Origin of the sequence: Candidatus Methanomethylophilus sp. 1R26 (assembly GCF_001481295.1) — an archaeon.
Lineage (GTDB): Archaea > Thermoplasmatota > Thermoplasmata > Methanomassiliicoccales > Methanomethylophilaceae > Methanomethylophilus.
On the sequence record NZ_LOPS01000002.1, the window covers coordinates 1 to 56,354 of the forward strand.

Consider the following 56,354-nt stretch of genomic DNA (forward strand, 5'->3'; position numbering starts at 1 on the left):
GATTATCCGATAAAACTAATATAAAAACCTTTATACGAATGCTCACTCAAGGTTAAATACATCCAAGTGAGTGCTTAGCCCAACGGTTGAATCTCAACCGACTAGAGGAGAGAAAATGGCAGATTTTGAAAACGAGAAGAAAGCCCTGCATGACGCAATGGTCGCATACAAGGTTCCCGGGATCCTTGACGCGGTCGAGAAGGCCCGCGCCGCCGGGATGAACGCCAACGACATCATCAACGCCATGGGAGACGGCATGACCGACGTCGGAGTCCTCTTCGAGAGGGGGAAGCTCTTCCTCCCGCACGTCCTGTCCGCCGCGGCCGGAATGACCAAGGCCATGGAGACCCTCAACAAGGACCTCGAGGCCCAGGGCGGTGTCGAGACCAAGAAGAAAGGCGTCGCCGTCATGGGGACCGTCGAGGGAGATGTCCACGACATCGGCAAGTCGATCTGCTCCACCATGCTCCAGTGCGCAGGGTTCGAGGTGCACGACCTCGGCCGCGACGTCCCGAAGCAGAAGTTCGTCGACGAGGTCGCCGCCGGAGCCGGCTACTGCGGGATGTCCGCCCTCATGACCACCACCATGACCGTCATGAAGGACGTCATCGGCATGCTCAAGGACGCAGGCCTCCGCGACAAGACGATTGTCATGGTAGGAGGCGCTCCGGTGACCCAGGCGTATTGCGACAAGATCGGTGCAGATATCTACGGAGAGTCGGCATCGGAAACGACCGAGAAGGTCAAGGCTGCAACGGAGGTCTGAATATGCCGGCAAGCGTTTTCACCAGGATGGGAGACGGCCGCGTCGTCTACATGACCAAAGAGCAGGTCATGGACGATATCCAGGCCGGGATGGCGGACGGAGCGGATGCCGCTTCCGCCGCCGAGCTGACCGACGATGAGATGCAGAGGATCTGCGACATCGTCTGCGACCCCAGCAAGATCGTCGGCATCGAGCCCGGCGAAGAGGTCATCATGACCAAGGACGCCGGAGAGATCAAGTTCTCCCAGGACAGCGGAGGAAGCGGGATAGGGATAACGAGCATCCCCCGCGCGGCAGGCGCCCTCATGTACGAGAGAGCCTTCGCCTTCGATACCCTCGAGCTCGCATGGATGGATTACAGCATCAAACCTGTGAAGCAGGTCATCTCCGAGGAGATGATCACCTACGAGCAGATCTCCCAGGAGACAACCTTCCCCTACATGTACGGCGCGATGCCCAACATGGGACTCTACTACGCCCCTGACGGGCCCTACGGGAACCCCACGGACCTGATGAGAGAGTTCAAGATCGAAGAGGCCCAGGACCAGGCAGAGAAGTCCGCCGATCTGCTCACGAAGGATATCGGGTATGTTACTGAGCGCCTGCACTCGGTAGGATTGGAAGGGTTCGATTTCGACACCACCGCGTCCGCCGGAGATGCTGAGTTCGTCGCCACCCTCAGGGGAGCGGAGAACTACCGCAAACTGGATCCCAACGCGTACATCGTCATCGGAATGTCTGCCGAGAACGTGCTGGGTATCCACGGGTCCATAGAGTACAAGGGCACTCCTGTGGCCGGAATCTACCCTGCCGAGCAGGCGAAGCTCTGCGAGCAGGCAGGAGCCAATGTGTTCGGCGCAGTGGTCAATACCAACACCTCCAAGAGTTTCGCTTGGAACGTCGCACGCTCGGCTGCCATCATAAAGAAGTGCACAGATGAGTCGAACATACCTGTGCATGCGAACCTCGGAATGGGCGTCGGAGGCATACCCATGTGCGAGCTCGTCCCCACCGACACCGTCGGCAGGGCCGGGAAGATCCTCATCGAAATCGCCCACATCGACGGCATATAGGTCGGCGCCGGGGACCCGAACGCGATGGCCGTCGCTCACAGCCTGTGCTCCGGAATGGGCGGGATCAGGACCTCTGGAGACCTAGTCGGCAGGATGCAGCTCGGTAAGAGCATGAAGATCAACGCCGCCAAGGATTATGTGGCCAAGAAACTCGGCGTCGACCGTGCCGACCTCGCTGTCGAGGGCGTCATGAGGGACGTCAGGGAAGAGTTCGGGATCGGGACGATCACTGCTGTTCCCGGGACCCCCAAGGGGATCGCGGCCAAGATGAACATCGAGAAGCTGCTCGGCATCAAGATCAACAGCTGCGAGCACTTCCGTGAGCAGGCCAGAATCTGAGGGGCGGTATAATGGACACGGGAGCACTGGTGCTCAACATCGGCATCGTGATAATATCTATCACGGCCGTTGCCTTCATGATCCGGGACTTCAAGATCCACAGGGACCAGTTCAAGGCAGAAATGAAGGTCGGCGGCACCGGCAAAACACTGAAGGCGGCAGCGATCTTCAACGTCTGCCTGTTCTTCGATGTTCTGGGTATCGGCTCGTACGGGCCGATAACGGCATGCCTGAAGACATTCAAGGTCACCCGCGACAAATACATACCCGGAACCCTGCAGGTGGCATGCGTCGTATACCAGATGATCGTCGGCGTCTACTTCATCACCAACGTCGACATGGACCTCCTGACGCTGGCGGCATGCATCATCGCATCTGCCATCGGCGCATACCTAGGAAGCGGCCTGGTATCCAAGCTCAACCTCAACAAGATCCGCCTGGCGATGGGCATCGCCCTGCTGGTCGTGGCCGCAGTCCTCGTGCTCGGACTGGCAGGACTGACCAGTTTCGACGGCACCGAGACGGGATTGGACGGGTGGAAGCTCATCCTCATCACGGTGATCAGCTTCTTCCTCGGAGCGCTCATGACCATCGGGATCGGATGCTACGCCCCTCTCATGGCATGCGTTTCCCTGCTGGGGATGGACCCCATCATCGCATTCCCTGTCATGATGGGAAGCTGCGCTTACATCATCCCGGCGGCGGCCATCCGCTTCTGCCAGGAGAGCGCACGCTCGGAGAAGCCGACCTATGACCGCAAGGTCGCGGTCATAGGAAGCACGATAGGCCTCTTCGGACCGCTCGTCGCCATGTTCTTCGTCACCAGCCTGCCTCTGTTCTGGCTCAAGATCCTGGTCATCGTCGTCCTGCTCTACGTGAGCGGTATGATGCTCTACCAGGTCATGCACAAGACGGAGGACAAGGTCGCGATGGAGGAGGATGCCGAACTGGAAAGACAGGAGGGCGGTACAGAGAGCTGACCGGAACATATCTGCAGCGCCGGTATCCCCGGCGCTCCTCTAGTATTGCCACACAGCCCGGCGGCCAGTTCAGGCCGCCGGGCATCCTATCGAACCATTATTAGAAGAGTCGTGACTGGATATGGCTGAATGTGAAGGGACCGGTGATTCCGGATTCCGGCGGGTCCTGCACAGGAAAGATGTCGTCGTCCTTGCTTTCGGAGCGATGATCGGCTGGGGCTGGGTCATTTCAACGGGAGATTGGATCTCCGATGGCGGCGTCATCGGGGCATCGATCGGGTTCATCCTCGGCGGCCTGATGATATTCTTCGTGGGGATGACCTATGCGGAACTGGTCTCCGCCATGCCCAAATGCGGCGGCGAGAAGATCTACTGCCAGCGTGCTTTCAACAGCACTGTCTCTTTCATATGCACCTGGGCTCTGATACTGGGTTACGTCAGCGTGGTGTGCTTCGAATCCTGCACCATACCGATGATATTCTCGTACATCTACCCGGAATTCCTCCAGGGATATCTCTACACTGTCGAAGGCTACGACATCTACACCACCTGGGTCATATCGGCGGTAGCGATTGCGGCGGCCATCACATACATCAACTGCCGCGGGGTGCGCACCGCGGCCCGCCTCCAAACATTGTTCACTTTGATCATCTGCGCTTCAGGCGTGCTTCTGGCCGCCGCCTCACTGTTTTCCGGAGACCCTGCCAACATCTCCGAGAATGCATTCTCCGGTTCAGGGGGAGATGCCGTCATAGGCGTGATCTCCGTCATGATCGTCACCCCGTTCTTCCTCATAGGGTTCGATGTGATCCCCCAGGCGGCGGAAGAGATCGACCTTCCGTTCGCCACAGTCGGGCGCGTCATCATCCTCTCGATAATCTTGGCCGTCGCCTTCTACGGGATGATAATCCTGAGCGTCGGATCGGTGATGGATGAATCGCAGATACAGGCCTCTATGACCGGGAACGGGCTTGTTACCGCAGACGCGATGGCGATCGCTTTAGGGAACCAGGCCATGTCCAAGATCATTCTGGTCGGAGGCCTGTGCGGGGTCGTGACCTCTTGGAACTCTTTCCTCATCGGAGGAAGCCGCGCCCTCTGCGCCATGTCCGAGTCAGGGATGATGCCTGCGGTGTTCGGAAAGATCCACAGCCGTCACGGCACTCCCGCGGCCGCCATCGCATTCGTGGGAGCGATATCCATGATTGCACCGTTCTTCGGCCGCGTGACGATCTCCTGGGTCGTCGACGCCGGCACATTGGGGTGCTGCCTCGCATATTTCCTCGTGGCCGCCTCGTTCATGCGCCTCAGAACGAAAGAGCCAGACATGCCGAGACCTTTCAAGGTCCGCCATCCGACATTCATAGGCGCATCTGCCGCCTTCATGTCCGGGCTTATGGTGGCCCTTTACGTCATCCCCGGGACCGGTGTATCGCTCAGCGGCATCGAGTGGGCGATCGTCACAGCATGGACGGCTGTCGGAATCATCTTCTGGCTGATATCACGGAGGAGAAGGTCCGCTCAGCGCAGGCAGGAAGAATGATCTTACACGCAGAGGAAATGCCGTGAGGAGGACATCGCAGACTGAAACGATATTAAACCGTCTTCACTTAACCTATCTTAATTGGTTGATGGCATCTATGAAGAACACAGCCTCCGATAAGGAGATAGGTACGGACGAGAAGAACCGCAAGTACCTCAAGAAAATGTTCGAGAAGGACCCGTCGGACGACATCGAGTACCTTCCGGCAGGGGTCATCATACGCGGGCAGGAGGATGAGGACAATGCCTATTGGAATTCATTCCTCCCGATATTCTTCGACCGTGTCAACCATCTTATGAAAAAGGCCATGTTCGATGATGTTTCCGAGTTCGGACTGACCAGCGCGCATGCGTCCTATCTTATCGCTCTCGACCTCCAGAACGGTCAGACGATCATGGAGCTCACCCATTTCTTGGATATGGACAAGGCCAACACGGTCCGTGTGATCAACGTCCTCCGCGAGAAGGGCCTGGTCTACGACGATCGGAAAACCCCCAGCGGCAAGAAATATTCCATTTTCCTGACTGACGAAGGGAAGAGGATCGCCGACAGGGTGATGAAAAAGGTTCAGGACCGCGTCAACCACTATTTCGACGACTTCTCCGTGGACGAGATCGCTTCTCTGAGAGGGATGCTCGTCAGGATCCTCGAGAAAGTGGACCCGGATTTCATGGATTATGTGGACTCTCCGTATGTCCATCCGTTCTACGTCTATCTCCAGTCTCACCCGCCCGGAGAGAAGACGAATCCGCGCATACCCTGATATCAACCGTATTTTGACAGGTCTGCCTTTACAACTGCGGCGGACTCTGCTTGAACGGAATAAGAGCCAGCATAGGAAAAAGGAGGAAGAAGTTTGCGGGCCCGCCTCCTTCCGAAGACGGGCCCGGCGGGATCAGTTGCCGAAGACCTTCTTGAATCCGGCGTCGAGGTCCGCGATGAGGTCCTTGACGTTCTCGGCCCCGATGGAGATCCTGACGGTCGTCGGGTAGATGTGGATCTTCGCGAGCTCCTCCTCGGTCAGCTCCGAGTGGGTGGTCGAAGAGGGGTGGATGATGAGGGACTTCTCATCCGCGACGTTGGCCAGGAGGCTGAAGAGAGTGAGGCTCTCGGTCAGCTTCTGCGCCTGCTCGCCGGTTCCGTTGACCTCGAAGGTGAAAATCGACGCGGCGCCGTTGGGGAAGTACTTCTCATACAGCGCGTGGGTCGGGGTGTTCGGGAGGGAGGGGTGGCTGACGTACTTGACGTGCGGGTTCTGGGACAGCCACTTGGCGATTATGAGCGAGTTCTCGACCTGCCTGTCGACACGGAGCGAGAGAGACTCGAGGGACACCAGCAGAGCGAAGGCGGTCACAGGCGAGATGGTCGAGCCGGTATCGCGGAGGAGGATGGCCCTTATCCAGGTGACGAACGCGCCGGGACCGAGGTCGGCGAAGACCAGGCCATGGTAGGACGGGTTGGGCTGGGTGAGGTTGGAGTACCTGCCGTACGCTTTCCAGTCGGTCTTCCCGCTCTCGATGATGACGCCGGCGATGACGGTACCGTGGCCGGAGATGAACTTGGTCGCGGACTCGACGACGATGTCGGCACCGTGCTCCAGGGGCCTGAACAGGTAGGGGGTGGCGAAGGTGTTGTCGACGACGAACGCGATCTTGTGCTTGTGGGCGATCTCGGCGATGGCGTCGACATCGGTCACATCGGAGTTGGGGTTCCCGAAGGTCTCGGCATAGATGACCTTGGTCTTGTCGTTGATCTTGGACTCCAGGTCGGCGAGGTCGGTCGGGTCGAAGTACTGGGTGGTGATCCCGTAGTTGTCCTTCAGGGTGTAGGTGAACAGGTTGATGGTCCCGCCGTAGAGGTTGTCGGCGGCCAGGATCTCATCGCCGGAAAGTGCCAGAGCAGTGACGGCGTAGGTCACGGCGGCTGCTCCGGATGCGACGGCGAGGGCGGCGGCGCCTCCCTCGAGGGCGGCGATCCTGTCCTCGAAGACGGACTGGGTCGTGTTGGTGAGCCTGCCGTAGATGTTTCCGCCTTCCTTGAGCGCGAACCTGTTGTACGCCTGCTTCGAGTCCTTGAAGACGTACGAGGAGGTCAGGTATATCGGGACGGCCCTGGAGGAGTCCTCGGCGGGCTTCTCCTGGCCTTTGTGGATCTGGATGGTCTCGAACCTGTATCCCTGGGGGTTCAGGGGTCCGGCCGGGACATCATGGGCGTCATCTACGCGGAAGGGTTTGCTTTCAATCTCTTTCTCATCTTTCTTTCCGAACAGTGCCATATTCATGTCTCCTTTCAGGCAGCCTCTTGCTGCTTCTGATGGATATTATGATATTCCTAACTACTTATTATCTATTGTTAATATAATTCGATTAAGAATAAAACGTGATTTTATTCTTATCATGCCCGTTTATTTCTTCGGATGAAGGTCGAAAAGAATATCGTCGTCCTCTGTGATCTCGAAGCCGATTCCGGCCTTGGAGAGGATCTGGGACGTCCCCTCCTTGATCTTCGAGAGGTCCACTGCCTTGGGGTTGTAGCTCTGGAAATAGAACTCCTTGCGGTCGATCGGGAAAATCATCCTGATCCTCGCTTTCCTGATGTAGCCTTCCGGTTTGCGGTTCTCGGACAGATCGGACACGTTCATGTTCACGATCATCTGGAGCTCCTCGGCATCCGGGACCTGGTCGGCCACGGTGAGCGCGGATACCAGCAGCTCCTCGAAAATCGGAGCGAGGTCCTTGTAATCGCTCTTGTCGTTCAGAATGAAGTGCACGCTGGTCTTTCCCATGCCCCGCCAATCCAGATTTAGATATTTATCCGCGATTGTAGACGTTTTCTTATAATAATAAAAGACACGCAAGCACATGCACTAAATGAATATCAGAATGCCCGCGCCGGCCGGGCCCACTGTTTAACTATATAAGAGGCGAGCGGATAGGGCCGGATATTATGAGAACAGCCTTATCGGTGGCAGGTTCGGACTCTGTGGGAGGCGCCGGCATCCAGGCCGATGTCAAGGCCATGGCCTCCGTCGGGGTCCACGCCGCCACAGTCATCACCGCGGTCACAGCGCAGAACACCAGGGAGGTCACCAAGATCATGCCCGTCCCCGCATCGATGGTACAGGCGCAGCTCGATGCCGTCCTGAGCGACTGCGATGTGCGCGCGGTCAAGACCGGGATGCTATTCAGCGCCGAGATCGTGGACACGGTGGCCGATGCCCTCGAGGACCACGATGTGCCGCTCATAGTGGACCCCGTCATGGTCGCCACGGTCGGCGCCAGCCTGCATGACGGTTCGTTCGTCAAAGCGATGAAAGAGAGGCTCCTCCCCATCGCCGAGCTCGTTACCCCCAACAGGCACGAGGCCGAGGTCCTCGCCGGCATGAGGATCGAGAACGAGGACGATGCCACCTACGCATGCGAGATCATCGGCAAGGAAGCTCCGCCGTGCTCCTCAAGGGAGGGCACATGAACGATGCGAACGTCACGGATTACCTGTACGTCTCCTCCAGGATCAACAGAATAAGGAACCCCAGGCTCCCGTACCCTGCCGGCCACGGCTCCGGATGCGTGCTGTCATCCTACATCACCGCCCATATGGCGAACGGCCTCGACCTCATGGCCTCCGTCCTGGAATCCAGGAAGATGATCCAGAAGTCCCTGGAGACCCAGTACTCCATAGGGAAGGGGGTCCCCATCGTGAACGCCGCCGGCATACCGGAAGGCCCCTGCGGGGACGGCACCGATGTGCTGAAGGCCCTCGACGAGGCCGCCGCCGGGATCGCCTCCGAACTGCCGGCAGGCTCCTTCCCGGAAGGGCTGAACATCGCCTATGCGAAGAAGGGCGCGGCAGGCCCCGAGGACATAGCCGCCTTCGACGGAGGGATCGTCCCCGGCAGCGGGAAGCCGTCCGATGCCCGCTACGGAGCGGCAGAGCACATCTCGTTCGTGATCGCCGAGGCCATGAAGGCCGATCCTTCGGTCCGCTGCGCCGCCTGGTTCCGCTGCGATGAGGAGTTCGTCGAGAAGATGGAGGATGCCGGCCTGGAAGTCTCCCTGGTCAGGAAGAGGCACAGGAGCATCGCGGAGACGGTCAGGGAGGCCATCTCGGAGCACTCCCGCGGGTTCCCGGACGCCGTCGCCGACATCTCCGGAGACAGCGTGAAAGTGGACGTGCTCGGCAGGGACCCTGCGGACGTCCTCTCTAAGCTCTCCAAGATCTCGAACTGAAAACCCCTTACGGCCGGGATGCCCTGCCGCATTTTCCATCATCTGAAAATCGACGATGCGGGAATGGCTCCCGATCCCCCGTTCTGACAGGGTTTCATTCAAGGAATGGAAAAAAGACCCGTCCGGCCGATGCCGGGACGGGATAGGCCCGGAACGTTCCGGGCCGTAAGGTTTCAGCTGACCGATTTGACGTTGATGACGTAGTACAGGACAGTGTTGTAGTTCTCTGCCAGGGTCCTGTAGCTGAACTCGCCACTGCTGTTAGTGCCGTTGATGTAAATGGTCCCGGGCATCTCAGTACCGTCGGCGGTCACCTTGTAGAGGTTGAGCTTGATCATCTTAATCTCATTGAAATTATTGAGATCGTCAGAGTACTGGCCGGACACGGCCTGAGTATCGGAGATCTCGAGGTCGAAGGTGATGGTCCCGCTGTCGATGGTGCTGACCTTTGCCTTCACGGTGCCGAAGCTGCCTTCCTCGATGGTATACTCCTCTCCCGCAGTGGGCAGGTATGTTACGGTGACGGTGCCGTTGCTGTTGGCAGTGGCGATGCCTCCCCATCCGAGGACGGTCTTCTCGATAGTGACCGCAGCCCCGTTGGAGGGGACGGTGACGCCTGAGTACATGTTGGTGAACTCGGATGCAGACATCGTGACGCTTGTCGGGGTCGTGAGGCCGCTCGTAGACGCAGATTTAGTCGTGCTGGCAGCAGAATATCCGTCGCCGAGCTTGATGGTCAGGCGGATCTCGTCCCCTTCCTTCGCGCCGTAGAGGGCATCGTTGAACGCCTGGAGGACGCTCCCGGACCCGAGGGTCACCGAGAACGTGCTGTAGGAGGTCGACTCAGTGTAACCGGCGGAGTGGACCCATTTGGCGGAGTCCGCTATGCTCTCCACCGTGGTCTGGTAGATCGCGCCGCCGTTGTCGTAGCAGTCGTACAGCGACAGAGTGTAGTCCATGACCACAGTGCTGCCGGTGTCGGCCTCCGTATCGTCCCCATCGTTGATCATGTGGTCGTTGACGTATGCGCCGACGACCGCGACAGTCGCAACTACAATGATTATCAGGCAGACCAGGGAGATGGGCTCGCGCTCTCTCCTCGGTTTCACGTCCTCTTCATCGGCCATTTTTACCGAGTGGCTATTCTGAAGACCATATTTAACTATTGGCTGATGCCCGCACCTGCGTCCCCGGGCGGTTGTTTTTACGTAGAACGTGCATGCTCCCTGCATGTCCTTCCAACCCGGAGAGATGATGGGCAGGGTCAGGGCAGCTTGCCCTCTGGTCCACCACATCACCAATTATGTCACGGTCAACGACTGCGCCAACGCCACAATCTGCGCCGGAGGGTCCCCCGTCATGACGGACGAGGCCCTGGACCTCCCCGGGATGGTCCCGCTGGCCTCGGCGGTGGTCCTCAACATGGGCACGCTGAACGTCCGCACCGTCGAGTCCATGGTCCAGGCGGGGAAGATCGCCAACGCGCACGGCATACCGGTGCTCTTCGATCCGGTCGGAGCGGGGGCGACCCCCTACAGGACCCAGACCGCCGAGAGGATCCTCAGGGAGGTGAAGGTCTCCGTCATCAAGGGCAACGCGGGCGAGATCGGGGTCCTCGCCGGCACCGGAGGAGAGGTGAAGGGCGTCGACTCGCACGGAGGGACCGACACGGCCGCCGCCGTCAGGACGCTGGCACAGCGCACCGGAGCAGTTACAGCGGCCACGGGGGAGACCGATTACGTATCGGACGGGAAGACGGCCTACACCCTGCGCAACGGAGACGCCCTGCTGGGGAAGATCTCCGGCACGGGCTGCATGGTCTCCTCGGTCGCCGGCTGCTACATCGGGGCCTGCGGAGTATCCGCTGAGAGCGTCGCCGCCGGCATAACGGCGTTCAACACCGCCGCGGAGCTGGCCGTGAAGGGCGGGAAGGTCTTCGGGCCCGCCTCCTTCAAGACGAAGGTCCTGGACACCCTGTACTCCATGGACCCCGAGAACGCCGATTCGCTGGCGAGGTTCGATTGAATGGGACTGATGGACCTCTACGCGATAACCGACCGCGCCATGCTGGGCAAGACAACGGAAGCGGAGGCCGCCAGGCTCTGCTACGAGGCCGGGGCCGACGTCGTCCAGCTCCGGGGGAAGTCCATGGACGGAGGGCTCCAGCTGGAGCAGGCCCGCCTGATGCAGAAGGAGGCCGACCGCCTCAACAAGATCTTCATCGTGGACGACAGGGTCGACGTGGCCGTGCTGGCACATGCCGACGGAGTGCACCTGGGCCAGACCGACATCCCGGTGAGGGAGGCCCGCAGGCTGACCGGTGACGACATGATCATCGGCGCCAGCGTCTCCACCGTGGAAGAGGCGAGGAAAGCCATCGAGGACGGCGCGGACTACCTGGGCGTCGGGTCGATATTCACGACCAAGACCAAGCCCGACGCTAAGCAGGCGCTGGGCCTCGACATCATATACGATATCAAGAAAGAGCTCGGGGATGTGCCGCTGGTCGCCATCGGGGGCATCAACCGCGGGAACATCCTCGACGTCATCCATGCCGGCGCCGACGGCGCGTGCGTGGTGTCTGCAATCATGGCCGCGCCGATATCGGGAAGGCGGCCCATGAGCTCAAGACCATGATCCTCAACGACAGGCGCAGAGCATGAAGGTCAACGGGGAGGAAGCGGGGGATCCGGCAGGGAAGACCGTCTCCGGATGGCTCAGGGAACGCGGCTACGACCCTCTGCGCTCGGCCGTCCTGCTCAACGGAGAGGTCGTCCCGAGGGCCGAGATGGATAAGAGGAAGCTCTCGGACGGGGACGAGATGGAGATCGTCAGCTTCGTGGGCGGAGGATGATGCGGCCGGAAGACAAGAACGGCCCTGAAGGGGAGATGTTCGCCAGGAACCCTCCGGGCATGACCGAGGCGCTCTCGGGAGCGACCGCCGGCATCGCCGGCCTCGGAGGGCTGGGCTCCAACATCGCCGCCATGCTGGCACGTTCGGGGATCGGCCGCATCGTCACCGCCGACTTCGACAGGGTGGAGCCGAGCAACCTCAACCGCCAGAACTACGGAATCGATGATCTGGGACTCCTCAAGACCGAGGCCACCGAAAGGGCCCTGAGGCGCATACGCCCCGGGATCGGATTCGAAGGGCATGCCGTCCGCCTCAGCCCTGAGAACATCCCGGAGATAATGCGCGGGTGCGACGTCGTCATCGAGGCCCTGGACGGCCCGGAGGACAAGGCCATGCTCGTATCGGCGGTCCTCGAGAAGATGCCCGGGACGCCAGTGATATGCGGGAACGGGATGAGCGGGTTCGGAGATGCCGACCGCATCGTCAGGAGGTACCTTGGAAAGCTCGTCACGGTCTGCGGCGACATGAGGGACGGCGGCGTCTCCCCTCCCAGGGTCGCGGCCCCCAAGGTGACCGCCTGCGCCGCGCTGATGGCGGACGCCGCGTCGATGCCATCGTATCCAAATACAGGGCATCCGATAGCAGGCGGGAAAAGGAGGGGTTCTGACGGAAGACGATCTGGTCATCGGCAAGAGGCATTTCAAATCCAGGTTCATCCTCGGCTCGGGGAAGTTCTCGCTGGACATGACGGACAGGGTCATCAGGGAGGGCGGCGTGGAGATCGCCACGCTGGCCGTCCGCAGGGTGAACAGCGGGGGCAGGGAGAACGTCCTCGACTACATGCCGGAAGGCGTCACCCTGCTGCCGAACACCTCAGGTGCCAGGAACGCGGAGGAGGCCCTCACCATCGCCCGCCTGGCCAGGGAGCTCGGGTGCGGGGACATGATCAAGATCGAGATCGTCCGCGACACCCGCTACCTGCTGCCGGACAATGCGGAGACCGCGAGGGCCGTCAAGCTCCTGGCCGACGACGGCTTCGTGCCGCTCCCGTACATGATGCCCGACCTGGAGGCAGCAAGGACCATGGCCGCCAACGGAGCGGCGGCCGTGATGCCCCTCGCCGCCCCCATCGGGAGCAACCGCGGCCTCCTGGCCAAGGATTTCATAAAGATGATGGTCGAGGAGATCGACCTGCCGGTGATCGTCGATGCCGGAATCGGGCGCCGTCCCAGGCCTGCGAGGCCATGGAGATGGGATGCGCCGCGGTCATGGCGAACACCGCTGTGGCCACCGCCTCGGACGTTCCTGCCATGGCCAGGGCGTTCAGGCTGGCCATCGAGGCCGGGCGTCTGGCATATCTCTCCGGGCCGGGACGCGTCCTCTCCGACAGGGGCGAGGCATCGAGCCCGCTGACCGGGTTCCTGAGGCAGCGAGATGGCCTACCGCACCGAGTACGATGCATGCGCCTACATGCCGCACATGGAGGCCATCCCCAACGGCATCATGGACGAGGTCATGGATGAGCAGTCCGCGTACGATCCGGGATCGTTCGGCGAGAGGGACGTCAGGCGTGCGCTGGCATCCGACAGGCTCGGCCCGGAGGACTTCGGCGCGCTCCTCTCCCCCGCGGCCGTCCCCTTCATGGAGGACATCGCGGCCAAGGCGAGGGCGGTCACGCGCAGCCATTTCGGGAACTCGGTCTGCATGTTCACCCCCCTGTACGCCTCCAACTACTGCGATAACCGCTGCCTTTACTGCGGGTTCAACCATGACAACGACATCCGGCGCGCCCGTCTGACCCCGGAAGAGGTGGAGATCGAGATGTCCAACATCGCCGCCACCGGGCTGACGGAGATACTCATCCTCACCGGAGAATCCAGGGAATACTCCGATCCCGCGTACATCGAGATGTGCGTGAAGGCAGCGAAAGAGCATTTCTCCAGCATCGGGCTGGAGGTCTATCCCCTGAACTCGGACGAGTACGGAAGGCTGCATGCCTGCGGCGCCGATTACGTCACGGTGTTCCAGGAGACCTACGACCCGGAGACCTACAGGAAGTTCCACACCGGAGGGGCGAAGAGGATCATGTCCTACCGTTTCACGCCCAGGAGAGGGCGCTCATGGGCGGGATGAGGGGCGTTGCCTTCGGCGCGCTCCTGGGTCTCAGGCCCGACTGGAGGAAGGACGCGTTCGCCTGCGGGCTCCACGGGTACCTCCTGCAGAGGAAGTACCCCTGGGCGGAGATCTCCTATTCCCTGCCCAGGCTGAGGCCGTGCAGCAGCCACCCGACCGACGACACCGCCGTCACCGAGAGGGACCTCCTGCAGACGGCGATGGCGTACAGGCTGTTCATGCCGTTCGCCGGAGAGACCATCTCCACCAGGGAGCTGCCGAGGTTCCGCGACGGGATCGTGAACATCTGCGCCACCAAGATCTCCGCCGGGTCGTCCGTCAGGATCGGAGGGCACAGCACGGTGAAGGACCAGGGCGACGGTCAGTTCGACCTCTCCGACAGAAGAGGCGTGGAGGAGGTCGTCCGCGACCTGAGGGCCGAAGGGCTGCAGCCGGTTTTCAACGATTACGTGAGGTCCGACCGATGCTGATCGTCTCCGTCACCGACCGGAAACACTGCGTCCGGCCCCTGGCGGAGCAGATCGAGCTTATCTGCCGCGGCGGGGCCGACGCCGTCGTTCTGCGCGAACGGGACCTGGGACGTGCAGAGTACATGGAGCTGGCACATCGGACCATGGACATCTGCCGGAGCTTCGGGACGGAGTTCATAGCCCACGGCGGGGCGGACCGCGCCGAGGAGCTGGGGGCTGACGGGGCGTGGATGACCTTCGCGGAACTGGAAGAGAAAGGAAGGCCGGCGCATATGAAGGCGGTCGTCTCGGTCCATTCGCTCCTGGAGGCCGCCGATGCCTGCAGACTCGGCGCGGACATGCTCGTCTTCGGCAATGTCTGCGAGACCTCCTGCAAACCCGGGAAGCCTGCCGCCGGGTTCGGGGCTCTGAGGGAAGTATGCGCCTCATCAAGCGTCCCGGTCCTGGCCATAGGCGGGATGGACGCCCCTGCCGCCCGCCTTGCGGCGGAAGCGGGCGCCGCCGGCGTCTGCCTGATGTCCGGGCTCATGTCCGCAGATGACCCAGAGACAATCGTGGCCGGGATCAGAGCATCTTCAGGTCGCCGGTGAACCTGTCGAGCTCGGACTGCTTCTTCGGCCCCAGCCCGAGACAGGTGTACGTCCCGGGCTCCACTTCCGTCCTGCCGGCGTCGCACACCAGGGAGCACGGGATGCCGTTGGCCTTGGCGATCTCCTTGAACTCGAAGAGAGTCCGCTCATCCGGGACCTTCAGAACGGAGATCTTCGCCCCGCCCGAGTCCCAGGCACGGTAATCGGCAGGCGATCTCTTCTCGGCCTGGAGGGCGCAGGAGACGGCCGCATGGCACGCCTGCGCGGCCGTCTTCCCCTTGGACATCTTGATGTCCTGCCTGACGAGGATCACGACCTTGTACTCCCCGCCCCTGTCGAAAAGGATGGACATGAACGCAAGGACGCAGCGACGGCATTATAAAACTGGCGATTGAGGATGCCGGCGCCATTACCCCCCGAACAGGCAACGCGGCCGCCGGCTGCAATCAGTTTATATCCATGTCACAATTGATGAGTGCTTATGATTTCCTCTGGGAAGCGCCGTCCGAAATCTGCCTCCGAGATGATCCGCCAGGCGGACCTTTGGCGCATCGGCGCGACGGGGACCAGAACTACGTGCAGGCGTTCCAGTTCTACAAGAAAGCGGCCTCCCGCGGCACGTCCGCGCCATGTTCCTCCTGGGCACGATGTTCGAGAGCGGGCACGGCACGAAGCAGTCGTACCGCGAGGCCGCCAATGGTACGACCGCGGCTGCGAAGAGGGCGACATAGACTGCGCCGCGGCCATCGCGTTCCTGAGCGAGGCGGGGCTGGGAGTGAAACGGTCCCGTTCGTACGCCATCGAGATGAACGAGCGCGCCGCCACCGCCGGCAACGTGAGGGCGGAGAACAACCTCGGCCTGATCTACCTCGACCCGGACGGAGGCGACCTCAACCTCCACGCCGCCATGACCTGGTTCCAGAAGGGGAACATCTCGGGCTTCGCGCCCGCACAGGTCAACCTGGGGAGGATGTACCAGAGAGGGATGAACGTCAACCGCTCCTGCGGGACGGCCGCCGTCCTTTTCAAAAGGGCGGCGAGGCAGGGGAACACGGGCTCCAAGATCCACCTCGCGAGGCTCTACCGCCTGGGCCTCGGCGTCGACAGGTCCGAGACGGTCGCCAGGCACCTCTTCCTGGAGGCGGCCAGGTGGGGCAGCTCCGGCGCAGGAAGGAGCTGGAGGAGGACGAAGGAGAGCCGGAGGGCCCGAAGTACTGCGCGGCGCTGAAGAGGGCGGAGGACCCGCAGTCCCAGCTCGAGATCGGGCTGGCGTACCTGGACGGCATCTGCACCGGCCAGTCGGTGTACACTGCCGTCTACTGGCTGGAGCAGGCCGCTAAAGGCGGCTCCGAGACCGCCATGTACGTGCTCGGGCAGATCTACGAGAACGGGATCTGCCTCGAGAAGTCCCCGGCGTCGGCCGCCAAGTGGTACAGATGGGGAGCGGACAGGGGCCACGGCCCGTGCGCCTACAATCTGGCCTACATGTACGAGAACGGGATCGGAGGGCCCAAGGACCCGGAGAAAGCCTTCGCCCTCTACAGGAAGGCGTCGGAGGACTCATCATCGGACGAGGATGCGCTTTCGGATGCCCTGTTCGCCGTAGGCTCCATGATGCTCCGCGGGAACGGGACGGAGAAAGACCCGGCAGGCGCAGCCGAGGTCCTGTCGAGGTCCGCCGAGCTGGGACATGCCGGCGCCCAGCTGCTGGCGGGGAAGATCCTCCTGGCATCCGACCGCGGGAAGGCGGTGTCCTTCCTTGAGAAGGCCGCCGAGCAGGGCGACGAAGAGGCCGCCAAGATCCTCTCGGAACTGGAATGACCGGCCGCCGCACCTTTATGCGCAACGTACCCCATAGAAGCAGGATGTGTGGAGCGGGCACCGTCTTAAACATCCTGCTCCGCATTGTTTTTATGCAGGATGACCGCGATACAGTGGCGCAATGGCACTAGTGAACATCGTGTATCATCACTCCGGGGACCCCAAGGCGCCGGAGGGGAAGGACATCAGAAGGAAGTCCGTCAAGGAGATGGACGAGTACATGAACCGTCTCGTCGTCGAGATGAAGTTCGCCGGCGTCTCCACCAAGTACGAGAGCGTGGAGCAGGAGGGCCCCAACGACATCGTCATCAACGGCCGCAGGGTGGAGGATATCCTCGACGGCCTCGAGATCCGCCGCCCGGAGGTCAACGACGAGAACTCCGTTCGCTCGCAGGTCATCGTGGTCACCGAGAGGTCCCCGGACGAATGGAACACCGGGATAATCGAGGACATCTCGGACATCCTGATGAAGAACGCCCTCTCCAAGCGTACGCCGACGCCGATAGCTCCGCATCAAAGAGCTCAGGAACAGCTCCGACTGAAACATCAAGCGGCCGCCGTCCTGGCGGCCACCTTCCCTTTTTTATAAATCCCGTCCAATCCCGAATGCATGTTCGAGATCTCCAAAAGGGACGGCATGGCCCGCATCGGGAAGTTCACCACGACGTCCGGCCGCAGCTGCGAGACGCCTGCTCTGCTCCCGGTGATCAACCCCAAGATAAAGACGGTCCTCCCCCGCGAGCTCTATGACGAGTTCGGTTTCAGGGCGATGATCACCAACTCCTACATCATCCGGAACACCCCGGACCTGAAGGAGAAGGCGCAGTCTGTCGGCCTGCACGAGATGCTGGACTTCCCCGGGATCATCATGACCGACTCCGGAACGTTCCAGAGCCACATGTACGGGGAAGTGGAGCTCACCAACAGGGAGATCGTGGAGTTCCAGAAGTCCATCGGCACCGACATCGGCACCGTGCTCGACATCTTCACCGAGCCTTATTGGACCAAGGAGGAGACGGCGGAATCGATAAAGGAGACCCTGAAGAGGACCGAGGAGGCCGTCTCGCTCAAAGGGGACATGATGATCAACGGCGTCGTCCAGGGATCGGTGTACCCCGACCTCAGGGAGGACTGCGCCCGGAAGATGGCAGCCATGGACATCGACGTCCATCCCATCGGCGGAGTGGTGCCGCTGATGGAGCAGTACCGCTACTCGGAGCTGGTCGACGTCATCATCTCCTCGAAGATGGGGCTCAACCCGAACCGCCCCGTCCACCTGTTCGGCGCGGGCCACCCGATGATCCTCGCCTTCGCGGCGCTCATGGGATGCGACCTTTTCGACTCGGCATCCTATGCGAAATACGCCAAGGACGACAGGATGATGTTCATCGACGGGACGTTCAGGCTGCAGGACATGCAGTCACTGGACTGCGACTGCCCCGCCTGCCGCGGGACCACCCTCCAGGCCCTCAGGGCCATGGGGAAGAACGAGAGGATCCGCCTCATCGCCAAGCACAACCTCTACCAGATCGTCCGCGAGCTGGCACTCGTCAAGAGGTACATCCTCGAGGGCAGGCTCTGGGAACTGGCGGAGGTCAGGTGCAGGGTCCATCCCGCCCTGCTGTGCGGCCTCAGGAGGCTCAGGGAGTACCAGGACTATCTGGAGAAGTTCGACCCGGTCTCCAGGGAGGGCGCCGTGTTCTACACCGGGGTGGAGACCCGCGGCCGGCCGGTGTTCCTGAGGTACGAGAAGAGGATAATGTCCCGCTATGTGCCGAGGACCAAGAAGGCCGCCGTGTTCTACGGGACCGAGGGAAAGCCCTACTCGAGGGTGTTCGTGTCGGATTTCGTCAACGCCAGGAGGCAGGGCTACACCCCGGTGGTGCTCTCCCCCTTCGGCCCGGTGCCGGCGGAGCTCGATGAGCTGTACCCCATCGCCCAGTCGGTGTTCCCGGAGATCGAGGACACGGATACCCAGAACGAGTCCGAAGAGCTCACCATGCAGTTCCTCTCCTCGTTCTTCGAGGAGACTGTGTCGTTCACCGACCTCGAGAAGAAGTTCGGCGGGGAGCCCTCCGAAGAAGAGGTCAGGGAGAACGACATCGAGAGGATCAGGGCCGTCGCGCGCTATCAGTTCGGAACCGATGCCGCCGACGCCCTGCTTGACGGGAAGATAGACTACATCCGCAGCCGCAAGACCGGGAAGATAAGGAACGTCATCGTCGACGGGGAGCATGTGCTCTCCATGCGCGCCGGTGACGGCATGTTCACCTTGAGGATCGAGGGCGCCAAGAAGATCGCCGCGAAAGTCCCGAAGCCGGCCATGCGCGTGCAGGTGGCCGATGATGCGGTGCCTTTCGTCGCCAAAGGGAGGAACGTCTTCGCCCAGTTCGTCCTCGATGCCGACGAGGGCCTGGTACCTCAGGACGAGGCGATAATAACCGACAGCAGGGACAATGTCGTCGGGACGGGCAGGATGCTCCTCGTAAAGAGCGAGATCCAGGCGATGAAGAAAGGCGTCGCCGTCAAGACCAGGACAGGGAAGGAAGAGGGGAAGGACGGCGAGGAGTGAGCCGGCGCTCCGATCCCCTGCCTTCCGCAGAGGAACGGCTGCCCGGCATCTCCCGGCCCTTCCTCAGACGATCTCCTTGCCGGCCATGTAGCTCTGCTGGAACGCGGCGCATTCCATGGCGGCCCCGGGCTCGGCCGCGCCGGCGGCGCAGATGACCTTGGCGAGGCGGACGCCGGGCAGGCACTCGATCCAGCCCTGAAGGCATTTCACCGCGCCTTCGGAGGCATGGTCGGCATCCCTGTCCTCGGACGCCAGGAGAAGGTATACGTCCTTTATGCTGTACTCCGCGCCGTAGAGCGGGTTGGCCCTGTCGATGAGGGTCTTCATCTGCCCGCTGACGCTGTAATAGTAGACCGGGGTGGCCCAGACTATGACGTCGGACCCGCGCATGGCGCTGACGATCTCGGCGGCATCGTCCTTTATGACGCATTTGCCGGTCTGGTTGCAGACGAGGCACCCGTTGCAGAACCCGATCTTCTTACCTTTGAGCGAGACCATCGAGACCTCGTTCCCCGATTCCAGCGCGCCCTTCGCGAACGACTCGGCGAGCTCGTCGGTATTGCTGTTCTTCCTAAGACTGCATTCGATGATCAATATCTTCTTCGGCAACAGGCCATCCCTCCCGGAGCATTGCTAGACCGTACGATATGAAAAACTTATTCGGGGCCGCCGCCGGCGGACCCGGACGGTATCCCGGCGGCCCCCTCGGCCGCCTTGATGCAGGCCAGGAGGTCGTCGGCCGTGTTCCGGAGGGCCCCGGGGGAATCCGAGGCCATGCGGAACGTCACCGTGCTCCCCTCGATGCCCGCTTCGACGTAACCGGCGTTCTCCGGCGACACCGCCGACAGCACCGCCTCGGCGGTCCTGCGGTCCGGATAGGGGAAGCGGATCTCAAGGGAGAGCTTCATGCTCTCACTTCTTCTGGTTGAGGATGAAGTCGCACATCGCCTTCCCGACCTCGGCCGTCTTGAGCTTGCCTCCGAGGTCGGGGGTCACCTGCATGGTGTCGAGGCAGTGCCTGACGGCGGCATGCAGCATCTTCCCTTCCTCGGGGAATCCCTGGTTCTTGAGGAGGAGCTCGGCGGCGAGCACGGCGGCTATGGGGTTGGCCTTGCCCTGGCCCGCGATGTCAGGCGCGGAGCCGTGGATGGGCTCGAACATGCTGAGCCCCTCGGGGTTGATGTTCCCGGACCCGCCCATGCCGAGGCCGCCCTGGAGCTGGGCGCCGAGGTCGGTGAGGATGTCGCCGAACAGGTTGGGGACAGCGACGGTGCCGAAGGTCTCCGGGCGGACGATCATGGCCATGCTCATCGCGTCGACGAACATGTACTCGAGGTCCAGGCCGTACTCCTTGGCCTTCTCGGCGAATATCTCCCTCTGCATCCCGTAGTTGTTGGTGATGACGTTGGCCTTGTCCACCAGGGTGACCTTCTTCTCGCCCCTCTCCTTGGCGTACCTGCAGCAGTAGTCGGCGAAGCGGGTCACTCCCCTGCGGGAGAGCATGCCGATCTCGATGCTGTACTCGTCATCCGCGGACGGGCGGGCCCTGACGTCGAAGTCCATGTCGTAGGATTCCCTCTTGACGCCGATCTTCGCCTCATAGCCGTTGTCCTTCCTGAGCTTCGCTCCGAGGCCCATGTAGAAGTCCTCGGTGTTCTCCCTCAGGAAGTGGATGTCGAAGGGGACCTCCCTCTTGAGCGGGACGTACGGGAACCACGAGGTGACCGGGCGGAGGTTGATGTACTGGTCGAAGACGGCCCTCATCTTCAGGAGGATACCGCCCTCGAGGACTCCGGGCTTGATCCTCGGGTCGCCGATAGCGCCGAAGTAGATGGCGTCCTTCTTCCTGAGGTCGGAGATGTCCTGGTCGGTCAGGAGCTCCTTGGTCCTCAGGTAGCGCTCGCCGCCTATGTCGAATACCTCTCCGTCGAAATCGAACGACGATATCTGGCACAGTGCCTCGAGGCAGTCCGTGCCCACCCTTATCACCTCGGGGCCGATGCCGTCCCCGGGAACTATCGCGAAATGCTTCATCAGAACTTCCCCTCCTTCACCAGGTTGACCAGCCCGCCGGCGTCGATCAGCTTCTGGATGAACTCCGGGTACTTCTCGAAGCTCCATTCTTTGCCGCTGGTCTCGTCGGTGACCTTCCCCTCGGAGATGGACACCTTCACGGTGTCCCCCTCCTTAGCGTCCGCCTTGCATTCCACCAGCAGGAGCCCGATGTTCATCGAGTTGCGGTAGAATATGCGCGCGAACGACTCGGCGATGATGCAGCTGAACCCTGCCTCCATGAGCGACAGGGGAGCATGCTCCCTGGACGACCCGCAGCCGAAGTTCTTCCCGGCCACCAGGATGTCCCCTTTGCCGACCTTCTCCGCGAAGCCCGGCCTCACCTTCTCGAAGATGAAGTCGTTCAGGTGGTCGAGGTTGGTGACGACCAGCCTCTCGGCGGGGATGATCTGGTCGGTATCGACGTTGTCGCCGAACCTCCAAACCTTCCCCTCAACGATTTTAGAAGTCATTGCGAAGCCTCCAGCTGATCGGGGGTGACGATCTTCCCGGCCACGGCCGAGGCCGCGACCACTTCAGGCCCGGCCAGGTACACTTCCGATGCCTTGTCGCCCATCCTGCCGATGAAGTTCCTGTTGGTGCTGGACACCGCCCTCTCGCCGGGCGCGAGGATGCCCATGTAACCTCCGAGGCAGGCCCCGCAGGTGGGGCCGGAGACGTACGCCCCGGCATCGATGAAGACCTCGGTCAGGTGCTCCTCCAGCATCTGCCTGTAGACGCGCTGGGTGGCCGGGACGACGATCATGCGGACGCCTTTCGCCACGTGCCTGCCCCTGAGGATCTCCGCCGCGGCGCGCATGTCCTCGATCCTGCCGTTGGTGCAGCTCCCGAGGTAGGCCTGGTCGATCTTCACGTCGACGTCCTTCACCAGGTGCCCGTTCTCGGGCAGGTGCGGGAAGGCCACCATGCTCTCCAGCTCGGAGAGGTCGTACTTCAGGGTGCGGCAGTAGACCGCGTCCGGATCTGCATCGACGGCCTCGTAGGTCCCGCGCACATCGTTCTTGATGTACTCGCGGGTGCGGTCATCGCAGGGGAAGATCCCGGCCTTCCCGCCGGCCTCGATGGCCATGTTGGAGACGGCCAGCCTGTCGGGCACGCTCATCTCGGCGACCCCGGGGCCGCAGAACTCGAGCGCCTTGTAGGCGGCGCCGTCCACGCCGATATCGGAGATGATCTTGAGGATCAGGTCCTTGCCGCCGACGTTCTTCCTGAACTTGCCGGTAAGCTCCACTTTGATGGACTCCGGCACCTTGAACCACAGCTTGCCGGTGGCGAAGACCACGCCGCCTCGGTAGACCCGATGCCGGTGGACAGGGCGTTGACCGCCCCGTAGGTGCAGGTATGGGAATCGGCGCCGACGATCAGCCTGCCGGGGGCCGCGAAGCCCTTCTCGACCATCAGCTGGTGGCAGATGCCGCCCTCGCAGATCTCGAAGTAGTTGGGGAGGTCGTACTTGGCCGCGAAGTCCCTCATCTCCTTCGCCTGGATGGCGGAGGGGATGTCCTTGTTGGGGACGTAGTGGTCGGGGATGAGGACCATGCGGTCCTTGAACATCTTCTTCTCCGACGGCGCCCTGGCGGCGTCTATCTCCTCGAACTTCCTGAAAGCTATGGGGCCGGTGACGTCGTTCACCATCACGTAATCGACGTCGGCCACCACGATCTGCCCGGCCTTCGCGTCCGTATGGGCGTGGGCGGACAGGATCTTCTCTGCGATTGTCTTTCCCATTCAGCATTCCTTCTTGCGTTTGACGCGGGAGAAGTCGCGGTTGATGGCCGCCATGGTGGCGTCCACCGAGGTCTCCACGATGTCCGTCCCGACGGCCCTCCCGAACGACATCTCCCCGTCGTTCTGGACGTTCTTCATGGTCACCGCCACCTGGCACATCGAGTCCGACTTGCCGGTGATGGCGGAGAGCTTGTACTCCTCCATCGTCATCTTGGGGTTGATGGCCTTCCTGATGGCGTTGACGGCCGCGTTGACGGGGCCGACGCCGGTCTCGGCCACGGTCACCGATTTCCCGTCGGTGCGGGTGATCTTCACGGTGGCGGTGGGGGTGGTGGTCCTGCCGGTGACCACGGTCAGCTCGTCGAGGACACACTCGCGCTTCTCGACCGATTTCTTCCACATGATGTCCTCGGCGATGGCCTCCAGCTCCGCGTCGGTGACGATCTTGCCGGTCATCGACATGCGCTTGACGGCCTCCATCAGCTCGGGCATGTGCTCCTGGGGGAACTTTATGTTCATCTCCTCCAGCTTGCCCTCCACCGCATGCGAGCCGGACAGCTTGCCGACGATTATGTGCCTCTTCGCGCCCACGACCTCGGGCTTGAAGGGCTCGTAGGTCAGGGAGTTGGCCATGACGCCGTGCACATGGATGCCGGACTCGTGCGCGAACGCGTTGTAGCCGACGATCGGCTTGTTGGCGGCCAGGCTGAACCCGGTGATCCTCTCCACCAGGGCGCAGGTGGACGCGATCTTGGAAAGGTCGTAGGTCTTCACGCCGTAATTGGCGTACAGGTTGACGGCGACCTCCTCGAGGGCGACGTTCCCGGTCCTCTCGCCGATCCCGTTCAGGCAGCCCTGGACGATGGTGGCGCCGTTCTCCACGGCGGCCAGGGAGTTGGCCAGGGCCAGGCCCATGTCGTTGTGGCAGTGCACGGAGATGGGGATCTTCAGGGCCGAGTGCAGCTCCTTGATCATGGCCCCGTACGCCTTCGGTATGATGACGCCGACGGTGTCGGGTATGTTCGCGCTCTCCGCCCCGGCATCCTGGACGGCCAGCAGGATGTCCTTCATGAAGTCCATCCTGGTGCGGGTCGCATCCTCGCAGGAGAACATGACGTCCAGTCCGTGCTCCCGGGCGTATTCCACGGTCTCGACGGCCTTGGCCTTGACCTCCTCGGGGGTCATCTTGAGCTTGTACTTCATGTGCAGGTCCGAGGTGGCTATGAACGTGTGGACATAGTCCAGGTCGGAATCGATGACCGCGTCGATGTCCTTCTTCACGCAGCGGGCCAGGCTGCAGACGCGGGCGTTCAGGCCCAGCTTCCCGATCTGCTTCAGGATGTCCCTCTCGATGTCCGAGGAGGCGGCGAAGCCCGCCTCGATGATATCCGTCCCGAGGTCGTCGAGGGCCTGCGCGATGCGCACTTTGTCGTCCGGGTTCAGAGCGATGCCCGGAGCCTGCTCGCCGTCCCTCAGCGTGGTATCGAAGATCTTCACATCTTTGATGGGCCCCACACCAGAGAGCGCAAGCTGGTTGTACTGGCTGACCGCGAACATGTCTTCCGATACCACAGCGCTTTCACTGGTTTGTTGAGTCATTTAAAACCACCGATCCGTCATCATCGACCCGTCAGCGGCGCCGAGATAATTTGGCGCTCCCTGCGGGCGGTCGCGAGGCCGTTCTCACGTGCCTCCGACGGCGATACGGCCCATTTTATAACTCTATAAAATACATCGAAGCCCGCGCGCGGATGCCCGCGCGCAGGCACATAAATTAAAGGGCGTCAGGACGCCCCGGAAGGGATCAGTCCTTCTTCTCTTCCGTTCCCCCGGCGCCGCTGTCCGAGGAGGCTCCCTTCTGCCCGTCCCTGTCCTTCTGGGTCTTCTCCTCTTTCTGCCCGCTGCGGTCGGCGGACCTGAGGCCGAGCTCCTCCTTCTTCTTGGCGTCCCTGTCGGCCTTCAGCTCGCGGGCCGCCTCCTTGTACTCGGCGCGGTATTTCGAGATGAGCTCTTTCCTCTTGGCGATCTCGGCCTTGGTCTTCTCCTTCTCCTCGGCCTTGCGTTCCTTCGGGACCTTCTTCATCTGCTCCTTGCGGTCATCCTTGTAAGCGCGGAGCGCGCTCTTCTCGTTCTCGAATCTCTTCTTCTTGGACTCGACATCGTTCTCGCGGGCCTTCGCCAGCGATTTGTGCCTAGCCGCCGCCTTCTGCTGCTCTGCCATCTGCGGACCTTCGCCTGGGAGATGCACATTTGGCGATATATACCAGACGCTGGAGATTCCGGAGAAACCTCCGATGCATGGGGGAAAATGTAAAGGAAAGAGGTTTTCGCCGCCGGTCCCGCCGGCGGCAGGATCACTCCTTATAGGTCCAGAGGCCGTGCTTGTTGCAGTACTCGTACGCGACGACGTCCTTGGCATCGGTCGGGAAGAACGCCTCGGGCTTGTCCCCGGGCTTGAGGTTCTTCCTCATGTAGATGCCGTCGGCCTCGATAGCGATGAACACGATGTAGTGGTCCTCTTCCATGGGGTGGGCGGCGGATTTGCCGACCTTGACGAGGATCCCTCCGTCCTGCCTGACGATGTAGGGGACGTGCTTGTTCTCATCGGGATCGGCCGTCTGGGCGGTGAGCTTCGCAGTCGCCTGCCCGCAACAGACGGGCGTGCAGTTGCATTTGCCTGTGTACGCCTTCTCGAAGACCTCTCCGCATTTCTCGCATTTGTAGTATTGGATTGCCGTGGTTGCTACCTCCGCGCTCGGAATCTCCTAAGGCGCTTTTAATAACATCACCCGGACCGTTCCCCGGGATGGCCTATGTACAAAGAATGCGCATAACCGGCTGCGCACCGTTTAAGTAAGAACGGCGCCGTCTGTGCCGCAGGTGAACGAGCACGGCAGAGAGCATCATGTCCAAGAACCTGGCCTTCGCGGCCGCCGCCGGGGCGCTGGTGATGGCGGCCTCGGCATTCCTCACATGGATAAACGGTCTGGACGCAACAGGATGGAAGCTGTTCTCTGACTCGCCCGACCTGTACGTCCTCTCCGGCGGGACCATGGCCAAGGCGGGCAGCTTCTGCATGCAGATCCCTGTGTTCATGCTCGCTTTCGGGCTCGCCGCGTTCGTCCTGGAGCTCATCAAGGCCGCCTATCCAGACATACCGCGCGCAGCGGACTCCGTCATCACGTCGACGGCAGCCTTCCTCGGGGCCGCCGGGATCGTATTGGCCCTCCTCTTCGCGTTCTGGGACGTCCTGGGCGGGACCGTGTACATGCTGGACGGGAGCATGTTCTACGGGACGTCCGGATGCACCGCGGGCATCGGCGTATGGCTGGCGCTCATCGGCTCGGCGGCGACGGCCGCCGTCGGGATCTGGCAGGCGGTAACGGCGTTCAGGAGGCCCGCCGACCCTGCGCGGAAGAGGCCAGAGGACCGCGAGGAATGAGGGCCGGAGAGTGATACCGCGGACTACCCCATACTCTTCGGGAAGATCGCCGGGCATGAGGTCTGCGCCGGGAGGCCGTCCTTCGGCGGCGCCTTGGCTGTATCGGACCCGGTCAGCCTGAAGTCCATAGATGCCATCAAGCCCCGCCAGCGCCGCGGAACCGTCGTCCTCGCCGATGCGGGAAGCATATCGTCCCGCAGGTTCGACCCGACGTTCGTGGAGCTATGCAAGGTCCCCGGGAACGATGTCTGGCTCATCGAGTGCATCGAGACCGCGGACGACATCCTGGACGCGTTCCTGCCGGGCCTGGCGAAGCTCGTCATCCCCGTGTCGGGAATCCGCGGGCGCGGGGTCCTGGAGGAGGCGCTGAGCCTCTCCGACCAGTGCGTTCCGCTGGTGTCCGTCCGGAACGGCAGGGCGGACTGGGGCCGCGGAGGCCCGCTGGAAGCGGTGAAGGACCTGGCCGATACCGGATACGGCAAGATCATGGTCTGGGACATCGGCGGGGAGCTCCCCACCGGGATTCTGGGAGTCCGCTTCCCGCGATGCCTCGATAATCTCTTATGTCCCGGGTTCCAGGAGGCTCACGGACGACGTCCTCACCGACGTCCTCCCGCCCGTTCCAGAAGCTCTTGGGTGAACTCCCCCGAGCGTCTGCGGAAGTACTCCCTGTCCCCGCGGTCGGTGCCCCCGAGGCACAGGTCGCCGGCCCATTCCGAGCCGGCCGCGGCGGCGAACGACCTGAACACCGACAGCACGCATCTGAACGACGGGACGTCGGATCCGCCGCAAACCAGCCCGGCGGCGAGGGCCGGATGGCGGAACCCGTGCATGTGCCAGATCCAGTCGAAGCGGTCCAATGCTATTTTAATGGCCGAGGACGGGCCGCTGAAATGCACCGGGGACGACAGGATCAGGAGGTCCGCCTCCGAGAAGGCTTCGTAGACGGCGTCCATGCCGTCCCTCTTCGTGCATCCCTCTCCGCCGAAGCACCCGCCGCATGAATCGCAGTGGGATATCGCCAGCTCGGACGGGCGGATGACCTCGGCCTCCCACCCGGCCTCCCTGAGCACATCCTCTGCCCCGGAGCACATGGCGGAGGTGAAACCGTCCCTTCTGCCGCTTCCGCAGAGCACGAGCGCGCGCATGGCCGCTGTATCCGATGGACGGCTTTTATAGTTTCATACCTTAGCGTCGGAAGGCGATATCACGGAGGAATTCACGAAGGCCAAGTCGATGAACTTCCCCAGGACGACCGTCTTCGGCCACGGGGTCCTCAAACAGACTGCTGAGATCTGCGATTCCCTTCTCTTCGGGGAGGACGGCATCATCATCACCGGCAGGAAGACCTACGAGGCGGCCGGGAAGATGGTGGAGGACATCGTCTCCGAGAAGTACAACGCCATCCCCGTCTTCACCGGCGGATGCGACAGGGAGAGCGTAGATGCCGCAGAGAAGGCCGCCAAGGAGGCCAGGGCATCGTTCATCCTCGCGGTCGGCGGCGGCAGCAAGATCGACACCGCCAAGATGATCTCGAAGGACCTCGGCATACCGTTCGTGAGCATACCTACATCGATAGCCCATGACGGCGTGTGCTCGGACCGCGCATCCATGAAGGACGAGACCGGGAACCCTCTCACCGTGAGGGCGGAGCCCCCGATGGCGGTCATTGCCGACACCGAGGTCCTGGTGAAGGCCCCCTACAGGTACCTGGCATCCGGGTGCGCGGACGTGATATCCAACAAGACCGCGCTGAACGACTGGAACCTCGCCAGGAAGATAAAGGACGAGGAGTTCAGCAATTCCGCGTACACCATCGCGGACTACGCGGCGGAATCCATAATCCGGGATTCGGACAGGATAAAACCGGGGCTGGAGGAGAGCGTCTGGCTCGTCCTCAAGCCCATCATCGCCTCCGGGGTGTCCATGTGCATAGCCGGGACGTCCCGGCCGACTAGCGGCTCGGAGCACATGTTCTCGCATGCGGTGGACCTCCTCTTCCCGGGGAGGGCGCTCCACGGGGAGCAGACCGGCGTCGGCTGCATAATGATGACCTACCTCCAGGGAGGGGACTGGAAGCGCATCAGGGACGCCCTGGCCAACATCGGAGCCCCCACCACCGCCGCCGGCATCGGGCTGACGCCCGAGGAGTGCGTGGAAGCGCTGGTGAAGGCCAACAAGGTGAGGAAGGACAGGTACACCATACTGGGCGAGAACGGACTTACGCGCAACGCCGCCTACAACCTGGCCAAATCGACCGGAGTGATCTGAGGCTGACATCATGATACTGTTGACGCTGATCGGCAAGGAGAGGGCAGAGGCCGGCAGGCGCTTCGTCTACATCGGCCCCGAACCTGAGTGCAGCGAATGCAAGGTCAGGGACATCTGCCTTAACCTGGAGAAAGGCTCCGAGTACATGGTCAGGAAGCCCAGCGCCCGGTGCACGAATGCGCCCTCACCGGGGAGCAGATGCAGGTCGTAGAGGTGGAGAAGGTCTCCAGGGAAGGGTCCGTGGACACCAAGCTGGCACTCGAAGGCGCCACCGTCCAGTTCAAGGCCGCCGCCTGCGGGCAGACCGGATGCCCGCATTACCTCCAATGCAACCCGCCCGGGATCGAGGACGGGACCAAGGTGACCATTGAAAGGACGGAGGGCAAGGCAGACTGCCCTGTCGGTCTGAACCGCACGTTCGCCGTCCTGAAATGAGCGCGGAACGCGACCGTCCGGCGCAACCGCTGCTCCGATCATATGACCCAGATTGCAGAGGAATACTATGGAACTTCAGCATGACAAGCCGATGAGAAGGGCCGACAGGGAGGTCCCGGCGGCCGATGCCGAGAGAATCCTGGCCGGAGCCTCCTTCGGGGTACTGTCGGTGGCGACCCCGGACGGCTGGCCGTACAGCACCGCCGTCAACCACGTTTACAGGGACGGCAGGATATACTTCCATCATACAAACTCGGAGGACAGCCTCCTCAACGCCTGCCTCAGGGACGGGGCCAGGGTCTGCTTCACTGTTGTATCGAGGTCGCATGTGGTCCCTGAGAAGTACACTGACCGCTACGAGAGCGCGGTGGCGTTCGGCACCGTCCGCAGATGCCCCGACCAGCACGAAGGATGGATGGCCATCTGCAAAGGGCTGTCCCCCGGGTGCGGGGACACGTGGGAACGGCAGGCAGAATCTGGGAGCAGACGCGCCTGGGTCTGGGAGATCGACATCGAGCACCTGACCGGCAAGGCCAATCCCGTGAGGGAATGAACGCCTGAGTTCGCTGCAGCAGAACAGCAGAAAACGACAGAGAAAGATGATGAACGGACGGCAGGGTGATGCCCCGCCGCCCGGAAATGGTTTTCCTGAGGATCTCCCGGCGGGGCCCGCTCAGAACTTCTCGCCGGTGATGCGCTCGTACATGTCGACGTAGAGCTTGCTCACGCGGTCGATGATCTCCTGGGGGAGAGCAGGTATGTCAGGCTCCGGAAGGCCCTTCTCGCGGGCGTCGTAGAGCGCCTTGTGGTAGCCGGTCTCGCGGTAGTACTGCCTGACGAATTCCTTGGAGAGCTCGACGATGTTGCCCTTGGCGTACTCGTCGGCGTCCCACCAGCGGTCCTCGTCGAGAGTGCCGAAGGTGTCCACGACCATGAGCTTCCTGTCCTTGTCGTAGCCGTACTCTTTCTTGCCGTCGCAGTGGATGAGCCCCCTCTTGGCGGCCTCTTTCGCGATGATCTCATCGATCTTCAGGGTGGTGGCGACGATCTCGTCGTATTCGCTGTCGGTCAGGCCGGCGATCTTCTTCGCTTCGGCCGTCGTGAGGTTCCTGTCGGTGGCCTCCAGTTTGGTGGTCGCCTCCACGTAGGGCTGGGGGAGCTTCTCGCCGTACTTCACCTCATGGCCCTTGGGGAACCCGAGGTCCTCGGCCTTGATCTTCCCTGCTTTGACGCGGTCCATCAGCGAACCGGCGGCATAATGCCTGCAGATGATCTCCAGGGGGATGAGGTAGTTGGTGGTCTTGCTGTTGATCTGGGAGTAGTCCCTGATGACGCGGACGCGCTTGACATCCATCCTGTCCTTGGCAGGCTCGGAGATGTAGTGGTTGTAGATCCCGTTGTCGTTGAGGACCTTGAACCAGTACTTCGCGGTGCGGCACAGGGTCTCGCCTTTGTGGGGGACCATAGAAGGTATGATCTTATCGAAAACGGAAATGTGGTCGGTATAGGCGAACTCCAGGGTATCGTCGTCGATCTCGTAGACCTCTTTGACCTTGCCGGTCATGATCTTCTTCATGTTTCGGGCCATCTGCTACAACATATTTATTCCCAGCCGAAAGACGGGCCGCCGATGCCTGCCGGAAAGGACGGTGATCCGGCGGCCGTGTTAATAAAATTCAGATTGGCCGAAAGTACGTCATATTTTTTGTAATGATATGACATTTACAAAATATGATAGTAGTATGAAGATAATTTGAATTAAATCGGCTTTATGAAGTTAAAGATAACATCAAATTCTATTTAATAGTTCATCGCGATTACGTATCCAACCTCCAGATGGGAGGGATGGAAGTGATACCAAATGGAAACCAAGATCGATTCCCGTATCATCGGGATTATCGCGGTCATGGGCATCATGATGGTCGTCGCTGCGATTTTCATGAACTGGATTGCAGTCGACGATGCATACCTCGGATACAGCGGGCTCCAGATCGGAGACCTCGTTGACGGCGGGGACTATGACGATTGGCAGCAGAACGTTCCCCTGATCGTCTTCATCCTCGGAATCATCATGCTCATTCTTGAAATCATATCTCTGATCATGCCTGACATGTCCAAGAAGATCGAGGCGATCATGCCCTCGCTCACCTTCATTTTCGGCATCGTCATAATCATCCTCTGCGCGCTCTTCGCATGCTGGGACCTGTTCGACGAGCACACCGTTCTGCTCGTGACGACCGACCCCTACGATGCAGGCGCCGGATGCTGGACTGCCCTCGTAGGTGCGGTCATCTGCGTCATCTGCAACCTCGGACAGGTCATCGCGACCGTCAAGAAGAAGGAGGCCTGAACAATGGCGAAGCTCAACATTGAAATCAACAAGGCAACGGGGACGCTTGCGCTGATGGGCATCATACTGATGGTGTTCTCGGTCCTTATGACCTGGCTCGATGTCAATACTAACCCTGACATTTCCGCAACCGGCATAGACCTGTTCAGCAACGATGATCTCGACGACTGGCAGTCTAACATCCCCATGATAGTCACCATCCTCGGTGTCATCATGCTGATCCTCGAGTTCGTCTCCATCCTCGTGCCTAACATGTCCAAGAAGATCGAGGCCTCCATGCCCCTGATCGTCTTCGTGTTCTCGCTGATCTCCATCATCCTGTTCGTGCTCTTCGCGACCTGGGATGAGATCGACGACCCTGTACAGGTCGGCGGCGGAGCCTACGCGGTCCTCCTGGGAGCTATCATCTGCCTCTGTGCAACCGCCGGACAGGCGTTCGCCATCCTGAAGCAGAAGACCCAGTAAGTCTGAGAGCAAAACATCTTACCGGGCCTCCCGGCCCGGACGTTTTCCATAATTTTAAAATCCTGGACAGAAGAAGACTGTCTTATTTGCGGCGGCGCAGACTCCCGCAGACAGGCAGCCGGGATCGCTGCAGACGTCCAGCACCTCATAGGAAGGAACGGAAAGGTCGGAGGTAAGCATCCTCCCGATAAGTGGGTCTCCGACGCCGGTCAGAACCATGATCGCCTGCAGAGCCTCGGCCGAACCGAAATGCATCACGGCCGCTCCCATCGACGGGGTCGGTCCGTCCGCCTCCTTCACGCGCCCGTAGAGGCATTCGAGGCAAGGGGTCCTCCCGGGGACCACCACGGTCAGCTGCCCCTGCATCCCGGAGATACCGGCATGCACCAGGATTTTCCTGTTACTCACGCACCACCTGTTGAGCTCCCTGCGGGACGAGATGCTGTCGAGGCAGTCTAGCACCACGTCGCATCCCTCGAACACCATGCCGGCGCTGCTGCTGTCGATCTCCCTGACATATGCGGACACCCTGATGTGAGGATTGACAGACAGCGCCCACTCCCTCAGGAGCTCCGCCTTCGGCCGGTCCGAGTCCTCGCGGTATACGAACTGGCGGTTGAGGTTGGAGATCTCCGGCGTGTCCGGATCGGCCAGGACCAGTTCCCCCACGCCGGCGGATGCCAGGGCGGTGACAGCGGAAGTCCCGAGGCCGCCGCACCCGGCGACACCGACCTTCGAATGTGCCAGCTTCTCCTGCCCTTCCTCTCCCAGAAGGGGCAGCTGGCGGCTGTAGCGCCCGTTCATGGGCGCTTCGCAGATCTCTGAGAGCATGGTCAGGGCCGCTTCGGCGGACTGCCGGCGGACATCTTCGCGGTCCCCTTTGAAATGGAAGGTCACGGCCTTGTGCGAACTGCCGGATACGGCCGCGATGCAGACGGTGCCGACAGGCTTGGTGTCGGTAGCCCCTCCGGGGCCCGCGATGCCGGTGACCGCCACCGCGGCGTCGGACCTGTACAGTGCCAGGGAGCCGCGCGCCATGCACAATGCGGTCTGCTCGCTCACCGCCCCGAACTCGAAGAGGATCCCGCGGGGCACCTTCAGGATGTCCTCCTTGGCGGTGTTCGAGTAGACGACGGCCGAGCCAAGGAAGAACGATGAGCTCCCAGGCACGTCAGTGATCTCGGCGCCGATGAGGCCGCCGGTGCAGGATTCCGCCGCGGAGACCCTGAGCCCCTTCTCGCGGCAGACGGCCGCCAGCCTGCTGACAGCATCCTCGGCCATATCATGCCTCGTCGTCCATGCCGATGTCGCGGACCCTGCCGGCACCGTCGATCTCATCGATGACCTCGGCCACCGCACCGGGGACCAGGGACCTCCAGTCCCCTCCGGAGGCCATCCTCCTGCGGACCTCCTTCCCCGAATAATCCCTGCGGTTGTAGAGCGGCGAGCGCTCGACCCTGTACCCGCCTCCTCGAAGAGGCGGCGGGTCAGGGGATTATTGGAGTACACCGTCCTAAAGGGAGGGCACATGGAGACAACGTGAGAGACCCAGACGGAGTACCTGTTGAGGTCCTCCACCGGGACGACCGAGCAGTTGGTGATCCCCTCGGCGGCCAGGGCCCTCTCGATCATGAGGTAGCGCTCCCCTGCGGTGAAAGGGTTGTCCGGACGGTGGGAGTACTGGGCGCTGCCTATGCCGACGGTCACATGGTCGGAGACGGCGGCGACCCTGCGGATGACCTCCATATGTCCCAGGTGCAGGGGCTGGAAGCGCCCCATGACCAGCGAGTACTTCTCGAATCCGTCTGTCATCGCTCGCCGGCGCTCTGAACGCCTTCCTGCTGGGGTGCATCGGCCGCAGGGGCCTGCGGGGCATCCGCCGCAGACGGGGACGGCTCGGCCGCCGCCTGGGCATGCGCCTCGTACTGCACCGGGGGGCTGGACCTTCTCGTAGCTGGGGCCGTCCGGATTGAGGACGTCGAGCCTCTGGAGCAGCATGGTCTTGGCGGGGCAGTCGGCGAACGCCAGTTCCGCGACGTCGCGGTAGGTCCTGACGCCGAAGACCTCCATGGTCTTGTAGAACCTGCTGCGGATCATGACGTCCTTGATGTTGTCGTAGGGGATGAGCGCGGTCTTTATCCCTGCGGACGCCGCGGCCTCGAGCTTGGCGGTGACGGCGCCCACGGGCAGCACCTTGCCGCGGACGTTCAGCGATCCGGTCATGGCGAGGTCCTGCCTGATCGGGATGTTCTCCAGGGCGGAGAGTATGACGGTGGTCATGGTGATCGATGCCGAGTCGCCCTCGACGCCGTCGTAGGTCCCGATGTACTCGAGGTGGATGTCCACCTCCGAGATGTTCCTCGAGCTGAAGTTCTTGATGACCGCCGTGATGTTCTCGACAGCTTCCTTGGCTATCTCGCCGAGCTTACCGGTGGCGATGATCCTGCCGCCGTCCTTGTGGGCCGCAGGGGTAACCTCGGCCACGATCGGGAGCATGATGCCGGAGTACTCGGCCATCCCGGTCCCGGGATCAAGGGCGGCGAGGCCGTTGATCTGCCCGACGGCCGTGCCGGTGGTGTTGAAGAGCTGGTAGGCCTTCGATGCCTCGATCTGCCTGTCGGCGATCTGCTGCTCCAGGGACCTCGCGTTGATCTTGGCGGAATCGACATCGGCGAAGGTGGTGACCTCCGCTCCCCTGGCGACTGCCACATCTCCGGCGGCGCGGATCAGGCCGCCGAGCTCCCTGAACCTCAGCGTGAGCCTGCCCTTCCTGCCGGCCCTGCGCTGGGCCTCCTTTATGATCTCGCCGACGGCATACTTGTCGAAGGGCGGGATCTTCCCGTCCTTCCTGACCTCCTGGGCGACGAACCTGCAGATGTCGGTCCTGTGCTCATCGGTGTCGGGCATCGTGTTGCGCATGTAGACCTCGTAACCGTACCCGCGTATCCTGGACCTGAGCGCGGGGTGCATGCCCTTCATGGCGTCTAGGTTCCCGGCGCAGACGAGGACGAAGTCGCAGGGGACGGGCTCGGACTTGACGAGTGCTCCTGAGGACCTCTCGGACTGGCCGGTGATGGCCATCTTGTGCTCCTGCATGGCGGTGAGGAGGGACTGCTGGCTCTCCATCCTCAGGGTGTTGATCTCATCGATGAAGAGGACACCCTTGTTGGCGCGGTGGATGTCTCCGGCCTCCAGCCTGCTGTGCGCAGGGGTGCCGAGGCCTCCGGACTGGTACGGGTCGTGCAGGACATCTCCCAGAAGCGCTCCCGAATGGGTGCCGGTGGCATCCACGAAGGGGGGTTTCTCGCCGGCGTCGTGGCCCACGAGGAGCTTCGGCGCGTTGTTGATATCGTTCCTGGGCGCCATGGGGTTCCTGGCGAACAGAGGATGATCATGACCGCGAAAAGCGAGATGAAGAGGATGTAGTAGTTCGCGAACATCAGGGTCCCGAGCAGACCGAGGATGACGATCGCGGCGCATGCGTAGAGGTGCGAGGTCTTCTTCTGATTGTCGTGGGCGGATGCCGCCGCTTTCTGCTGCTGGACGATCTGCTTCCCGCGGCCGGCGGGGAACACCCTGATGCGGGGCTCGTTCTCGTCCTCCGGATTGGCGTATGCCACGATGTCCTGGAGCTCGTCCTTGGGCAGGTACTCGGTCATCGAGTTGGCCAGCATCGACTTCCCGGTGCCGGGCTCTCCGATCAGCATCATGTGCCTCTTCTGGGCGGCCGCCTTCTTCATGACCTCGACCGCCCTGTCCTGTCCGATGACCCTGTCGGCCATCTTGTCGGGGATGGGAATGTCCTTCGTGCTCGCGAAGGTCTGCTTCTCGATCCATTCCTCTACCGGGACGTCGGCCAGGACCGGATCCTTCTCGTCCCTGCTCTCGATGGCATCTCCGCCGTCTTCCGCGCGGAAGGTGCCGAATCCATCATTGTTTCTTCCAGCCATTTCACTCACCCTTCTTCGCGATTGTGATCAGCACATAGACCAGTATCAGGCATATGAGCCCCATGACTATCCACGGGGCGATGTTCATGATCGTGTCGGCAAGAGAATCCTCCGCCGGCCACGTGTAGCCGCTGTCGCTGAGCTGCAGTGCATAGAACGGGTAGTACGCTGTGTTGTAATCGCTGTAGAACGCGAACGGCTGGTGGGACTGGCTGAATGTCGCCCCGTCCACCTTGTCGTAGGCCCCGCAGCAGAGGTAAGCCTTCTTGTCGTCTCCCGTGGAATCGAAAGTGATGTCGACGCCGTACACCTTGGATCCGTCGACGATGACCTCGTTCCACGCGTGATAGCCGTTGTCGGACGACTGGGCTCCCAGTCCGATGACGTTTATGACGCTTATGCCGGAGGCCCTCGCCAGGAGTGTGAACGCGTTCGAATACCCGTCGCAGACGACCACGTACCTGTTCTCGTCCGTGTTCTTGATGAGGAACGCTCCCACGACCGTATGGTCATATGCCCACTCATTGTCCTTGTCGACGTTGGGATCGTAGCGGTAGATCGATGCCGAGGTTAGATGGAAATTGATCTTCTCGATCTTGGTCAGGGTCGTGTCCGAGGACGAGAACCCGAAGCCGTCCGATATCTCTGTGACCCTGGCCTCGATAGCGGTGATGACATCCGAATAGGAACTGTACGTGGTCCCCGATGCCGAGCTGAGAGCTGTGAGAGTATAGTCGCTGAGGGCGTTTATCGTGAACGTCAGGCTCGAAGTGCTCGTGATCTCGATGGTGCTTCCTGTGGTGCTCTGGTAACCGGCATTGACCCCCCACACCCAGAAGGCATACGGGTCATCGAGCTGCGTCGCATTGGCAGCGGTCAGGACCGCCGTGTACGCCTGGTCCTCCGAGGAATAGGACACGCCGCTCACGGTCACAGTGAACTTCCCCGACGATTCGTCATAGCCGTTGCCGCTGGCGGTCTTCAGATCCTCCATCGCCTCGTAGATCTTCTTCTCGCTGTCATTGAGCTGGCTGTAGTAATAGCTGGCCGTGTCCCCTGAATATACGGAGTCGGCATCCGAGTCGGCGGCCCAGAACGCCGCCGCGGGAGAGACCAGTACGATGGCCGCCGCGAGGATAACGACCAATACGTGTTTGTTCATCGGCAGTCCCAATCCTCTTCTCTTATTTAATAACGATAATAAATACGGGAACCGGAGGCGCCGCATGACAGCGGCGAAAACGCCTTAATGCGATTTCGGATGGGGGAACGCATGAAGTTCGGCGACCTAGACATACCGGAGGAGCTCAAGAGGCTGCTGGAGGCCCAGGGTTTCTCCGAGATGTACCCCCCGCAGGCCGAGGCCATCCCCAAGGCGCTCTCCGGGAGGAATCTGGTCGCCGCCGTTCCCACCGCCTCCGGGAAATCGCTGATCGGTTTCATACCGGCGCTGACCTCGGTCCTGCGGGACCGCTGCCGCGTCCTCTACATCGTCCCGCTGAAGGCGCTGGCCTCCGAGAAGAGGGACGACCTCGCGAAATTCTCTGATCTGGGTATCCGCACGGTGTCAGCCACCGGCGACCCCGACAGGGACGAGGACATAGGGAACGCCGACATAGTCATCGCCACCTCCGAGAAGGCGGACTCCCTCATCCGCCACGGGAACCGCTGGCTCGACGGCCTGGGTCTGCTGATCGCGGACGAGGTGCACATGATACACGACCCGGGGAGGGGGCCCACCCTGGAGGTCGCCATGACCAAGCTGATGCTCAGGAACCCCCGCCTGCAGGTCATCGCGCTGTCCGCCACCGTCTCCACGCCGAGGACCTCGCCCGCTGGCTGGATGCGACCTGGTCAAGTCCGATTGGAGGCCGACGAAGCTGAGGGAGGGGGTGTACTTCAACGGGGAGATCGTCTTCGACGACGCCTCCTCCGTCCAGGTCCCCCCGGAGAAGGACGAGATGTGGGGCCTGATCAAGCAGACCGTGCAGGAAGGCGGCCAGGCGATGGTCTTCGTGAACTCCCGCAGGTCCGCCGAATCGCTCGCCTCCAAGTACGCCAAGCGCATGCTGGCACTTACGGGATCGAGCATCACCAAGGCAGAGCGCACGGTGCTCGAGGGCGGGGCGGAGACCACCGCGGTCGGTACCAAGCTGGCGGAGTGCGTCTCCTGCGGGATAGCCTTCCACCACGCCGGCCTCGCCTACGGTCAGAGGCGGGCTGTGGAGGACGGGTTCCGCGGCAGGAGGATCAAGTGCATCGTCGCCACCCCGACACTCGCCGCCGGAATCAACCTCCCCGCCAGGAGGGTCATCGTCAGGGACACCTCCCGTTTCGAGGCCAACGCCGGCAGCGTCCTCATACCGGTGATGGAGATCAAGCAGATGTGCGGGCGCGCAGGGCGCCCGGGCTACGACCCTGGGGGGAGGCCGTGCTGATCGCCAAATCCTACGAGGACTACGAGCACCTGATGGATGATTACGTCTGCCACGACACCGAGAGGATCACTTCCAAGCTGGGGAACGAGGCGGCGCTGAGGTCCCATATCCTGGGGCTCATCGCCACAGGCGATGCCGGGTCCGAGGACAGCATAAAGATGTTCCTCGAATCCACATTCTTCGGCTCCACGAGCCAGATGTACGGAGTGGAGCAGCTGATCTCCAATGTCGTGGACTTCCTGGACGAGAACGGGATGGTGGAGACCGCAGGCGACAGCATACGCATCCTCCCGTTCGGGAAGAGGGCGTCCGATCTCTACATCGACCCCTGGACAGCGGTCATACTGAAGAAGGCGGTCCTGAAGATGGACTCCTCCGCCGACGAGCTGCGGATCATGCAGGCGATCGCCTGCACACCTGACATCATGGGGATGTACCCGAAGAAGGGCGACAGGGACATGCTCGAGTCGATCGACGCCGAATACGACGGCGACTGGCTCTGCACCATAGAAGACGAGTGCGGAACGGACGACGGGGACGTCGCCTGGGACAATCATATGTCCGACCTCAAGACGGCCGTCCTCCTGAGGGATTGGATCGAGGAGAGGCCGGAGGAGTCCATCACCGAGGGGCTCGGGGTCGGCCCCGGCGACATCCGCTCGCGCGTGGACTCGGCGGACTGGATCCTCTATGCCATGAACGAGGTGGCCATGATCTTCAACCCGGACGCTCCGGGATGATCAAGCCCCTGCTGACCAGGATGCGCTACGGAGTGAAGGAGGAGCTGATCCCCCTGGTCTCCCTGCGCGGAATCGGCAGGGCCAGGGCGAGGACCCTCTTCAATGCGGGCCTGCGGACGCGCGGCGACATAGCCAGGGCCGACGAGTCCGAGATAGCCTCGCTACCCAAGATCGGCCCGTTCCTCGCCAGGAGCCTCAAGGAACAGGTCGGTACGGAGGCCCCGGCCCTACCACCGGAGGACGCTCCGCCCCAGGATGATGAGGCCGACTATATGCTCGAGAAGATGGCTGCCGAAGAGGAGGCCAGGAACGCAGGCGGCCAGAAGAGCCTCGACAGCTACCGGTGAAGGGATGCCTCCGGCAAATTGGAGACTGCACTGCCTCCTGCCGAAGCATCCTTCGGCGCAGGCATAGTCCGATGTCCTTTCCCGGAAGGCTGGAAGGAAAGTACGGTCCGCGATCGTGCAATCCCGGCATATCTCAGCATCTGGCACAGTTGCTCATGATCGCCTTTCCCTGTTCCGGGCATCGCGGCCTGTATCGATGCCGGCCCCTTAGCGCAATGAACATGACAACTCGGGTAAGAAGGCCGCATCCTTCGAGGCTCAGGAGAAGTTCTCGGAGGCCCTCTGAGCAACGGCCGTGCGTCCGCAGACGGAACAGGCAAGCATCTCAGGGTGCCGGAAAGCATTGGGAATCTGATCTGGCACATGTCGATGATCAGCTGAATCGATTCTTCTTCCTGCCGAGTTCGGGATATTTTCTGCTCAGCGGATAAGCGCCTGCCATCACGGGCACTGCCGCCAGGCAGAACACAGCGATACACACTGCAAAACTCTGTCCTGTGTCGACGCATATGGAATATACGATGAACAGGGCCGCCATAGACGCCCATGCGTACAGAAGATAGACGTAATATCCGCGGCTCGCGGGACGGCCGGCGAACGTCACTTCCGCTTCCGGATCGCTGAAGCGCTTTCCAAGGAAATAAGCGGAGACGGCCGCCGCCGCGATGATCCCAGCGAATATCCAGTACGAGGCCGCCGCCAGTGTTCCGCCCGCCGAATTCCGGGCATTGTTGAAACTGAGAATGGCTATGATCCCGATGACAGAGAGGATCAAAAGCAGCTCATCCCCGGTGAATCCGTGCGTTACTCCGAGCGTAGGATCCTTAGGCTTCATCTTCTCACCTGTCCGTACAGTGAAAGACGATTTCTGAATATACGTGCATCGGACGGATGTGTTCTCAGAATCAGACCGCATTTCGCAATAAATCGGGATGCCTGACGGCTTTCGATATGCTGCGTTCCGAATCGATCATATCGATCCATCTGCGGACGATCTCCAGGATCTCTCCCAGGTCCCCGTGCTCTTTGTAAATCCCGCCGAGAACGCCCTCCACCGCCGTGGCGATGTGCTTATGGGAGTTGTCATCATTCCTGCTCTTCTTGCTCTTGCCCTTGGACGGCTCTTTCGGGGACCAGACATAATCGGTCGCTATGTTCCTGTCGTTCCTGTCGTAGAGCATGTAGTCTGCGATGCGGTAATGCTTCCCGATGACAGTGACCAGCACCATGTCGCTCTCGTACTCCTGCCTCGCCTTGGAAAGCTGCTCCCTGCGGTCCAGGAGCAGAGATGTCAAAGCGAACTTGAGAAGGGAGTCGCCGAAGGTTGCGAGGTTGAAGTTGTCGTCCGAATGCCCGGGGACGTTCCTGTTGACGTACTTCTTGTACGAATCGTCGGTAAGCCCGCGTTTCACCCACAAAAGACCGTCCCTGTTCTCGAGGGCTTCTGCGAAAGCATCCTCTGCCATTGCAATCACCTCATGGGCCCAGGCAGGCGAGGGGGACCACCCACACGCCGTCACCCCTCTTGTAAGCAACATTTGTTGCCGTGAGGACCATGAGGAAGGACGGGGGCCTGCCTTCGACATCGTCATTCAGTGCCAGAAGGCCTGATGCCGCAGCGTCAATGGCTTCCTTCGACGCTCCCAGTTTTATCTCTATGGCCGCCCAACTGTTGTCTCTGAGTGTAATCACTGCGTCGCATTCCCTGCCATTCTTGTCGCGATAGTGCTTGACAGTTCCGTCGATGTTCTCCGCATACACCCTGAGATCGCGGATGCAAAGGCCCTCGAAAAGGAATCCGAAAAGCCTGGAATCCGATAATATGCCTTCCGGGCCCAGCCCCAAGGCCGCGCACGTCAGGGACGGATCGACGAAATATCTGGTCGGCCCGGTCCTGATGGCCGTTTTGGATCTGATGTTCGGATTCCATGCTTCCGATTCATCTACTACATAGATGTTCTTCAGGGCCTTGATGTACGATGCCACGGTGTTCTCCGAGATTGGCCCGTCCCCCGAAGAGACATCTTCGCCCATGGTGGCGTAGCTCGCCTGGGTCCCGCAGTTCCGGGCATAGGAGCGGAGAAGCCTGTCGACTTTTGCAGGATCGCGCTTGACCCCGTCCGCCTGAGAAAGCCCCGTTTTCACCAGCATCTTGTAGTAGTTCACTGCCTGGATGAGCGCCACGTCCCTCTCTTTTCCGATCGCTTGGGGCCATCCTCCTCTCGCGACATAGAAAGCGTAATCGTCAGGGGTGGCCTTCGATTGGGCAGGCTCCGGAGACTCTCCGTTGAAGAGGGACCTGATTGATATCTCTCCTGAGCTCTCGCCGGATTCGTAGAGAGTCATAGGCCTCATCACTATGATAGTGAAACGGCCCTCGCCGCTGTGAAGTTCTTCCATTACTTTCTGGGGCGGATTTTTGGATCCGGTTATGATGAACTGGCCGAACTCGTTGCGTTTGTCAACTTCGATTTTTATCTGATTCCAGATGAATGGGATCTCCTGCCATTCGTCGATCAGGAACGGAGGCTCATTGTCAAGGAAAGCCGATGGCCCGTTCTTGGCTTTCAGAACAAGCAGATCGTGCGTATCCGCATCCTGCATGTTTACAGAAGACCTGGCGAATTGCTCCGCTGTCGTAGATTTCCCGCAAGATTTCGGACCTTTGATCCATATGGCCCCAGCAGACCTGAGATCGAACTCAAGCAATTTATCGACGATCCTGGGGATATATTTCTCATTGGTTTCCATCGATTGCTTCCTCATGCTAATATGCTTATCTGGGTATTAATCCGTTGCATCATTTGGACGGTTTTCGTTGCGCCATTTGGCTGAATTCAATTGCGCCATTTGGACGGTTTTCGTTGCGCCGTTCGGCAGCAGACCGGCCACGGCAGAACTCGCGTTATGAAAATGGAGAATGGGCCGGGGCTTCCGCCCCGGCAAAGTTTTCGGCTTCAGTCCTGGGCGAGGATGCGCTCGACATCCTCGACGGAGTTCTGGCAGGGTATGGGCTTGGGGACGTTGGCGAGGATGGTATCGGGGTCCTTCAGGCCGTTGCCGGTGCAGATGCAGGCGACGGTCTCGTCCTTCTCGATGATGCCCATCTCGCGGAGCTTCTTGAGGCCGGCCACGGACGCGGCCGAAGCGGGCTCCACGCAGATGCCCTCTTTCCTGCCGAGGAGCTTCTGGGCGGCGATGATCTCATCGTCGGTGACGGTGGCGCAGTATCCCTTGGTGTCGTAGATGGCCTTGAGCGCCTTCTGCCCGGACACGGGGTTCCCTATCCTGATGGCGGTGGCGACGGTCTCAGGGCTGCCGACGGGCACGAACTCGGTCGCACCCTCCGCGAAGGCGTTGGCCACGGGCGCGGCGCCGGCGGCCTGGATGCCGGTCAGCTTGGGGACCTTGTCGATCCATCCGAGCTCCTTGAGCTCCATGCAGGCCTTGTAGACCGCCCAGATGTTGGCGGCGTTGCCGACGGGCAGGATGACCCTGTCGGGCATCTCGAAGCCCAGCTGGTCCCAGATCTCGAACATGACGGACTTCTGGCCTTCGGGCCTGTAGGGGTTGATGGAGTTGAGGAGGTACAGTTTCCTCTCGTCGGCCATCTTCCTCGCGAGTGCCAGCGCGTCGTCGAAGTTGCCGTCGACGGACAGCACCTTGGCCCCGAAGAACAGGGCCTGCGCCAGCTTGCCCATGGCGACCTTGCCGGAGGGGAGGAACACGGCGCATTTCATGCCGGCCTTGGACGCATATGCGGAGAGGGCGGCGGAGGTGTTCCCGGTGGAAGCGCATCCGACGACCTTGGCGCCGAGCTCCTTGGCGTGGGACACGCCCACGGTCATGCCGCGGTCCTTGAAGGACCCGGTCGGGTTGAGCCCCTCGAACTTGACGTAGGCGTTGGGGACGTCGACGGCCGCCCCGAGGGCCTCGGTCTTGTACAGGGGGGTCCCGCCCTCCTGGATGGAGACCTTGTGGGCCTCGTCGACGGGCATGAAGTCGGCGTACCTCCAGACCCCCAGGGGCTTCTGCCTGAGGTCCTCGGGGTTCTTCTCCGATGCCTTGGACAGGTCGATCCTGATGGTCAGGAGGCCGCCGCACTTGGGGCACAGGTTCACATACGGGTCCTTGACCTCGTTTCCGCACTTCCAGCAAACAACTTTGTGTTCTACCATTTCAAATCCTCCTGCATCCGCTGCCGCAGACAGTTACCCAGACGTCCACTTTCATTCCCGCATCGCGGTAAACGTTCTTTATCGCATCGGCGATCCTGTCGCCGAGCTGCTTCCCTTTCTTGAGGTCGTAGAAGGCCATGATCGCGGGCCCGGAGCCTCCCATGAAGGAGACGATGGCCCCGGCGTCCGTGGCGGCCTTCTCGGCCTCGGCCAGGTGGGGCACCAGGTGCTTCCTGGCCGGTTCGAAGACAGCGTCCTTTACGGACCGTCCGATCAGGCCGAGGTCCCCTGTCATCATCGCATACACCATGGCCGCCGAGTGCCCCGTGTGGAAGACGAGGTCCTTCACCGGGACCTCCTTCGGGAGCACTTTCCTCGCATCGGCGGTGGCCACCATGACGTCGGGCAGGGCGACGACCAGTCCCAGGTCCTTCGGGGGCTCTATGCGGAGCACCTCGAAAGGCTCGTAGGAGGGGATGACCGTGAACCCTCCGAGGATGCACGGGGCCACGTTGTCGCAGTGGACGGCGCCGGAAGTGTATTTCTCCGACTGGGCCGCGCACATGATGAGCTGGTCCTTGGGCATCTTCTCCCCGGTCATGACGTAGGCGAGGTACGCCCCGCCTGCCGCCGATGCCCCGGAGGAGCCGATGCCCGAGCAGGGCCTGATGCCCTTGTGGATCTTCACCTCTATCCCGAAGTCGGCGTGCATGGCGTCGAGGACGGCCTTCGCGGCGATCGTGACGGAGTTCTTCTCCGGGTCGCGGGTGATCCCCTCGGAGCCGGGCCCGTCGATCCCGCTGATGACGAGGCCGGAAGGTATCTTCCTCCCTTCGATGATGTCCGCGGGCTCATGAATAGCGAGCCCGAATATGTCGAAGCCCGCCCCTATGTTCGAGGTCGTGGCCGGCGCGGATATCCTGATCCATTCGTCGCTGTTTTCCATCGGCGCCTCCATCGTCTTCCCTTATTAAGAAGTAACATCGTCCGGGCGCGTCCCGCGTACAGAACAGAGCATCGGGAAAGGGTTCCGTGAAGGGAATGCGGGCGATGGTTTAAAGGCAGGCCCGTGTGTTGCGGGCAGCATGGAAGTCTCGGTCATAGGGCTCAGGGGCGCATCGTTCGCCGGCGCCGCGGAGTGGTTCCGCTCCCGGGGGCTGGAGGCCGTCCTGCTTGAACCGTCTATGGTGTGCGGGAGGGACCACTGCGTCTCGGCGGCCATGCATGCCGAGCGCGCGTTCTCCGAGGGCAGGAACCGCTCGAGGACGATGGCGACCGAGACGGTCATGTACGCCGCCGCCGAGAGGCAGATCGGGAAGGCACTGGAGAAGATGAGGCCGAAGGGAAGCGACATGGTCGCCGTCGTCCTGGGCTCCCGGGACCCGGACATCTCGGGGCTCGCGCGGAGGAGGACGACTCCCTGTTCGCGCCTTCGGAGGAGAAAGCGAGGAACCTGGGGGCGGAGCTCTTCCCCGGGGTTCCGCCCGAGGACTGCGTCCTGGAGGCGGTGGCCTCGGTGGACCTCATGAAGCAATGATTCCCTTTAAATCGGCATAAACGGTAAGGATATCCGGGAAGGGATGCCGCAGATGGGCATAGGCAAGATACTGGACAGCACCAAGAAGCCTTCGACAAGGCGGTCGGCAAGGCAGTGGACGGAGTCGACGCCGTCTACAACGCGGTCGTGGACGCCGTCTCCCCCGATAACGGGAAGGGGGAGACCGCCGGGAAGGTCTCGAGAGCCTCGCACTACATGGAGACCGGGGACGACTGCTGGTACGGCCGCGGGAGGGCCGAGGACCGCTCGAAGGCGGCGGAATGGTACATCGATGCCTGCGCGCTGATCGACATGGACCGCAGGGGGCTCGCTGCCTCCGAGAGCAGTACCGGGTTCAAGGAGAGGATCGGGAGCCCCGCCTTCGTCAAGAAGGCAGGCGATATGTTCGCAGAGGGCGACGGGGTGAGGAAGGACCCCGAGGTCGCCATGGTCCTCTATGCGAAAGCGTACAGCTCGGGATGTGCGGAGGCAGGCGAGGCCGCCAGGGACCTCAAGGCGAGCATGGGCTGGGAGCAGCAGGATGCCGGCCGGGCCCCGAGCCGGCCCTAAACTAGATGGATTAATTATCCATTTGTGTTAGAACAAACAAAAATACGAACATATTCGCGATTAAAGCGAATAATTTAAATAATATCGCTCTAGTTTAGTATTGGCTTTCTTCTAAGCCATTACCACTCTGCCTCTCCTTGCCGGGAGAGGCCACACACTTGTTTGCTGTTTTATGTTCATTGCCGCGAACGCCCGTTCCGCGCATGCGCCCCTGCACATATCCTGAAGAATAACGCATCCGCAGACCGTCCGCCGAGGGCCGTCCGGGCCGATGCCGGCAGCATCGCCCTATCGCAAGAGACAGAGAAAAGTCTTGCATCGGATGGCACAAGATTATAGGGGAAAACCCGGGACCGGGCCCCGGTAAGATGTTTCAGTCGGAAGTTCACTCCTTCGCAGGCACGAACTTGTAGCCGTAGTGGATGATGCCGGCGGCGCCGTCCTCGTTGAGCTTCCTCATGACGGCGCGGACGCGCATGCCGATCTTGATATCGGCGGGATCCACGTCGACCAGCTGGGCCTCGATGAACACCCCGTCGTCGTTCTTCACCATAGCGACGGCGTAAGGCATCTGCCTCTCGTTGAACCCGGACGCCTCGTGGACGATGGAGAAGGAATAGACCTCCCCGGTCCTCTTGAGGGCGAAGGGCTGCATCTGCCCGGCGGACGCGCGCCTGCAGTAGGGGCAGAACGCCCTGGCCGGGAAGTAGATCCTCCCGCACTTGCCGCATTTGGTCCCGATCAGGTTGTACCTTCCCGGGATCTCACGCCATTCCTTGGCGGAAACCATTGCCATCAGATCGCCTCCAGTATGGAAACGGCCACAGCGGAGCCTGTTCCTCCGGCGGACTGCGCCAGGCCGTACTTCGCATCCTTCACCTGCCTCCCGTCCGCGCGTCCAGTGAGCTGCTGGTACAGCTCCACGATCTGCGAGACGCCGGCGGCGCCGATCGGGTACCCTTTGGCCTTGAGGCCTCCGGAGGTGTTGACCGCGGTCTTGCCGGAATCGAAGCGGGTGGACCCGTCGAGGAAGGCCTCCCCTCCGTTCTTGTACAGTCCCAGGTCCTGCAGGGCCATCACGCCGGCGACGGTGAAGTCGTCATGGACCTCGGCGACGTCAATGTCCGCCGCGGTTATCCCTGCAGCCTTATAGGCGTCCGCGGCCGCCACCCTAGTGGCCGCGAAGGAGGTGAAGGACTGCCTCTGGGTCATCGCGAGGGTATCGCTGGCCTGGGAGACGGCGGCCACCTTCACGTACGTGTCCGTGTACTTCCTGGCATCCTCCAGGGGGCAGAGGATGACGGCCGAGGCCCCGTCCGAGATGGGCGCCCCGTCGAAGACGGTGAGCGGGTCGCAGGTCGGGCCGGACCTGAGGACGCTCTCCAGCTTGATGGCCTTGCGGAACTGCGCATCGGGGTTGAACTCCCCGTGGAAATGCGAGTTGACGGCGCAGGCGGCGATGCCCTCGCGGGTCGCGATGCCCTCGTGGATCATCCTGCGGGCGATCATGCGTAGATCGACGCCAGGGGGACGCCCATGCCGGCCTCCCATTCCGCATCGGTGGTGGAGTTCATGACCATGTTGATGGAGTCGTCGTCCATATCGGTCATCTTCTCGGCGCCTCCGACGATGACGACGTCCTGCATCCCCGAGGCGACGGCCATGACGGCCTGCCTGAAGGCGACGGCGCCGCTGGCTCCTCCCGCCTCGGTCCTGACCGCTGGAACGTTCCTGGTGGCCATCCCGGTGTAGTCGGCGACGAGCGCATCGGTGTGCGTCTGGTTGATGAAACGGGACGCGCTCATGTTCCCGAAGTAGATCCCGTCGATCTCGCTGCCGGACAGCCCGGCGTCGGCCATGGCCTTGGCGCCGGCCTCGATCCCTATGCTCCTGAACGATTTGCCCCAGAGCTCGCCGAAGACGGTCGAGCCCGCGCCGATCACTGCAACTTCCCTCATGCTCATTCCTCCGGCATCTTGATGGTGTTCTTGAACTTGGCATACGTCGCGTAGTCTATGTAGACCGGGTCGGCGGTGATGCTGTCCAGGTCCGGCGCGGCGCTCCTCTTGTAAGAGCCGATCTCAGGCGTGACGGTGATGTCGAACGCGTCCGATCCGGCGCCCGATCCGTAGGAGGCGACGAGGATCCTGTCGCCCTCCTTCGCATGGTCGAGCACATGTGCCAGGCCGAGCGGGACGGCTCCGGAGTAGGTGTTCCCGATGACCGGAGTGAGCAGGCCGGGGGCCAGCTGCTCCGGGGTGAACCCGAGCATCTTGGCGGCCCTGGTCGGGAACTTCCCGTTGGCTGGTGGAGGACCACGTAGTCGTAGTCCCCGGGCTCCGTCCCCATGGCCTCCATCATCATCTTGGCCGCGGAGGTCACGTGCCTGAAGTAGGCCGGCTCCCCGGAGAACCTTCCTCCGTGGACCGGGTACATCATGCCCTCCCTCCTCCAGAAGTCGGGGGTGTCGGTGGTGAACGAAAGGGTCCTGTTGATCTGAGCGATGACGTGCTCGGTACCCAGCAGATATGCCGCCCCGCCTGCGGAAGCGGAATACTCGAGCGCATCCCCGGGGGCGCCCTGGGAGGTGTCGGAGCCGATGGCGACGGCATACTTCACCATGCCGGACTTCACCAGGCCCAGGCCCGCCTGGATGCCGGCGGTCCCGGCCTTGCAGGCGAACTCGAGGTCGGCCGCGGTCATGGCGGGCGTGGCCCCGATGGCCTCGGCGACGATGGACGCGGTCGGCTTGACCGCGTAGGGGTGGCTCTCGGAGCGACGTACACCGCGCCGATATCGGCGGGGTCGACCTCCGGGACGCGGTCGAGCATGTACCTCGCGGCCTCGACCGCGATGGTGACGGCGTCCTCGTCGGGGGACGGCACCGACTTCTGGGTTATCATCAGTCCTTTGCCGCGGGCGGCCCCGTCGACACCCCAGACGCGCCCGATCTCCTCGGGCCTGATCCTGTACCTGGGCACATAGGCCCCGTAGCTGACTATTCCTTCCATTCTCATTTCCCTTCCTTAAGTGCGTTCATCCTGTCGACCAGCCTGTCGACGGCCATCTCGGTGGTGACCAGCGGGATGCCCTCCTTCTCCGCCAGCTTGATGGCCAGCGGGTCCGTCCTGTCCGGTTTCAGGTATACTACCATCGCCGGGGTCAGCGGGTGGGCGCGGATGGCGACCATGGGCGAGCGCCCGTAGTGCACGTCCGTGAAGATGAGGGCCCTCTCGATGCTCCAGCCGTAGATCTTCATGTAATCCTGCGAGCTCAGGCTCAGGATGGCCTTCAGCGAGTCCACGACCGTGTAGCCGTAGATCCTCTTCTTCGGCGTCTTCACCGGGTTGATGTTGGTCCCCTGGATGGCGCGGATGAAGACCCCTTCGTCCACCCCTTCCGGGAACTCGTCCATCGCGATGATGCAGTCCAGGCGCCGGCTCGGCATGTACTTGTTCTGCACAGCGCCGCCGTTGGCGTCATCGAGGGCTATGAAGGCATCCACCATCCGGCAGATCACCTGGGCCCCCGGGGACTTCCTCCTGCCCGACTCGTAATCGCTGACGACGCTGTGGGACACCCCCATGCGTCCGCGAGCTGGTACTGGGACACGCCGAACTCCTCCCTCCATTTGCGGATGGTCTTGCCCGGTTCTGCCGCCAGAACTATCTCGCCTGCGATCTTCTCCCGAAGTTCGTCGGACATCGGATGGACTATCGTACGCTTGCTATATAACGGTGACGTACTTTTATTCCGTCGATTGACGGATGGCGAGGCGATGCTGAGTTTCTTTGATAAGAACGGTCCGCAGAGCGGACCGTAAAATGTTTCGAACCCCTCAGGCCCTGGATACGGATATTATGCCCGTGTAGGCCGTCTCCGAACCGTGCATGGTCACGTCGGCACTGCCGGAGTTCTCGTCGATCCATGTGACGACTTTGCATTGAGCGTCCAGTGTCACGTGCACAGCGGCATCGAACTGGGAGAACGTGTAACTGAACATCACGGCAATCGTACCTTTGGGATCGATGTGCCAGGATACCGATCCGACCTCACTGTCATTCACTTTGGTCCCGTTGAAGTAGAAGTTGGTGACTTTCGACTCGAACGTGGAGTTGTTGTTGAAGACATTGACCACGATGTTGGCCGTATGGGCGCCCGGATCGAGGACGAACTTCTCGCTGAACTGCCCCTTGTTCACCAGGGTCTCGGTTACGGTACCGGAGTTCACGGTCTTCCCGCCGGCGGTGCCACTGGCGAAGAGGGACATGCTCTTCGAATCCGATTTGAGCACCTCATGGACGGTCACGGTCCGCTGCCGCCGGAAGCGATGGTGTATGTTCCGTAAACAGTTCCGTCAACATACAGGGAGATGGGCGCGCTTTCATCGAAGTGGTTCACCAAGGTCACATTCACATCGGCATAGTACGGAGAATAGGACGACCTCAGGGTCACATTCTGATGCATTCCTGGAACAAATCCCCAGTCCACATTATAATATCTCAAGGACGCGTCCTTAACGAAGGATTGCGGCTCTAGTTTCTGCGTGTTGACTGTGAAGTACATTATGCCGGCAATTGTGTCATCGGCAGATGCAGAGGTATTGTGCGTATCAACGAACGTCGCCTTGTAGGAGATTATGCTGTATACGGTCTTCACAGTGATATCGGCAGTTCCCAGAGTATAGCCTGACCATGTCACATTGTAGCCGACCTTGCTCGGGACTGCAGGCTCGGAGATCGACGTACTGTAAACATTGAAGTTCCTGGTGGCCACCACCTTATCGTCCGAGGGGGAAACGGTACCCTTGGTATCGACAAAGGTGGCCGTGTAGACATTCATGACATAGGTAGTCTTCACAGTAATATCGGAGGTTCCCAAGGTATAGCTGGGCCAGGTCACGGTGAAGCCTTTCTTGGCAGGGACCGGCGGTTCGCTGACGGTCGGGTTCTCGACCGAGAAATATCTGACGGCGACCGTGGTATCGTCAGAGCTATCGGACGTCGCCTTGGTATCGACGAACGTCGCTTTATAGTAGATCAGGCTGTAGACAGCCTTCACAGTTATATCCGATGCCCCCAGAGAATATCTGGACCATTCGACCTTGTACCCGGCCTTAGCAGGCAGGGCAGGCTCGCTGATCGATCCTGAAGCAACGTTGAAGTACCTGACGGCGACAGTTGTATCATCGGATGTTCCAGCTGTCCCCTTGGTGTCGATGAACGTCGCCTTGTAAGTGATGGGTGTGTAGACCGACCGTACGGTGATATCTCCGAGTCCCAGCGTGTAGTTCTGCCATGCTGTCGTATACCCTGCTTTCGCCGATATCGCAGGCTCAGAGACTGCGGCCGTATTGACGGTGAAGTATCTGACGTAAGAGATGTCGTCGGATGTCCCAGCTGTCCCCTTGGTGTCGATGAATGTCGCCTTGTAGGTAGTGGGGACGTATTTCCCGCTGATCTCGAAAGACCTCGCCTGCACCGTGTGGCTGCTCCATTCCACATGGTATCCGTCTTTCAGCGGGGCATCGGGAACCTTTATCTCCTTGGTCTCAACAGTGAAAGGAACCTGGGCGACCTTATCATTTCCGATGGTGAAGGTGGCATAGTACGTTATAGGAGAATACACCGCATTCACGGTTACATCCCCGCCGCTGAGAGAATAACTGCTCCATCTGGAAGTGTAGCCTTCCTTCTGTGGCACGGCCGGAACTTTTGATGGCGGCAGAGAAGAGTCGTCTTTCCCGTATTCGACTTCACTTACGATTTTCCCGTCGGCAACGAATGTGACACTGGGATCGGGACTGTCGTCCCCCCCCCCCTCTGCAATCACCACGCCGGCGACGGAGACGGCCACTGCAGCCGCCACGATAATCATTATCACGGTTTTCGAAACCATAAGAATGCCCCGGTGTGAGAAAAGAAACGCTTACGCGTTTATAGCATTTATCTTAACCCAGATACAGAAAGACCTTTCTTTTCCCATCCGCGTAAAGGATGCCCCGGCCGGGATGAACCGAGAAGAACGCCGGGCGGGGGAGATGCCCCCGCCGTCCTGCGCCTCAGTACTTCAGTTCCTTCTCCAGCGCGTCGACCACGGTCTTCAGCACCGTGTACTGCGCATACTTCTTGTTGTTGGCCGGCACCGCCACCCACGGGGCGTACGGGGTGTTGGTGGACGAGATCATCCTGTCGACGTAGCCTTCGTAGATGTCCCACTTCTCGCGGTTCCTCCAATCCTCGTCGGTGAGCTTCCAGGACTTGAGAGCGTCGTCCTTCCTCTCGTTGAACCTCTCCAGCTGGGTATCCTTATCGATATCCAGCCAGAACTTGATCACGATCGCGCCGTACGAGGCGAGCATGGCCTCGAAGGTGTTGATCTCCCCGGCCGAGCGCTGGTACTCCTCCTCGGTGCAGAGGCCCTCGATGGGCTCCACCATCATCCGCCCGTACCATGTGCGGTCGTAGATGGATATCCTCCCGGGCCCCGGGAGGTTCCTGGCGAACCTCCAGAGGTAGGAGTGGGCGTAATCCTCGTCGGTGGGCTTCCCGACCCTCATCACCCTGTAGCCGCGGGGGTTGAGGGCGTGGGATATCTGCTTGATGCAGCCTCCCTTCCCGGCCGCGTCCCAGCCCTCGAAACCGAGGACCACGGTCCTGCCGGAGATCGCCAGCAGGACCTGCAGCCTCTCGAGCTTCCTGGAGAGTTTGTCGATCTTCTTCTTGAGCTCCTGCCCATCCTCCCCCTCGGGCGGGTCGAGGACCAGGCCCTCCCTGGGGTTGGGGTACTTCAGTTTCAGCTCGTGGCACCTGTCCGACTCCGGGGCCTTCCCGCCAAGTATCTCGCCGAAGCGGGCGTCCAGGACCCTGACCGCCTTGGCGACCGTCTCCGCCAGCGGTCCCACCTTCACTGTGTCCCAGGGAGCGCGCTTGGTATCGGTGGCGGCGATGAAATCGTCCATGACCGAGTAGTACTTGAAATGATCCAGATGGTCTACGGAGAGGAAGGTACCGCTGATGGCGGTCTGTGGGCGGTACTCCTCGGCATACTGCTTCATGATCTGCGGGGACACGGCCAGCCTGATCTTGACGATCCTGGTGCCGCTGTCGATCAGGTACTCCTCCAGGCGGTTGATGGCCTTCACCGCCCTGTCCAGCTGCTCCGGGCCCCCTTCGTACTTATTCACCGCCAGGGAGTACCAGGAACGGTCGAACATGCATATCTGGGACTTCGCCGGGGTCGCCTGCAGCATGCGCGCCAGCGATTTCGACGGGGAGGCATCCACATCGAAGTGCCAGTAGCTCACCCCGCGGGGCTCCATGACCCTGTCGAGCTCGTTGACGACCTTCGAGATCACCCTCCCGCTGCCGCCCTCGAAGATCACCAGGACCGGGACCTCCGAGTTTATGATGGCCAGCTGCTTCGCCACCAGCCCTTCCTTCATGCTTTTGGAAACAAGGCTCTTCATAGGTGCCGGGAAAGGATGCGCGATATTTATGTGCCCGTGCGCACGGGCGCGGAGCGCGGCCTTGGCATTGTTTTAATACCGTCCCGCGATGGAGAGCCGATGATGAACGAAGCCGGAATCGGCGACTGCACGAAGACCCTGAGCACCCCCGAGGGGGAGCTGACCATCTGGAGCCTCAGAGAGCTCGAGAAGAAGGGGGCTGCCGGGGACCTGCGCAGGCTCCCCTATTCCATCAGGGTGCTGCTCGAAGGCGTGCTCAGGCAGAGGGGCGAGACCATCTCGGACGACGATGTCAGGCGCATAGCCTCCTGGTCTCCCCGCGGCAACGACGCGGACATACCCTGGATCCCCGCCAGGGTGCTCCTGCAGGACTTCACCGGCGGGCCGGCCGTCACCGACCTCGCCTCCATGCGCGAGGCCATGGCCGCCGCCGGGAAGGACCCTGAGGCCGTCAACCCCCTCATACCCGTGGACCTGGTCATCGACCACTCGATCCAGACCGACGTCTCCGGATGCGCGGACGCCATGGAGAGGAACGAGAAGATAGACTTCTCGCGCAACAGGGAACGCTACGCCCTCTTCAAATGGGCGCAGGGCGCCTTCCGGAACTTCCGCGCCGTCCCCCCGTGGAGCGGCATCTGCCACCAGGTGAACATAGAGTTCCTCTCGCCCCTGGTGCACGTCAAAGAGGAAGGCGGCAGGAAGATCGCGTATCCCGACTCCTGCTTCGGGACCGACTCCCACACCACCCAGGTGGATGGCCTCGGCGTCGCCGGCTGGGGGGTCGGAGGGATCGAGGCGGAGGCCGTCATGGTGGGGCAGCCGTCCTACATGAGGCTGCCGGACGTGGTGGGCTTCAGGCTCACCGGGAAGCTGTCCCCGGGCGTCACCGCCACCGATCTGGTCCTCACCGCCGTCCAGATGCTCAGGCGGAAGGGCGTCGTAGGGAAGTTCGTGGAGTTCTTCGGCCCCGGGTACCAGTCCCTGGGCGTCTCCGACAGGTCCACCCTCGCCAACATGGCCCCGGAGTACGGCGCCACCATGGGCTACTGCCCCGTGGACGGGAAGACCATGGAGTACCTCCGCCTCACCGGCAGGTCCGAGGACCATGTGAGGACGGCGGAGATCTACGAGAAGGAGCAGATGCTCTGGTACGACCCGGAGCACATCCCGGAGTACTCGGACACGCTGGAGCTGGACCTCTCCGAGGTGGTCCCGTCGGCCGCCGGCCACAAGAGGCCCCAGGACAGGATCCCCATCTCGGAGATGAAGGAAAGGTTCGCGGAGACCCTGAAGGCGCTGGGAGTGGAAAATCAGAGAGCGCCCTCCGGGGATGCGATGGGCGACGGCTCGGTCGCCATCGCCTCGATCACCAGCTGCACCAACACCGCCAACCCCTCGGTGATGATCGCCGCCGGGCTCGTGGCGAAGAAGGCGTCCGAGCTGGGTCTGAGGCCGAGGCCGTATGTCAAGACCTCCCTGGCCCCCGGGTCCAAAGCGGTCACCGACTACCTGGTGCGCTCAGGGCTCCAGAAGTACCTCGACGATGAGGGATTCCAGAACTGCGGCTACGGATGCATGACCTGCATCGGCAACTCCGGGCCGCTCTCCGACAGGGTGACGGAGATGATCAAGGGCCGCGACCTCGCCGTCGCCGCCGTCGCCTCCAGCAACAGGAACTTCGAGGGCAGGATCCATCCCCTGGTGAAGGCCAACTACCTCATGTCCCCTCCCCTGGTCGTCTGCTTCGCCATCGCCGGCAGGGTCGACATCGACCTCGACCGCGAGCCGCTGGCGATGAAGGACGGGAAAGAGATATTCATGAGGGACCTCTGGCCGTCGGACAGGGAGATCGATGAGTTCATGGCGGAGTACGTCACCTCCGAAGCGTTCAGGAACGGGTACGACGGCATCTACAAAGGCTCCGACCTCTGGAACTCCATCGAGGTCCCCAAGACCCCGCTGTTCTCCTGGGACCCGAAGTCGACGTACATCAGGAACCCCCCTTACTTCGAGCTCCTCTCCGAGGAGCCGGGGATCGCATCGGTGCGCGGAGCGAGGTGCCTGATGAAACTGGGCGACAGCATAACCACCGACCATATCTCGCCCGCCGGGCAGTTCTCCGAGAACACGTCCGCCGGGAAGTACCTGATTTCCCTGGGCGTGAAGAAGGAGGACTTCAACTCCTACGGTTCGAGGAGAGCCAACCACGAGGTCATGGTGCGCGGGACGTTCGCGAACGTGAGGCTGAGGAACCAGATAGTTCCGGGGACCGAGGGAGGATACTCCGAGTACATCCCGGACGGAACGGTGGACTTCGTCTATGAGACGTCCAGGAAATACCTGCACGACGGAACGCCGCTGATCGTCATCGCCGGCAGGGACTACGGCATGGGGAGCTCCCGCGACTGGGCCGCCAAAGGACCGATGCTGCTGGGCGTCAGGGCCGTCATCGCCGAGTCGTTCGAGAGGATCCACAGGTCCAACCTCGTCGGCATGGGTATCGTCCCGCTGCAGTTCAGGGAAGGCGAGAACGCGGAGAAGCTGGGATTGGACGGGACCGAATCATACGACATCGACCTGGAAGGGTTGGCGCCCAAGAAGGCCGTAAAGGTAACGGCGGCGAAGAAGGACGGGTCGAGGATCGAGTTCGAGACCGTCTGCCGCGCCGATGTCCCCATCGAGGTGCAGTACATCGCCAACGGCGGGATACTGCAGTTCGTGATGAGAAGGATGATTGCTGAATAAACTTATTAGGTCCCGGAAGGGGCCCTTCTTTTCATAATATATAAAATAACAGGCTTTTGAGTCCGATTATCGCCCTGAAGATGCATCTTGCGGCCGATCGAACTGACTGCCTGATAGGAGGCCCTCTGGCCATTGAGACCCCCGCATTGGAAACAAAGATAGCCAGAATTAAAAATGGCTCAATTGGATTGATTTCAAAATATAACTTTAATAAGTTATATAACATAACAAACTACATATACAT

General features: G+C 61.5%; 52 protein-coding genes and 10 pseudogenes. 31 read left to right on the forward strand and 31 right to left on the reverse strand.

The features are described from left to right. Window positions 1-115 precede the first annotated feature (115 nt). The 5 genes and pseudogenes from AUQ37_RS00525 to AUQ37_RS00550 all read left to right on the forward strand — a co-directional run bounded on the left by AUQ37_RS00525 (window position 116) and on the right by AUQ37_RS00550 (window position 5,464). Window positions 116-766 carry a B12-binding domain-containing protein gene (locus AUQ37_RS00525; RefSeq protein ID WP_058746969.1) on the forward strand — a complete coding sequence of 217 codons (651 nt, stop codon included), beginning with the start codon at window positions 116-118 and terminating at the stop codon, window positions 764-766. Window positions 767-792: 26 nt separating this feature from the next. After that, window positions 793-2,178: pseudogene (gene mtbB, locus AUQ37_RS00530) on the forward strand ([dimethylamine--corrinoid protein] Co-methyltransferase). An 11-nt stretch (window positions 2,179-2,189) separates the two neighbouring features. Further along, window positions 2,190-3,158, forward strand: coding sequence for a hypothetical protein (locus AUQ37_RS00540; RefSeq protein ID WP_058746972.1), 969 nt, complete (start codon window positions 2,190-2,192; stop codon window positions 3,156-3,158). Between the two features lie 121 nt (window positions 3,159-3,279). After that, window positions 3,280-4,701, forward strand: coding sequence for an APC family permease (locus AUQ37_RS00545; RefSeq protein WP_058746973.1), 1,422 nt, complete (start codon window positions 3,280-3,282; stop codon window positions 4,699-4,701). A gap of 97 nt (window positions 4,702-4,798) precedes the next feature. Beyond that, window positions 4,799-5,464, forward strand: a complete 666-nt coding sequence (locus AUQ37_RS00550; RefSeq protein WP_157844223.1) for a MarR family winged helix-turn-helix transcriptional regulator — start codon at window positions 4,799-4,801, stop codon at window positions 5,462-5,464. A 132-nt stretch (window positions 5,465-5,596) separates the two neighbouring features. Here AUQ37_RS00550 and AUQ37_RS00555 read toward each other — a convergent pair whose 3' ends face one another. Both AUQ37_RS00555 and AUQ37_RS00560 read right to left on the reverse strand, forming a co-directional pair. Next, window positions 5,597-6,976, reverse strand: a complete 1,380-nt coding sequence (locus tag AUQ37_RS00555; protein WP_082662321.1) for an O-acetylhomoserine aminocarboxypropyltransferase/cysteine synthase family protein — start codon at window positions 6,974-6,976, stop codon at window positions 5,597-5,599. A 129-nt stretch (window positions 6,977-7,105) separates the two neighbouring features. Beyond that, on the reverse strand, window positions 7,106-7,486 hold the full coding sequence (locus AUQ37_RS00560; protein WP_058746975.1) for a hypothetical protein: 381 nt from the start codon (window positions 7,484-7,486) through the stop codon (window positions 7,106-7,108). 233 nt (window positions 7,487-7,719) lie between these two features. Here AUQ37_RS00560 and thiD point away from each other — a divergent pair. Both thiD and AUQ37_RS10385 read left to right on the forward strand, forming a co-directional pair. Further along, a pseudogene (gene thiD / locus AUQ37_RS10380) lies at window positions 7,720-8,339 on the forward strand (bifunctional hydroxymethylpyrimidine kinase/phosphomethylpyrimidine kinase); the annotation flags it as partial. 6 nt (window positions 8,340-8,345) lie between these two features. Further along, window positions 8,346-8,930, forward strand: coding sequence for a thiamine-phosphate synthase family protein (locus AUQ37_RS10385; RefSeq protein ID WP_235584768.1), 585 nt, complete (start codon window positions 8,346-8,348; stop codon window positions 8,928-8,930). A 173-nt stretch (window positions 8,931-9,103) separates the two neighbouring features. Here the strand turns inward: AUQ37_RS10385 and AUQ37_RS00575 are convergent, their stop codons facing one another. Then, a complete protein-coding gene (locus AUQ37_RS00575) occupies window positions 9,104-10,057 on the reverse strand; it encodes an FKBP-type peptidyl-prolyl cis-trans isomerase (RefSeq protein WP_058746978.1) in 954 nt (317 codons plus the stop codon). Window positions 10,058-10,160: 103 nt separating this feature from the next. On the opposite strand from AUQ37_RS00575, the gene thiM reads away from it, so the two are divergent. From thiM to AUQ37_RS00605, 7 genes and pseudogenes are all read left to right on the forward strand, one after another. Then, the gene (thiM, locus tag AUQ37_RS00580) at window positions 10,161-10,955 is read left to right on the forward strand and encodes a hydroxyethylthiazole kinase (RefSeq protein ID WP_235584756.1); all 795 of its coding nucleotides are present in this window, start codon (window positions 10,161-10,163) and stop codon (window positions 10,953-10,955) included. Next, complete coding sequence (gene thiE, locus AUQ37_RS00585; RefSeq protein WP_201013594.1) at window positions 10,956-11,567, forward strand: thiamine phosphate synthase; 612 nt, start codon at window positions 10,956-10,958, stop codon at window positions 11,565-11,567. It begins immediately after the preceding gene. Between the two features lie 22 nt (window positions 11,568-11,589). Continuing rightward, a complete protein-coding gene (thiS, locus tag AUQ37_RS00590) occupies window positions 11,590-11,784 on the forward strand; it encodes a sulfur carrier protein ThiS (protein WP_058746979.1) in 195 nt (64 codons plus the stop codon). Window positions 11,785-11,843: 59 nt separating this feature from the next. Beyond that, a pseudogene (thiF, locus tag AUQ37_RS13280) lies at window positions 11,844-12,326 on the forward strand (sulfur carrier protein ThiS adenylyltransferase ThiF); the annotation flags it as partial. Window positions 12,327-12,447: 121 nt separating this feature from the next. Beyond that, window positions 12,448-13,208, forward strand: a pseudogene (locus AUQ37_RS00595) (thiazole synthase); the annotation flags it as partial. Window positions 13,209-13,218: 10 nt separating this feature from the next. Next, window positions 13,219-14,387, forward strand: a pseudogene (thiH, locus tag AUQ37_RS13285) (2-iminoacetate synthase ThiH). Next, window positions 14,381-14,977 carry a thiamine phosphate synthase gene (locus AUQ37_RS00605; RefSeq protein WP_058746980.1) on the forward strand — a complete coding sequence of 199 codons (597 nt, stop codon included), beginning with the start codon at window positions 14,381-14,383 and terminating at the stop codon, window positions 14,975-14,977. Before thiH ends, AUQ37_RS00605 begins: the two are co-directional and overlap by 7 nt. Here AUQ37_RS00605 and pth2 read toward each other — a convergent pair. After that, window positions 14,952-15,329 carry a peptidyl-tRNA hydrolase Pth2 gene (pth2, locus tag AUQ37_RS00610; RefSeq protein ID WP_058746981.1) on the reverse strand — a complete coding sequence of 126 codons (378 nt, stop codon included), beginning with the start codon at window positions 15,327-15,329 and terminating at the stop codon, window positions 14,952-14,954. The genes AUQ37_RS00605 and pth2 overlap by 26 nt on opposite strands. Before the next feature lie 423 nt (window positions 15,330-15,752). On the opposite strand from pth2, the gene AUQ37_RS10400 reads away from it, so the two are divergent. The 4 genes from AUQ37_RS10400 to tgtA all read left to right on the forward strand — a co-directional run bounded on the left by AUQ37_RS10400 (window position 15,753) and on the right by tgtA (window position 19,370). Further along, window positions 15,753-16,205: a tetratricopeptide repeat protein gene (locus AUQ37_RS10400; RefSeq protein ID WP_058746982.1), complete on the forward strand. Its 453-nt coding sequence runs from the start codon at window positions 15,753-15,755 to the stop codon at window positions 16,203-16,205. Continuing rightward, on the forward strand, window positions 16,127-16,798 hold the full coding sequence (locus AUQ37_RS10405; protein ID WP_058746983.1) for a tetratricopeptide repeat protein: 672 nt from the start codon (window positions 16,127-16,129) through the stop codon (window positions 16,796-16,798). The genes AUQ37_RS10400 and AUQ37_RS10405 overlap by 79 nt, the downstream gene beginning before the upstream one ends. 121 nt (window positions 16,799-16,919) lie before the next feature. Further along, a complete protein-coding gene (locus tag AUQ37_RS00625) occupies window positions 16,920-17,387 on the forward strand; it encodes a hypothetical protein (RefSeq protein WP_201013597.1) in 468 nt (155 codons plus the stop codon). A 21-nt stretch (window positions 17,388-17,408) separates the two neighbouring features. Then, the gene (gene tgtA / locus AUQ37_RS00630) at window positions 17,409-19,370 is read left to right on the forward strand and encodes a tRNA guanosine(15) transglycosylase TgtA (protein ID WP_058746984.1); all 1,962 of its coding nucleotides are present in this window, start codon (window positions 17,409-17,411) and stop codon (window positions 19,368-19,370) included. Window positions 19,371-19,433: 63 nt separating this feature from the next. Here the strand turns inward: tgtA and AUQ37_RS00635 are convergent, their stop codons facing one another. From AUQ37_RS00635 to AUQ37_RS12735, 8 genes and pseudogenes are all read right to left on the reverse strand, one after another. Then, the gene (locus AUQ37_RS00635) at window positions 19,434-19,979 is read right to left on the reverse strand and encodes a flavodoxin family protein (RefSeq protein WP_058746985.1); all 546 of its coding nucleotides are present in this window, start codon (window positions 19,977-19,979) and stop codon (window positions 19,434-19,436) included. Between the two features lie 47 nt (window positions 19,980-20,026). Further along, the gene (locus AUQ37_RS00640; protein ID WP_058746986.1) at window positions 20,027-20,278 is read right to left on the reverse strand and encodes a KEOPS complex subunit Pcc1; all 252 of its coding nucleotides are present in this window, start codon (window positions 20,276-20,278) and stop codon (window positions 20,027-20,029) included. Between the two features lie 4 nt (window positions 20,279-20,282). Then, on the reverse strand, window positions 20,283-21,404 hold the full coding sequence (locus AUQ37_RS00645; protein ID WP_058746987.1) for an isocitrate/isopropylmalate dehydrogenase family protein: 1,122 nt from the start codon (window positions 21,402-21,404) through the stop codon (window positions 20,283-20,285). Continuing rightward, window positions 21,404-21,895: a 3-isopropylmalate dehydratase gene (locus AUQ37_RS00650; RefSeq protein WP_082662312.1), complete on the reverse strand. Its 492-nt coding sequence runs from the start codon at window positions 21,893-21,895 to the stop codon at window positions 21,404-21,406. Before AUQ37_RS00650 ends, AUQ37_RS00645 begins: the two co-directional genes overlap by 1 nt. Beyond that, window positions 21,892-23,171 (reverse strand): annotated as a pseudogene (locus tag AUQ37_RS00655) (3-isopropylmalate dehydratase large subunit). The gene AUQ37_RS00650 and the pseudogene AUQ37_RS00655 overlap by 4 nt, the downstream one beginning before the upstream one ends. After that, window positions 23,172-24,743 carry a 2-isopropylmalate synthase gene (locus tag AUQ37_RS00660; RefSeq protein ID WP_235584758.1) on the reverse strand — a complete coding sequence of 524 codons (1,572 nt, stop codon included), beginning with the start codon at window positions 24,741-24,743 and terminating at the stop codon, window positions 23,172-23,174. It lies immediately after the preceding pseudogene. A 232-nt stretch (window positions 24,744-24,975) separates the two neighbouring features. Further along, window positions 24,976-25,392, reverse strand: a complete 417-nt coding sequence (locus AUQ37_RS00665) for a hypothetical protein (RefSeq protein ID WP_058746988.1) — start codon at window positions 25,390-25,392, stop codon at window positions 24,976-24,978. Between the two features lie 133 nt (window positions 25,393-25,525). Further along, window positions 25,526-25,903, reverse strand: coding sequence for a desulfoferrodoxin family protein (locus tag AUQ37_RS12735; protein WP_058746989.1), 378 nt, complete (start codon window positions 25,901-25,903; stop codon window positions 25,526-25,528). A 173-nt stretch (window positions 25,904-26,076) separates the two neighbouring features. Between AUQ37_RS12735 and AUQ37_RS00675 the strand changes: the two genes are divergently transcribed. Beyond that, entirely contained in the window at window positions 26,077-26,613 is a 537-nt protein-coding gene (locus AUQ37_RS00675; RefSeq protein ID WP_058746990.1) for a hypothetical protein, read from the forward strand. 23 nt (window positions 26,614-26,636) lie between these two features. Here AUQ37_RS00675 and AUQ37_RS13290 read toward each other — a convergent pair whose 3' ends face one another. Then, on the reverse strand, window positions 26,637-27,113 hold the full coding sequence (locus tag AUQ37_RS13290) for a hypothetical protein (RefSeq protein WP_058746991.1): 477 nt from the start codon (window positions 27,111-27,113) through the stop codon (window positions 26,637-26,639). 99 nt (window positions 27,114-27,212) lie between these two features. Continuing rightward, window positions 27,213-27,761, reverse strand: a complete 549-nt coding sequence (locus tag AUQ37_RS13295) for a flavodoxin family protein (RefSeq protein WP_058746992.1) — start codon at window positions 27,759-27,761, stop codon at window positions 27,213-27,215. 58 nt (window positions 27,762-27,819) lie between these two features. Here AUQ37_RS13295 and AUQ37_RS00690 point away from each other — a divergent pair, with 58 nt between their 5' ends. The 3 genes and pseudogenes from AUQ37_RS00690 (at window position 27,820) to AUQ37_RS00705 (ending at window position 29,872) form a co-directional block, all read left to right on the forward strand. After that, on the forward strand, window positions 27,820-28,884 hold the full coding sequence (locus tag AUQ37_RS00690; RefSeq protein WP_082662314.1) for an NAD(P)-dependent glycerol-1-phosphate dehydrogenase: 1,065 nt from the start codon (window positions 27,820-27,822) through the stop codon (window positions 28,882-28,884). A 10-nt stretch (window positions 28,885-28,894) separates the two neighbouring features. Then, window positions 28,895-29,319 (forward strand): annotated as a pseudogene (locus AUQ37_RS13190) (UPF0179 family protein). Window positions 29,320-29,386: 67 nt separating this feature from the next. After that, window positions 29,387-29,872 carry a pyridoxamine 5'-phosphate oxidase family protein gene (locus AUQ37_RS00705; RefSeq protein WP_058746996.1) on the forward strand — a complete coding sequence of 162 codons (486 nt, stop codon included), beginning with the start codon at window positions 29,387-29,389 and terminating at the stop codon, window positions 29,870-29,872. A gap of 120 nt (window positions 29,873-29,992) precedes the next feature. Here the strand turns inward: AUQ37_RS00705 and AUQ37_RS00710 are convergent, their stop codons facing one another. Continuing rightward, entirely contained in the window at window positions 29,993-30,895 is a 903-nt protein-coding gene (locus AUQ37_RS00710; RefSeq protein ID WP_058746997.1) for a phosphoribosylaminoimidazolesuccinocarboxamide synthase, read from the reverse strand. 285 nt (window positions 30,896-31,180) lie between these two features. On the opposite strand from AUQ37_RS00710, the gene AUQ37_RS00715 reads away from it, so the two are divergent. Further along, complete coding sequence (locus AUQ37_RS00715) at window positions 31,181-31,669, forward strand: hypothetical protein (protein WP_058746998.1); 489 nt, start codon at window positions 31,181-31,183, stop codon at window positions 31,667-31,669. A gap of 3 nt (window positions 31,670-31,672) precedes the next feature. Then, on the forward strand, window positions 31,673-32,134 hold the full coding sequence (locus AUQ37_RS00720; protein WP_058746999.1) for a hypothetical protein: 462 nt from the start codon (window positions 31,673-31,675) through the stop codon (window positions 32,132-32,134). A 54-nt stretch (window positions 32,135-32,188) separates the two neighbouring features. On the opposite strand, the gene lonB is transcribed toward AUQ37_RS00720, so the two are convergent. The 3 genes and pseudogenes from lonB to AUQ37_RS00730 all read right to left on the reverse strand — a co-directional run bounded on the left by lonB (window position 32,189) and on the right by AUQ37_RS00730 (window position 37,246). Next, window positions 32,189-35,500, reverse strand: a complete 3,312-nt coding sequence (gene lonB, locus AUQ37_RS11685; protein WP_235584760.1) for an ATP-dependent protease LonB — start codon at window positions 35,498-35,500, stop codon at window positions 32,189-32,191. Between the two features lie 311 nt (window positions 35,501-35,811). Next, window positions 35,812-36,084 (reverse strand): annotated as a pseudogene (locus AUQ37_RS13215) (ATP-binding protein); the annotation flags it as partial. 1 nt (window position 36,085) lies between these two features. Next, entirely contained in the window at window positions 36,086-37,246 is a 1,161-nt protein-coding gene (locus tag AUQ37_RS00730; RefSeq protein WP_058747000.1) for a transglutaminase domain-containing protein, read from the reverse strand. A 180-nt stretch (window positions 37,247-37,426) separates the two neighbouring features. Here AUQ37_RS00730 and AUQ37_RS11695 point away from each other — a divergent pair. The 4 genes and pseudogenes from AUQ37_RS11695 to AUQ37_RS10410 form a co-directional block, all read left to right on the forward strand. After that, window positions 37,427-37,840 (forward strand): annotated as a pseudogene (locus AUQ37_RS11695) (DEAD/DEAH box helicase); the annotation flags it as partial. Between the two features lie 136 nt (window positions 37,841-37,976). Beyond that, a complete protein-coding gene (locus tag AUQ37_RS11700; RefSeq protein WP_058747002.1) occupies window positions 37,977-38,522 on the forward strand; it encodes a helicase-related protein in 546 nt (181 codons plus the stop codon). Continuing rightward, on the forward strand, window positions 38,516-39,262 hold the full coding sequence (locus AUQ37_RS11705) for an HTH domain-containing protein (RefSeq protein ID WP_058747003.1): 747 nt from the start codon (window positions 38,516-38,518) through the stop codon (window positions 39,260-39,262). Before AUQ37_RS11700 ends, AUQ37_RS11705 begins: the two co-directional genes overlap by 7 nt. Further along, entirely contained in the window at window positions 39,259-39,609 is a 351-nt protein-coding gene (locus AUQ37_RS10410; protein ID WP_058747004.1) for a helix-hairpin-helix domain-containing protein, read from the forward strand. Before AUQ37_RS11705 ends, AUQ37_RS10410 begins: the two co-directional genes overlap by 4 nt. Window positions 39,610-39,982: 373 nt before the next feature. Here AUQ37_RS10410 and AUQ37_RS00755 read toward each other — a convergent pair whose 3' ends face one another. The 5 genes from AUQ37_RS00755 to AUQ37_RS00775 all read right to left on the reverse strand — a co-directional run bounded on the left by AUQ37_RS00755 (window position 39,983) and on the right by AUQ37_RS00775 (window position 44,733). Beyond that, on the reverse strand, window positions 39,983-40,444 hold the full coding sequence (locus tag AUQ37_RS00755) for a DUF4133 domain-containing protein (RefSeq protein WP_058747005.1): 462 nt from the start codon (window positions 40,442-40,444) through the stop codon (window positions 39,983-39,985). A gap of 70 nt (window positions 40,445-40,514) precedes the next feature. Then, entirely contained in the window at window positions 40,515-41,075 is a 561-nt protein-coding gene (locus tag AUQ37_RS00760) for a ribonuclease III domain-containing protein (RefSeq protein ID WP_058747006.1), read from the reverse strand. A gap of 10 nt (window positions 41,076-41,085) precedes the next feature. After that, window positions 41,086-42,375, reverse strand: a complete 1,290-nt coding sequence (locus AUQ37_RS00765) for an ATP-binding protein (protein WP_201013599.1) — start codon at window positions 42,373-42,375, stop codon at window positions 41,086-41,088. Window positions 42,376-42,566: 191 nt separating this feature from the next. Continuing rightward, on the reverse strand, window positions 42,567-43,787 hold the full coding sequence (gene thrC / locus AUQ37_RS00770; RefSeq protein WP_058747007.1) for a threonine synthase: 1,221 nt from the start codon (window positions 43,785-43,787) through the stop codon (window positions 42,567-42,569). 1 nt (window position 43,788) lies between these two features. Next, window positions 43,789-44,733: a homoserine kinase gene (locus tag AUQ37_RS00775; protein WP_058747027.1), complete on the reverse strand. Its 945-nt coding sequence runs from the start codon at window positions 44,731-44,733 to the stop codon at window positions 43,789-43,791. Between the two features lie 139 nt (window positions 44,734-44,872). On the opposite strand from AUQ37_RS00775, the gene cgi121 reads away from it, so the two are divergent. Together cgi121 and AUQ37_RS00785 are read left to right on the forward strand one after the other, a co-directional pair. Then, window positions 44,873-45,316: a KEOPS complex subunit Cgi121 gene (gene cgi121, locus AUQ37_RS00780; protein WP_058747008.1), complete on the forward strand. Its 444-nt coding sequence runs from the start codon at window positions 44,873-44,875 to the stop codon at window positions 45,314-45,316. A gap of 122 nt (window positions 45,317-45,438) precedes the next feature. Continuing rightward, window positions 45,439-45,894 (forward strand): SEL1-like repeat protein, encoded by a 456-nt coding sequence (locus AUQ37_RS00785; protein ID WP_058747009.1) that lies wholly within the window; start codon window positions 45,439-45,441, stop codon window positions 45,892-45,894. Between the two features lie 385 nt (window positions 45,895-46,279). Here AUQ37_RS00785 and AUQ37_RS00790 read toward each other — a convergent pair whose 3' ends face one another. The 8 genes and pseudogenes from AUQ37_RS00790 to AUQ37_RS10415 form a co-directional block, all read right to left on the reverse strand. After that, the gene (locus AUQ37_RS00790; RefSeq protein ID WP_235584761.1) at window positions 46,280-46,690 is read right to left on the reverse strand and encodes a Zn-ribbon domain-containing OB-fold protein; all 411 of its coding nucleotides are present in this window, start codon (window positions 46,688-46,690) and stop codon (window positions 46,280-46,282) included. Next, window positions 46,690-47,403, reverse strand: coding sequence for a hypothetical protein (locus AUQ37_RS11710; protein ID WP_235584762.1), 714 nt, complete (start codon window positions 47,401-47,403; stop codon window positions 46,690-46,692). Before AUQ37_RS11710 ends, AUQ37_RS00790 begins: the two co-directional genes overlap by 1 nt. Further along, window positions 47,400-47,852, reverse strand: a complete 453-nt coding sequence (locus AUQ37_RS11715; protein WP_235584763.1) for a beta-ketoacyl synthase N-terminal-like domain-containing protein — start codon at window positions 47,850-47,852, stop codon at window positions 47,400-47,402. The genes AUQ37_RS11710 and AUQ37_RS11715 overlap by 4 nt, the downstream gene beginning before the upstream one ends. Window positions 47,853-47,854: 2 nt before the next feature. Beyond that, a pseudogene (locus AUQ37_RS13300) lies at window positions 47,855-48,905 on the reverse strand (hydroxymethylglutaryl-CoA synthase). Window positions 48,906-48,907: 2 nt separating this feature from the next. After that, complete coding sequence (locus AUQ37_RS00805; protein WP_235584766.1) at window positions 48,908-49,474, reverse strand: transcriptional regulator; 567 nt, start codon at window positions 49,472-49,474, stop codon at window positions 48,908-48,910. Between the two features lie 258 nt (window positions 49,475-49,732). Then, the gene (locus AUQ37_RS00810; protein ID WP_058747011.1) at window positions 49,733-50,203 is read right to left on the reverse strand and encodes a hypothetical protein; all 471 of its coding nucleotides are present in this window, start codon (window positions 50,201-50,203) and stop codon (window positions 49,733-49,735) included. Then, window positions 50,200-51,762: a hypothetical protein gene (locus AUQ37_RS00815; RefSeq protein WP_157844224.1), complete on the reverse strand. Its 1,563-nt coding sequence runs from the start codon at window positions 51,760-51,762 to the stop codon at window positions 50,200-50,202. The genes AUQ37_RS00810 and AUQ37_RS00815 overlap by 4 nt, the downstream gene beginning before the upstream one ends. 193 nt (window positions 51,763-51,955) lie before the next feature. Beyond that, the gene (locus AUQ37_RS10415; protein WP_058747013.1) at window positions 51,956-53,362 is read right to left on the reverse strand and encodes a hypothetical protein; all 1,407 of its coding nucleotides are present in this window, start codon (window positions 53,360-53,362) and stop codon (window positions 51,956-51,958) included. A 102-nt stretch (window positions 53,363-53,464) separates the two neighbouring features. Here AUQ37_RS10415 and acnA point away from each other — a divergent pair, with 102 nt between their 5' ends. Then, complete coding sequence (acnA, locus tag AUQ37_RS00825) at window positions 53,465-56,110, forward strand: aconitate hydratase AcnA (protein WP_058747028.1); 2,646 nt, start codon at window positions 53,465-53,467, stop codon at window positions 56,108-56,110. The last annotated feature ends 244 nt before the right edge of the window (window positions 56,111-56,354 follow it).

Bases quoted from the DNA above. Each gene is read 5' to 3' on its own strand.
- AUQ37_RS00525 (WP_058746969.1), top strand. From the start codon at position 116: ATGGCAGATTTTGAAAACGAGAAGAAAGCCCTGCATGACGCAATGGTC.
- AUQ37_RS00540 (WP_058746972.1), top strand. From the start codon at position 2,190: ATGGACACGGGAGCACTGGTGCTCAACATCGGCATCGTGATAATATCT.
- AUQ37_RS00545 (WP_058746973.1), top strand. From the start codon at position 3,280: ATGGCTGAATGTGAAGGGACCGGTGATTCCGGATTCCGGCGGGTCCTG.
- AUQ37_RS00550 (WP_157844223.1), top strand. From the start codon at position 4,799: ATGAAGAACACAGCCTCCGATAAGGAGATAGGTACGGACGAGAAGAAC.
- AUQ37_RS00555 (WP_082662321.1), bottom strand. From the start codon at position 6,976: ATGGCACTGTTCGGAAAGAAAGATGAGAAAGAGATTGAAAGCAAACCC.
- AUQ37_RS00560 (WP_058746975.1), bottom strand. From the start codon at position 7,486: ATGGGAAAGACCAGCGTGCACTTCATTCTGAACGACAAGAGCGATTAC.
- AUQ37_RS10385 (WP_235584768.1), top strand. From the start codon at position 8,346: ATGATCCAGAAGTCCCTGGAGACCCAGTACTCCATAGGGAAGGGGGTC.
- AUQ37_RS00575 (WP_058746978.1), bottom strand. From the start codon at position 10,057: ATGGCCGATGAAGAGGACGTGAAACCGAGGAGAGAGCGCGAGCCCATC.
- thiM (WP_235584756.1), top strand. From the start codon at position 10,161: ATGTCCTTCCAACCCGGAGAGATGATGGGCAGGGTCAGGGCAGCTTGC.
- thiE (WP_201013594.1), top strand. From the start codon at position 10,956: ATGGGACTGATGGACCTCTACGCGATAACCGACCGCGCCATGCTGGGC.
- thiS (WP_058746979.1), top strand. From the start codon at position 11,590: ATGAAGGTCAACGGGGAGGAAGCGGGGGATCCGGCAGGGAAGACCGTC.
- AUQ37_RS00605 (WP_058746980.1), top strand. From the start codon at position 14,381: ATGCTGATCGTCTCCGTCACCGACCGGAAACACTGCGTCCGGCCCCTG.
- pth2 (WP_058746981.1), bottom strand. From the start codon at position 15,329: ATGTCCATCCTTTTCGACAGGGGCGGGGAGTACAAGGTCGTGATCCTC.
- AUQ37_RS00625 (WP_201013597.1), top strand. From the start codon at position 16,920: ATGGCACTAGTGAACATCGTGTATCATCACTCCGGGGACCCCAAGGCG.
- tgtA (WP_058746984.1), top strand. From the start codon at position 17,409: ATGTTCGAGATCTCCAAAAGGGACGGCATGGCCCGCATCGGGAAGTTC.
- AUQ37_RS00640 (WP_058746986.1), bottom strand. From the start codon at position 20,278: ATGAAGCTCTCCCTTGAGATCCGCTTCCCCTATCCGGACCGCAGGACC.
- AUQ37_RS00645 (WP_058746987.1), bottom strand. From the start codon at position 21,404: ATGAAGCATTTCGCGATAGTTCCCGGGGACGGCATCGGCCCCGAGGTG.
- AUQ37_RS00650 (WP_082662312.1), bottom strand. From the start codon at position 21,895: ATGACTTCTAAAATCGTTGAGGGGAAGGTTTGGAGGTTCGGCGACAAC.
- AUQ37_RS00665 (WP_058746988.1), bottom strand. From the start codon at position 25,392: ATGGCAGAGCAGCAGAAGGCGGCGGCTAGGCACAAATCGCTGGCGAAG.
- AUQ37_RS00675 (WP_058746990.1), top strand. From the start codon at position 26,077: ATGTCCAAGAACCTGGCCTTCGCGGCCGCCGCCGGGGCGCTGGTGATG.
- AUQ37_RS13290 (WP_058746991.1), bottom strand. From the start codon at position 27,113: ATGTCCCAGACCATGATCTTGCCGTATCCGGTATCGGCCAGGTCCTTC.
- AUQ37_RS13295 (WP_058746992.1), bottom strand. From the start codon at position 27,761: ATGCGCGCGCTCGTGCTCTGCGGAAGCGGCAGAAGGGACGGTTTCACC.
- AUQ37_RS00705 (WP_058746996.1), top strand. From the start codon at position 29,387: ATGGAACTTCAGCATGACAAGCCGATGAGAAGGGCCGACAGGGAGGTC.
- AUQ37_RS00710 (WP_058746997.1), bottom strand. From the start codon at position 30,895: ATGAAGAAGATCATGACCGGCAAGGTCAAAGAGGTCTACGAGATCGAC.
- AUQ37_RS00715 (WP_058746998.1), top strand. From the start codon at position 31,181: ATGGAAACCAAGATCGATTCCCGTATCATCGGGATTATCGCGGTCATG.
- AUQ37_RS00720 (WP_058746999.1), top strand. From the start codon at position 31,673: ATGGCGAAGCTCAACATTGAAATCAACAAGGCAACGGGGACGCTTGCG.
- lonB (WP_235584760.1), bottom strand. From the start codon at position 35,500: ATGGCGCCCAGGAACGATATCAACAACGCGCCGAAGCTCCTCGTGGGC.
- AUQ37_RS00730 (WP_058747000.1), bottom strand. From the start codon at position 37,246: ATGAACAAACACGTATTGGTCGTTATCCTCGCGGCGGCCATCGTACTG.
- AUQ37_RS10410 (WP_058747004.1), top strand. From the start codon at position 39,259: ATGATCAAGCCCCTGCTGACCAGGATGCGCTACGGAGTGAAGGAGGAG.
- AUQ37_RS00755 (WP_058747005.1), bottom strand. From the start codon at position 40,444: ATGAAGCCTAAGGATCCTACGCTCGGAGTAACGCACGGATTCACCGGG.
- AUQ37_RS00760 (WP_058747006.1), bottom strand. From the start codon at position 41,075: ATGGCAGAGGATGCTTTCGCAGAAGCCCTCGAGAACAGGGACGGTCTT.
- AUQ37_RS00765 (WP_201013599.1), bottom strand. From the start codon at position 42,375: ATGAGGAAGCAATCGATGGAAACCAATGAGAAATATATCCCCAGGATC.
- thrC (WP_058747007.1), bottom strand. From the start codon at position 43,787: ATGGTAGAACACAAAGTTGTTTGCTGGAAGTGCGGAAACGAGGTCAAG.
- AUQ37_RS00775 (WP_058747027.1), bottom strand. From the start codon at position 44,733: ATGGAAAACAGCGACGAATGGATCAGGATATCCGCGCCGGCCACGACC.
- cgi121 (WP_058747008.1), top strand. From the start codon at position 44,873: ATGGAAGTCTCGGTCATAGGGCTCAGGGGCGCATCGTTCGCCGGCGCC.
- AUQ37_RS00790 (WP_235584761.1), bottom strand. From the start codon at position 46,690: ATGGCAATGGTTTCCGCCAAGGAATGGCGTGAGATCCCGGGAAGGTAC.
- AUQ37_RS11710 (WP_235584762.1), bottom strand. From the start codon at position 47,403: ATGATCGCCCGCAGGATGATCCACGAGGGCATCGCGACCCGCGAGGGC.
- AUQ37_RS11715 (WP_235584763.1), bottom strand. From the start codon at position 47,852: ATGAGGGAAGTTGCAGTGATCGGCGCGGGCTCGACCGTCTTCGGCGAG.
- AUQ37_RS10415 (WP_058747013.1), bottom strand. From the start codon at position 53,362: ATGAAGAGCCTTGTTTCCAAAAGCATGAAGGAAGGGCTGGTGGCGAAG.
- acnA (WP_058747028.1), top strand. From the start codon at position 53,465: ATGAACGAAGCCGGAATCGGCGACTGCACGAAGACCCTGAGCACCCCC.